Origin of the sequence: Halorubrum coriense DSM 10284 (assembly GCF_000337035.1) — an archaeon.
Classification (GTDB): Archaea; Halobacteriota; Halobacteria; order Halobacteriales; family Haloferacaceae; genus Halorubrum; species Halorubrum coriense.
Window position 1 is genome coordinate 1 of sequence record NZ_AOJL01000011.1, and the last position, 57671, is coordinate 57671.

Annotated in this window: 41 protein-coding genes and 2 pseudogenes (1 of these 43 running past the window's edge); 25 read left to right on the forward strand and 18 right to left on the reverse strand. The window is 55.7% G+C overall.

Annotated features, from left to right (window positions below):
* From C464_RS17070 to C464_RS01560, 5 genes and pseudogenes are all read right to left on the reverse strand, one after another.
* Window positions 1–150, reverse strand: a pseudogene (locus C464_RS17070) (IS6 family transposase); the annotation flags it as partial.
* Between the two features lie 56 nt (window positions 151–206).
* Window positions 207–1658: an oligosaccharide flippase family protein gene (locus tag C464_RS01545; RefSeq protein ID WP_006111733.1), complete on the reverse strand. Its 1452-nt coding sequence runs from the start codon at window positions 1656–1658 to the stop codon at window positions 207–209.
* 1105 nt (window positions 1659–2763) lie between these two features.
* Entirely contained in the window at window positions 2764–3039 is a 276-nt protein-coding gene (locus C464_RS19510; protein ID WP_006111734.1) for a cell division control protein 6, read from the reverse strand.
* Between the two features lie 311 nt (window positions 3040–3350).
* Window positions 3351–4547: an orc1/cdc6 family replication initiation protein gene (locus tag C464_RS01555; RefSeq protein ID WP_006111735.1), complete on the reverse strand. Its 1197-nt coding sequence runs from the start codon at window positions 4545–4547 to the stop codon at window positions 3351–3353.
* Between the two features lie 386 nt (window positions 4548–4933).
* Complete coding sequence (locus C464_RS01560) at window positions 4934–5662, reverse strand: sugar phosphate nucleotidyltransferase (RefSeq protein WP_006111736.1); 729 nt, start codon at window positions 5660–5662, stop codon at window positions 4934–4936.
* 169 nt (window positions 5663–5831) lie between these two features.
* Between C464_RS01560 and C464_RS01565 the strand changes: the two genes are divergently transcribed.
* From C464_RS01565 to C464_RS01575, 4 genes are all read left to right on the forward strand, one after another.
* Window positions 5832–6128, forward strand: a complete 297-nt coding sequence (locus C464_RS01565) for a UPF0175 family protein (RefSeq protein ID WP_006111737.1) — start codon at window positions 5832–5834, stop codon at window positions 6126–6128.
* Window positions 6129–6136: 8 nt separating this feature from the next.
* On the forward strand, window positions 6137–6397 hold the full coding sequence (locus C464_RS19095) for a hypothetical protein (protein WP_006111738.1): 261 nt from the start codon (window positions 6137–6139) through the stop codon (window positions 6395–6397).
* A gap of 11 nt (window positions 6398–6408) precedes the next feature.
* A complete protein-coding gene (locus tag C464_RS01570) occupies window positions 6409–6729 on the forward strand; it encodes a hypothetical protein (protein ID WP_167539328.1) in 321 nt (106 codons plus the stop codon).
* Window positions 6730–7512: 783 nt separating this feature from the next.
* Window positions 7513–8931, forward strand: coding sequence for an ATP-binding protein (locus C464_RS01575; RefSeq protein WP_006111740.1), 1419 nt, complete (start codon window positions 7513–7515; stop codon window positions 8929–8931).
* 693 nt (window positions 8932–9624) lie between these two features.
* Here C464_RS01575 and C464_RS01580 read toward each other — a convergent pair.
* Window positions 9625–10836 (reverse strand): orc1/cdc6 family replication initiation protein, encoded by a 1212-nt coding sequence (locus tag C464_RS01580; protein WP_006111741.1) that lies wholly within the window; start codon window positions 10834–10836, stop codon window positions 9625–9627.
* Window positions 10837–11798: 962 nt separating this feature from the next.
* On the opposite strand from C464_RS01580, the gene C464_RS01585 reads away from it, so the two are divergent.
* The gene (locus C464_RS01585) at window positions 11799–12116 is read left to right on the forward strand and encodes an orc1/cdc6 family replication initiation protein (RefSeq protein WP_006111742.1); all 318 of its coding nucleotides are present in this window, start codon (window positions 11799–11801) and stop codon (window positions 12114–12116) included.
* 143 nt (window positions 12117–12259) lie between these two features.
* Here the strand turns inward: C464_RS01585 and C464_RS01590 are convergent, their stop codons facing one another.
* From C464_RS01590 to C464_RS19100, 3 genes are all read right to left on the reverse strand, one after another.
* Window positions 12260–12763 carry a hypothetical protein gene (locus tag C464_RS01590; RefSeq protein ID WP_006111743.1) on the reverse strand — a complete coding sequence of 168 codons (504 nt, stop codon included), beginning with the start codon at window positions 12761–12763 and terminating at the stop codon, window positions 12260–12262.
* A 5-nt stretch (window positions 12764–12768) separates the two neighbouring features.
* Entirely contained in the window at window positions 12769–13326 is a 558-nt protein-coding gene (locus tag C464_RS01595; protein ID WP_006111744.1) for a DUF7342 family protein, read from the reverse strand.
* A gap of 139 nt (window positions 13327–13465) precedes the next feature.
* A complete protein-coding gene (locus tag C464_RS19100; protein ID WP_006111745.1) occupies window positions 13466–13699 on the reverse strand; it encodes a hypothetical protein in 234 nt (77 codons plus the stop codon).
* A 227-nt stretch (window positions 13700–13926) separates the two neighbouring features.
* Between C464_RS19100 and C464_RS01610 the strand changes: the two genes are divergently transcribed.
* From C464_RS01610 to C464_RS01620, 4 genes are all read left to right on the forward strand, one after another.
* Window positions 13927–16311, forward strand: coding sequence for a hypothetical protein (locus tag C464_RS01610; protein ID WP_152420857.1), 2385 nt, complete (start codon window positions 13927–13929; stop codon window positions 16309–16311).
* Window positions 16308–18305, forward strand: coding sequence for a hypothetical protein (locus C464_RS18290; RefSeq protein ID WP_152420858.1), 1998 nt, complete (start codon window positions 16308–16310; stop codon window positions 18303–18305). The genes C464_RS01610 and C464_RS18290 overlap by 4 nt, the downstream gene beginning before the upstream one ends.
* A 136-nt stretch (window positions 18306–18441) precedes the next feature.
* Window positions 18442–18765: a hypothetical protein gene (locus tag C464_RS18295; protein ID WP_152420859.1), complete on the forward strand. Its 324-nt coding sequence runs from the start codon at window positions 18442–18444 to the stop codon at window positions 18763–18765.
* Between the two features lie 138 nt (window positions 18766–18903).
* Window positions 18904–22074 (forward strand): beta-alanine-activating enzyme beta-propeller domain-containing protein, encoded by a 3171-nt coding sequence (locus tag C464_RS01620; protein ID WP_193366005.1) that lies wholly within the window; start codon window positions 18904–18906, stop codon window positions 22072–22074.
* Here C464_RS01620 and C464_RS19515 read toward each other — a convergent pair.
* Window positions 22044–22184, reverse strand: coding sequence for a hypothetical protein (locus tag C464_RS19515; protein WP_239640164.1), 141 nt, complete (start codon window positions 22182–22184; stop codon window positions 22044–22046). The genes C464_RS01620 and C464_RS19515 overlap by 31 nt on opposite strands.
* 964 nt (window positions 22185–23148) lie before the next feature.
* On the opposite strand from C464_RS19515, the gene C464_RS01625 reads away from it, so the two are divergent.
* The 3 genes from C464_RS01625 to C464_RS17095 are packed head-to-tail and all read left to right on the forward strand — an operon-like array spanning window position 23149 to window position 29471.
* The gene (locus C464_RS01625) at window positions 23149–26298 is read left to right on the forward strand and encodes a tubulin-like doman-containing protein (RefSeq protein ID WP_080510372.1); all 3150 of its coding nucleotides are present in this window, start codon (window positions 23149–23151) and stop codon (window positions 26296–26298) included.
* Between the two features lie 5 nt (window positions 26299–26303).
* Window positions 26304–27746, forward strand: coding sequence for a hypothetical protein (locus tag C464_RS01630; protein ID WP_006111751.1), 1443 nt, complete (start codon window positions 26304–26306; stop codon window positions 27744–27746).
* Between the two features lie 6 nt (window positions 27747–27752).
* A complete protein-coding gene (locus C464_RS17095) occupies window positions 27753–29471 on the forward strand; it encodes an MSCRAMM family protein (RefSeq protein ID WP_080510373.1) in 1719 nt (572 codons plus the stop codon).
* 277 nt (window positions 29472–29748) lie between these two features.
* On the opposite strand, the gene C464_RS01635 is transcribed toward C464_RS17095, so the two are convergent.
* A complete protein-coding gene (locus C464_RS01635; protein WP_006111752.1) occupies window positions 29749–31179 on the reverse strand; it encodes a sugar transferase in 1431 nt (476 codons plus the stop codon).
* A 92-nt stretch (window positions 31180–31271) separates the two neighbouring features.
* On the opposite strand from C464_RS01635, the pseudogene C464_RS19965 reads away from it, so the two are divergent.
* The 7 genes and pseudogenes from C464_RS19965 to C464_RS01655 form a co-directional block, all read left to right on the forward strand.
* Window positions 31272–31890: pseudogene (locus C464_RS19965) on the forward strand (DNA-binding protein); the annotation flags it as partial.
* A 271-nt stretch (window positions 31891–32161) separates the two neighbouring features.
* Entirely contained in the window at window positions 32162–33301 is a 1140-nt protein-coding gene (locus C464_RS17100) for a COG1361 family protein (RefSeq protein WP_239640166.1), read from the forward strand.
* Window positions 33298–33963: an ABC transporter ATP-binding protein gene (locus tag C464_RS17105; protein WP_080510375.1), complete on the forward strand. Its 666-nt coding sequence runs from the start codon at window positions 33298–33300 to the stop codon at window positions 33961–33963. The genes C464_RS17100 and C464_RS17105 overlap by 4 nt, the downstream gene beginning before the upstream one ends.
* Window positions 33960–35105, forward strand: a complete 1146-nt coding sequence (locus tag C464_RS01640; protein ID WP_049910762.1) for an ABC transporter permease — start codon at window positions 33960–33962, stop codon at window positions 35103–35105. Before C464_RS17105 ends, C464_RS01640 begins: the two co-directional genes overlap by 4 nt.
* Window positions 35106–35433: 328 nt before the next feature.
* Complete coding sequence (locus C464_RS01645) at window positions 35434–36606, forward strand: tubulin/FtsZ family protein (RefSeq protein WP_006111757.1); 1173 nt, start codon at window positions 35434–35436, stop codon at window positions 36604–36606.
* A gap of 84 nt (window positions 36607–36690) precedes the next feature.
* A complete protein-coding gene (locus tag C464_RS01650; protein WP_049910763.1) occupies window positions 36691–38130 on the forward strand; it encodes a tubulin/FtsZ family protein in 1440 nt (479 codons plus the stop codon).
* On the forward strand, window positions 38120–38725 hold the full coding sequence (locus tag C464_RS01655; RefSeq protein WP_006111759.1) for a TetR/AcrR family transcriptional regulator: 606 nt from the start codon (window positions 38120–38122) through the stop codon (window positions 38723–38725). Before C464_RS01650 ends, C464_RS01655 begins: the two co-directional genes overlap by 11 nt.
* A 141-nt stretch (window positions 38726–38866) precedes the next feature.
* Here the strand turns inward: C464_RS01655 and C464_RS01660 are convergent, their stop codons facing one another.
* Entirely contained in the window at window positions 38867–39502 is a 636-nt protein-coding gene (locus C464_RS01660; protein ID WP_006111760.1) for an IS6 family transposase, read from the reverse strand.
* Window positions 39503–39791: 289 nt separating this feature from the next.
* Window positions 39792–40712: a DUF7260 family protein gene (locus tag C464_RS18300; protein ID WP_152420860.1), complete on the reverse strand. Its 921-nt coding sequence runs from the start codon at window positions 40710–40712 to the stop codon at window positions 39792–39794.
* Between the two features lie 411 nt (window positions 40713–41123).
* On the opposite strand from C464_RS18300, the gene C464_RS01665 reads away from it, so the two are divergent.
* Window positions 41124–43673 carry a hypothetical protein gene (locus C464_RS01665; RefSeq protein WP_006111761.1) on the forward strand — a complete coding sequence of 850 codons (2550 nt, stop codon included), beginning with the start codon at window positions 41124–41126 and terminating at the stop codon, window positions 43671–43673.
* A 509-nt stretch (window positions 43674–44182) separates the two neighbouring features.
* Window positions 44183–47014: a BGTF surface domain-containing protein gene (locus C464_RS01670; RefSeq protein WP_152420861.1), complete on the forward strand. Its 2832-nt coding sequence runs from the start codon at window positions 44183–44185 to the stop codon at window positions 47012–47014.
* Window positions 47015–47728: 714 nt separating this feature from the next.
* Here the strand turns inward: C464_RS01670 and C464_RS01675 are convergent.
* Complete coding sequence (locus C464_RS01675) at window positions 47729–48349, reverse strand: TetR/AcrR family transcriptional regulator (protein ID WP_006111763.1); 621 nt, start codon at window positions 48347–48349, stop codon at window positions 47729–47731.
* Between the two features lie 215 nt (window positions 48350–48564).
* Here C464_RS01675 and C464_RS01680 point away from each other — a divergent pair, with 215 nt between their 5' ends.
* A complete protein-coding gene (locus tag C464_RS01680; protein ID WP_239640165.1) occupies window positions 48565–50244 on the forward strand; it encodes a COG1361 S-layer family protein in 1680 nt (559 codons plus the stop codon).
* Window positions 50245–50247: 3 nt separating this feature from the next.
* Complete coding sequence (locus tag C464_RS01685) at window positions 50248–52722, forward strand: efflux RND transporter permease subunit (RefSeq protein WP_049910764.1); 2475 nt, start codon at window positions 50248–50250, stop codon at window positions 52720–52722.
* Between the two features lie 743 nt (window positions 52723–53465).
* On the opposite strand, the gene C464_RS01690 is transcribed toward C464_RS01685, so the two are convergent.
* The 4 genes from C464_RS01690 to C464_RS01700 form a co-directional block, all read right to left on the reverse strand.
* Window positions 53466–55115, reverse strand: coding sequence for an HTTM domain-containing protein (locus tag C464_RS01690; RefSeq protein ID WP_006111766.1), 1650 nt, complete (start codon window positions 55113–55115; stop codon window positions 53466–53468).
* A gap of 113 nt (window positions 55116–55228) precedes the next feature.
* Window positions 55229–55684, reverse strand: a complete 456-nt coding sequence (locus tag C464_RS01695; protein WP_006111767.1) for a pyridoxamine 5'-phosphate oxidase family protein — start codon at window positions 55682–55684, stop codon at window positions 55229–55231.
* 194 nt (window positions 55685–55878) lie between these two features.
* Complete coding sequence (locus C464_RS19105) at window positions 55879–56037, reverse strand: DUF7560 family zinc ribbon protein (RefSeq protein WP_006111768.1); 159 nt, start codon at window positions 56035–56037, stop codon at window positions 55879–55881.
* Window positions 56038–56101: 64 nt separating this feature from the next.
* Window positions 56102–56737 carry a helix-turn-helix domain-containing protein gene (locus tag C464_RS01700; protein WP_006111769.1) on the reverse strand — a complete coding sequence of 212 codons (636 nt, stop codon included), beginning with the start codon at window positions 56735–56737 and terminating at the stop codon, window positions 56102–56104.
* A 115-nt stretch (window positions 56738–56852) separates the two neighbouring features.
* Here C464_RS01700 and C464_RS01705 point away from each other — a divergent pair, with 115 nt between their 5' ends.
* Both C464_RS01705 and C464_RS01710 read left to right on the forward strand, forming a co-directional pair.
* Entirely contained in the window at window positions 56853–57236 is a 384-nt protein-coding gene (locus tag C464_RS01705) for a winged helix-turn-helix domain-containing protein (protein ID WP_006111770.1), read from the forward strand.
* 89 nt (window positions 57237–57325) lie between these two features.
* A protein-coding gene (locus C464_RS01710) for a PAS domain-containing sensor histidine kinase (RefSeq protein WP_006111771.1) crosses the window boundary here: on the forward strand, window positions 57326–57671 show its 5' end (the start). It continues 1262 nt past the right edge of the window; only the first 346 of its 1608 coding nucleotides appear in the window; its start codon is at window positions 57326–57328; its stop codon lies beyond the right edge, outside the window.

The following is a 57671-nucleotide window of genomic DNA, read 5'->3' on the forward strand; positions in this document are numbered from 1 at the left end:
TTCAAGAATCGAAACGGTATCCGAGAGTGATAGTCCAGCCAAATGGAGTCGGATACCGAGCTTCATCGCCGGCTCGGGTGTCGACTCTCGCTCCAGAAAATCTAATTCGATACAACTGCTATCGCCGCTGAGGCGGTCGAAGTTGAGCATAGAGCACTCGATCTTTTGACCGCCTCATTCCTTATCGCAACGCTACCGATTCACCTTTAGCTGATTTTTTCAACAAGTACCTTGTCTACATCATCGAAGCCCAACTGCCAGGTAATTATTGTGAAAACTACTAGGGTCGCAAAGCCTCCAACAAACACTCGAAGAAGGCCCGGGATTGGAAGCAATTGACTGAGTAATAAAACAGGGAAAGTGACAGCAATAGCTATACCTCCTTTGTAATATTTCCACGAGTAGGGCTGTAGCTCAAGTAAATACCAAACTTCGACTAATCGGAGCGTGTTTAATACAGAAAGCGAGGTAGCCGTCGCAACAGCTGCCCCGATAATTCCGTAAGATTGAATCAAAACAAGGTTGAGAATGAGGTTCAATACTGCAGCAACAACATTATTGACTAACTGGAGACGTTCGTAGCCAGTCATAACTAAGAGGAACCCAGTTGGGCCGACAACCGCGTTGACAGTTTGCCCAATTGCGAGAATCACAAGTGCTGTCTGAGCTTGTGGAACTGTTGGTCCGAAAATCGAGAGAAGTTCACCAGTATAGACGAGCACGAATGCCAATCCGAGAACAGTCAGATACGTTACCCAACGTGTGACAGCAGAATACACCCGGTTTAATTGCTCGGTCTGACCAGCTTCGTGGAGATCAGCTGCGATCGACGGAAAAATCGAGTTTGCGGATTGGAGGACGATGACAAGTAAAACGGATGTTTGGTAGGCAGCCTGATACACGCCAACTGCGTCTGACGGAACAAAGACCCCGAGAACCAGAATGTCCGTCCACGAAACGAGATACTGAATGCTCGCAGCGAGCGTGAGCGGAAGCGAGAACGCGAAGATCTTCTTGTATTCGAAATCTGGACTAATGTCAAACCGCAGCGCGCCTTCCCGCAGTAGAAGGAAAACAGCGAGGAGAATCCCGAACACGATGGACGCCAAGTAGCCGAGTATAAGCAGATCGAGGTCCGTGAAGATGAAGGCTGCAATCGCCATGAGAACGAGCGCAGCGATGGACTGACCGAAGTCACGAATATACACGGAGTATTTCGTCTGTTTCAGCCCGTACGTTGCGTTCACCCCTACCATCATTACCGCTATCAGCGGGATACCAAGTATGAAGAGTGGTGTCGTGGGATGGAACGTCGTGCCAACGAGCGCTTCGATGACATCGTAGCCGAGGTAGAGGGCAGATGCCACTGCTGTTCCGGCCAACAGAGGAGCGACAAGACAGATCAACACAGTTCCAGATACCTTTGCCGGGTCGCCGTCTGTGCGAAAGATGGGAATGAATTTCTGTGCTGCGCTATCTAGCCCGAGCCGCGCAAACACGCCGCCGCCTTTCATCACGACCATCCCGAAGGCAAATACACCGAGTGCTTCAAATCCGAGCCCACGCGCGATGACGACGTTGAATCCGTATCGGAGGCCACGACCGATGAGACCGCCGAGAAAGGAGATCGAAACGAGCTTCGTAATGCTATCGCGCATAGATCTAACGACAAAACCAACTGGTCTCAAGTAATTATACCTCCTGTTGTATTGTCGTTGGCTACTCCGATGGCCTGAGGCGAATCTGGTATCTCGGATCACTAGTTAACATAAATAATCTATAATATAAGTATGAGATATTCTCTAACTTGTCTGGTCTTCTCTTATGTTCTCTTTCTTCCGACTTTTCAGAGAGACCCCGCGAACCCACCCTGCTCCAATTTGACCTCCAAACAGACGAAATAAGCCGTGTCTCATTCACTCATCTCGATGCTCACACTCGTCTACGACTACCGCACCAACGCCTCGTACTACTTGAGGTTCGCCTGATACCACTCGATGAACTCCCCGACGCCCCGCAATTGTCTGCGGGGCTCGTACCGGGTTATCCCGCCGAGGTCCTCTGGCGGGCAGTACAATGGAAACACCGCATGCCGAGTGAAACTGAGAGATGAAATTCTGTCAAAACGTCGCCACACACGTCGTACCGAGTGACACCTACCGAAACAGTAGAACGCTGTCAGCGTGACCCAGTTCAGTTAGGACGACACCCCGACCAGACTTTAGACTCACAAACACACCTCATAACGAGTGAGGTCCAACGAGAATGAACCGACCGCATTCGTCCATTGTCTCACCCTCAACGCCCAAATGCTCGGCTTCTTTGCTTTGCCAGTAGCACAACGGTTGTCAATTTCATTCGGTGCCTAGTGTGTATGTAAACGGTGTGGTATTCATACACTGTCCAAGCCCGGTCTAGAGGAAGTAGAATTCATATGTTGTGTATCTCACTCGGCACAGGGCCGGTGGCATTTCATGAGCTGAAGTATTTACCGCACCTCCTCCGCGTTCATCGCCACCCCCAGTTCACCATTTCAAGTGCTCTTCCCGAGACGAAATGGGACCGCTGAGACCCCACCATATCTAGTGATCGTGCGGCTCCGGCTAGGGCCACCCGAATGAAACCGATCGAACTCACTCAATCCGCGTTGTCACGCCCTTTGGGAGCGCAATAGAATCAAAATCCCGAACGATATCGCCGGCGATATTGAGGTTGACGTTGAACTCGTACTGGTAGTATTGCCCGCCCGTCCTTCGTTTTTATTTACTTGTCAAGAATGCCAAGCATCGCCAGATCCGCGAGGTGGTCGTGTATTCGGCGACAGGCGAGCGGGTCGATGTTGGAATCCTCCGAAATACGTCGGTATAGCAGGTACACGTCACGGATTCGTGTTGGTGCCTCCTGTTCGAATGCGAGCTGTAACATCACTACGAGGGCAAGATGCCCATGTTTCGTCAACTCACGCATCCCATGTTTGACCTGGCTCTCTTCGATTTTCTCGCAAGCCCGGTGGACGTGCTCCTCCGTCAGTCGCTCCACGTCGTTTGTCCGTGCGATCTCACCGGACTCATTTTCAGAGAGGTCGTCGTGGAAGCCGAAATCGTGCTGATGCCGATCGCAACCGGTTCGTCCTTGGAGAGGTACCCGTTTGATCGGGTTCGTGGGATCTCATACAAAATTTCGTCGTTGTCGATGTGGCCGATCTCGTCGAGGACGAGCAGAACTGTCCCGCCGATCTGGTTTAATTCCTCGACAGGAGATCGAACACGGCTAGAGAGTACGTTTCGTGTGCTTTCACGCAACCGTCCGAGGATGACACCGCAGAGAAAGAGAGTAGATTTCGTGTGCTTTCACTCGGTGTGCTTGGCGATCTCCGTCCGTGTCTCTAAGACGAGCGCCGGATCGAGATCGAGTTCGTACTCGTAGTACTGCCCCCCACTCAATCCCTTGTTCTGCTCGTGGCGTCGAAGGAACCCGAGCATGTGAAGATCCGAAAGATGATCTTGAATACTCTTCAGTGTCGACAGCGGCGACGCAGCATGCGAATCCGCCACCTGCTCGTACGTTCGCTGGATCTCTTTTGACCGCGCCGGGACTTCACCGCTGGTCTGGAGATTCGCGATCGCTTCGAGGATATACTGTGCGTGTTCAGTTTGGTCGCGGATCTTGTTTGTTACTCGACCACGCTGTACTCGTTCCCGTGCGGTCTCTATGTGTGCGTCTGTCACCGGTGTCTCACCATTCTGCTCAGCCAACTCCGCGCCGACACGGAGCAGATCGAGCGCTTGCCGCGCGTTCCCCATGTCCTGGGCAGCGAGCGCTGCCGCTTTCGCGATCGCCGACGTATCACACACCCCATCAACAAAGGCATGGTCCGCCCGGTGATCCAAGATCGTTCGCAGTTCCGCGGCGTCGTACGGACTGAACGAGATCTCAGTCTCCATCAGCGTGTCCTTCACCTTCGGCGAGAGCGTCTGTCGAAACGTGTAGTCATTGCTGATCCCGATGACGCCGACCTTCGCGTCCGTGATGTGGCCGTTCGCTCGTGCGCGTGGCAGTTCGTACAGTAGCGTGTTTGCGTCCTCCAGATGATCAATCTCGTCAAACACGACAAGATGCGTCCCGCCGATGCGATCGAACTGTCGGTACAGCTCGTCGAACGCATCTCCAGTCCCAAGCCCCCGTTCTGGAAATGGACTGGCGTGATCCGGAAGGAGTCGGTTGACGAGATTACGAACCACCATGAACAGCGTCCGCCCGTTACAGTTCGCGGTGTGGGTGTGGAGATTGTCGGCTGACTCTCGCGTTGGTACCTCCTCGCGCAGTTCCTCTAACATGTACTTTGTAACAGCAGTCTTCCCGAGTCCGGCTTTGCCGTACACAAAGATGTTCTCTGGCGTTCGACCGAACAGTACGTCCTGAAGCGCGTGACTGTATGCTTCAATTTCCTCGTCACGCTCGAGGATTGTCTCCGGCTGGTAACTTTCCGTGAGTACCGTTTTGTCCGCAAATACAGTCTCTGTGAGATCGTCGAACGGACCACCCATGGATATCGTATCTAATAGGACGTACAAATATAAAACCACATGTTGTGTGCTTCGTATGCTTTTGTGGGTATATATCACAAGCAACGATAGTCACTACGTCGTCGTATTTTTGCGGGAATGAGATGGAAAGCACACGAAACGTACTCTCTCACTATGTGCCGATTGGATTCTCACAATCGAGATAGAAAGCACACGAAATCTACTCTCCCCGTGGTGTTCCCGGGCCCATCACCGGTCGGAAGCACACGAAATCTACTCTCTCAGCAACTATTTTCTTAAATACTTATGAGAAATTCGACTGCTCCTCTGATAAAAAAGCACTCGACACGGTGGGGTGTGGGGGCCGACTACTACCCCAATAGAAAATCCACTTCACACGGTGAGGGTCAGGAACCCGTCTCGTTCTTCCCGCGCACCAACTCGCTCGCCCGCTCCACGTCGTCCGGCGTGTTCACGTTCACGCGCTCGCCGAGCCGCGCAGTCTCGACGTCGTACCCCGCACGCACCAACAGACTCACGGCCTCGCTTAGCTGGTACTCGCCCTCGGCCGACGGCCGGAGCAGCGCACAGGCGTGAAAGACATCCTCCGGAAGCACGTAACACCTGGTCGTGACGAGCGTCGACGACGGCTCCGCCGGCTTCTCGACGAGTCCCGTCATGCGCCCCGCCGCGTCCGTCGCGATCACACCGGTCGTCGCTGCATCCTCTGGCGAGACCTCCTCGACCGCAAGTGCGGCATCCGCCTCCGCGACAGCCGCAATCGCGGGCGCAACGCTCCCCCCGAAGACGTTGTCGCCGTTCACGAGCAGGAACGTCCCGTCGACGTACGGCTCAACCTGTACCACCGCGTGCCCGAGCCCCAGCCGCTCGCGCTGGTAGACGTACGTGATCGGGACGCCCTCGAAGGCGTCGCCGAACCGGTCGACGATCTGCCCCGCTTCGTACCCGACGACCACGACCAGCGCGTCGGCCCCGGCCCCGACCGCCGTCTCGAAGACGTGCGCGAGCAGCGGTTGCCCTGCCACATCGACGAGCCCCTTCGGTCGGTCCGCCGTCAGCTCGCCGAGTCGACTGCCGCGCCCGGCGGCGGGGATGACCGCGTCTATACAAACCATGGCACACACCAGCCACCTCAAGCCCCCGGTCTCTCACACCGCCGGGGGCAGGCGACTGGCGTGAGCCAGAATCGATGTCCACGAACACCTCCGCGCGGATCGTCCCGGAACGCGGAAGTCGATCAGCGGTGGCAGAGTATTTATTGATGGCTCCGACGTAAGAGCTCACATGTCCGGTCTCGCCGAGGATCTCGACGCCATCGCGGCCGCTGGCGGCTACGACGATACCGACGCCGTGGTCGAGGAGGCGGTCCGAGAGCTGTTGCGTCGGCGTCCGGAGCTTCGACTGTCGCTCGCGGTCGAAAGGTACCGAACCGGCACCGTAAGCCTCAATGGGGCGGCCGAGCTCGCCGGGGTCTCGGCGGAGGCGTTCAAAGAAGAACTCGCGGACCGCGGGATCGACCGCGATGCCGGCTTTCTGGACGACTCCTCCCGAGAAGAGCGCCTAGAGACGTTCCTTGAGTAGGTCGGCTGATGGCGCTCGTTGACAACAACATCCTGTGTTCGCTCGTCAAGATCGACCGGTTGGAGCTGCTGCCATCGGTGTTCGAGACTGTCGAGACGCCGCCGTCGGTCATCGACGAACTCGATCGTGCTGACGTCGACTCTACAGACTCGTCTGCGTCCGCAGCCGCGTCTGGCTCGTGGCGACGATATTTCTCACTGGCTGGCGTTCCCTCATCATCACCGAACAGCCGTTCTGCCTCGTCACTACTGATACGCGGCCCCTCGTAGTACTCCTTATAGTGGGCGTTCCACGCGTTCCGGTGTTCGATCGGAAGCTGCCGGTGCCACTGTCGGTAGGGCGGTTCGTCCACCTTGTGGATATGGACGTGACAACTCTGACAGAGCGGGATCACGTTGGCGACGCGATTGTCGGTGTCATCACCATTGAGATGATGAAGCGAGAGCACGTCCTGCCGCCGCTCTCCTTGGGTAGTATTAAGCCAGCTTTCAGGAGACCGCCCACAGACGAGACACGCACCGCCCCACGCGTCGCGGACGGCCTGTCGGAACTCGTCGTCGCTCATGTTGTCCGTTCCTCCTCGATATCTGACGGTGACTGAGCACTTGTTCGTCGGTGGCCGACTGTCGACCACTGCTCGTGCTCTTTCACCAGGAGAGTTGCTTGGTTCGATACTACTGAGCTTCGCGTACGTGTGACCGCTTGCCACGTCGGTTGTGCCGGCGGCGACGCGAGCAGAGCCACACACAGAGCTCTTGATGATTGTTTCATGTTTGGACGAGAGGGCGCTGGGCAGCACTCATACCCAGTTCCCTCTCCCCCCAATCGAGGGATACAAACGGATCCAACAGCGGACCGCATCCCACTCGACTTGACAAGAACCACCCAACAGTATACGCCGATTCGAACGCTGTTCCCGATTTTTAGTTGTGAAGACTGTTTTCAAAACTAGTTCCGATGGTGCTGTCGCCTTTGATCGTCGAATTAACCAACAGTTCGGTACACCTCGATAATCTGTTGGTTAAAACACTCACCATCACGGTGCCAGATCCCCTCAACAAGATCTCCAGAGATGATATTCTAGAATATGATTATTCAGAATATGTTTATTCAGTCGGACAGTCGACAGCGTGTAGTTGCCAACAGTTTGGCGTGTGACGCCGGCGTGTTCCGCGAGTTCGGGTCTGTTGAACGCACGATTCGGCGGGAGATCGAGCAACGCGTCGACGAGAATCAGGATCGCATCGTGCTGCGTGAGGTAGGTTCATCCTCACAGCACGCTAACTCTTCCCTAATATTAGAATTTGAGCTATTATTGCTCAGACTATTATTGTCCAAATTCCAACTTCGGCATACATATGTACCTCCTGCCCCGAGGAGGGGCATGGATCAGTTCGTCAATCGGGTCGAAGAACTCGATAGGCTACGGACGCTCTACGAGAGCGATGCCGCGGAACTCGCAGTTATCTACGGACGTCGCCAGATCGGCAAAAGTGAACTCGTCCGTCGATCGATCTCCGACCGCGACGATGCCGTATACTATCAGGCCGTTCAAGGAACAGCGACCACACAGCGCAGGCGGTTCGTCGAGGCCGCAGCGACGACCTATCCAGAAATCACAGAGATCAAAGAGGAGTGGGAACTACTACTAAAACACCTCACTGAGCGAGACGCCGTCATCGTCATCGACGAATTTCCATACCTTATTGAATCGAACGACGGGCTCCCATCGATCATACAACATTTGTGGGATACCGCGGTCGATGAAAGCCAGGCAACGCTCGTACTCACAGGCTCTGCGATCGGGATGATCCATACCCACATCCTCGATGGCGGTGCGCCACTCTACGGCCGCGTGTCCCAGACGCCGAACGGCCGTCTTGAACTCGCACAACTCCCGTTTCACACGATCCACGAGTTCGTCCCGGCGTACGATCCCGAAGAGCGGGTGTTCGTCTATGGCGTCTTCGGCGGCACGCCCCGGTATCTCAGTCCCCTCGATCCGTCACAGAGCCTTGGAGAGAATATCACGCGACTGCTGTACGATCCGGATGGCCCACTCCATGACGAGCCCGAAACTGTCCTTCAGATGGAACTCAACGAAGTACACACGTATTTTTCCGTGCTCGAGTCGATGGCCAGCGGAAATCGTCGTCGGAACGAGATTGCCCAGGGAGCCGGCATCGCAAGCACCAACACGTCGTACTACTTCGACCGGTTGGAAACGCTCCGGATCATCGAAAAACATCACCCGGCACTCACCGATCCGGCACGCAGCAAGCGGACGCGATACCGGATTCGAGATCCCGTCTTCCGGTTTTATTTCCGATACCTCTACGGCCGCGAGGGCCAGTACGAACTCTACGGCGAGAACGGCTACGAGGATCTCATCGAGCCGGAACTACCCGACTTCGTCAGCGAAACGTTCGAATCACTCTGTCACCAAGCGGTGCCGGCACTCTATTCGGACTACCAACTTACGCGAGTGCCGACCCAGTGGTGGTACAAGCGCCGAGAGATAGACATTGTCGCGCCGACTGACGAGTCGACACTGATCGCTGGCGAAGTGAAGTTCACGAGTACTCCGCTCGGGTATGACGTATTTTCGGACCTCGAAGATGACGTGGAACATGTCGACTGGACGCCCGCGGGCGGTGGTGATCCGACGTACGAGTTCGCTCTGTTCAGCCGCTCCGGGTTCAACCCCTCCGTCGAGGAAGCCGCAGACGAGCGTGATGACCTCCGCCTTTTCGATCTGTCCGATGTTGTTGCCGTTCTTGAGAATGGAACCTCCCCGCGCTGAATATTGACTGTGCCCCGTCGCGTTCTCTCCCACCCCACTGTGTCAAGTGTTCTTTCTGAGAGCGGGTGGGATGCCCTCCGATGAGACCCACTGTGTCAAGTGTTCACACGACGCTGGCGAGGGCCACCCGAACGAAACCGATCGAACTCATCCGATCCGTGCTGCCACGACTGTCGAAAGCGCGATGTCGTCGAAGTCCCAAACGAGGGCGTCAACGACGCCGGGGCCGATGTCGAACTCGTACTGACAAATCGGGATCTTCCGCTGGGCAGCACGAGGGACACACCACATACCGAGTGAAATCAAGAGATGAAAACCCCGTCAAACCGTCGTCACACACGTCGAACCGAGTGACACCTGCCGAAACGGTACAACGCAGTCAACGTACCCAGTTCAGTTAGGACGACACCCCAACCAGAATTCAGGTTCGCAGACACACCTCATACCAAGTGAGTTCCAACAAAGTGAACAGACCGCAAAGTCCATCATCTCACCACCAAGACCCGAATTGCTCGACGTCTTTGTTCTGCCAGTAGCACAACGGTTACAATTTCTTCGCCCCTCCGCGTTCATCGCCACTCCCACCCCACCGTGTCAAGTGTTTTCCCCGAGACGGAACGGGATGCTGAGATCCTACCATATCTAGTGTTCGTACAACTCTGGCCGGAGCCATCCGAATGAATCCGATCGAACTCACTCGATCCGCGCTGTCACGCCCTTCGGGAGCGCAATAGAATCAAAATCCCGAACAACATCGCCGACAATATCGAGGTCGACATCGAACTCGTACTGGTAGTAGTGCCCACCAGCCCGCCCCTCGTTTTTCATTTGCCGGTCGAGGATGCCGAGCATCGCCAGATCCGCGAGGTGGTCGTGCATACGACGACGAACGAGCGGGTCGACGTTGGAGCCCTCCGCGATACGTCGATACAGCGGGTACACGTCGCGGATCCGCGCCGGAGTCTCCTGCTCGAACGCGAGCTGTAGCATAGCCACGAGCGCGAGATGCCCGTGTTTCGTCAGCTCGCGCATCCCGTGTTCGACCTGACTCTGCTCGAGTTTCTCGCGAGCCTGATGGACATGCTCCTCTGTTAGTCGCTTCTCGCTGTTCGTCCGCGCAATCTCACCGGATTTATACAAGATATCCAACGCCTGCCGGGCACTTCCCGTGTCCTGCGCCGCGATAGCGGCACACAGCGCGATCACGGCGTCGTCTACCGCGTCGTCGTACATCGCACCGGCCACTCGCTCTTCGAGGATGGCGCGCAGTTCCGGGGCGTTGTACGGCGAGAAGTGAATCTCCTCCTCACAGAGGGTGTCTTTCACCTTCGGAGAGAGGTCATCGCGGAAGCCGAAATCGTTGCTGATGCCGATCACGCCCGGTTTCGCCTTGGAAAGGTAGCCATTTGAGCGGGCTCGCGGGATCTCGTACAGGATCTCGTCGTCGCTGCCGATATGGTCGATTTCGTCGAGGACGAGGAGGACTGTCCCGCCAATCTGATCGAGTTCCTCATACAGGATATCAAACACACGCTGTTGGGGATACCCGGTCGTACTGATCTGATCGTCTGCGGGTCGCAGCTGATTCACGAGGTTAACCGCAACTTGGTAGGACGACGAGAGGTTCGTACAGTTGAGCCAACAGACTGAGAGCTCAACATCGTCGTACTGCTCCGTGTCTCGTTGTAGCTGCTTCAATAGATAGCGGGACACCGCCGTCTTCCCGACGCCCGTTTTACCGTACAAGAAGATATTCCGGGGTTGTGCGCCGTTAACGATCGGCTGAAGCGCGGCCGTGTACGTCGAAATTTCGTCCTCGCGAGCGGTAATCGAATCCGGCTGGTAATCCTCGCGGAGCATGTCCTCGTTGCGGAATATCTCCGTGTCCCGTGTGAACGTCGCCATCCTCTATCGCGTTCGACTCGGCCCATACCCATAAAACCACCGCGTCAAGTGTATCGTATGAAAATACAGATTATCGAGGTCTATCGGTTAGCACTTGACGTAGTGGAGTGTCTCCCGGTCAGTCCTCGTCGATAGCAACCGAGAGGAACACTCGACACGGTGGGGTGGGTTTCCTTCGACACGACGGCTGGACCGGTTTCACTTGGTACAAGGCGTGGGTACATCTCAACCTCCTATTTCAGTTAGACGCAAGCGGACCGCCTCGCAGCTGACCGAACCAGTTGTCGTTTGCGACTCCGGACGATCGACGTCGGGTCAACACCTCTCCAGACGGCTCCCACGCACGAAACACTCGACACGGTGGGGTGAGAGATCTGACTCCAACTCCAGCGAGGAAAGCACTTGACATGGTGGGGTGTCACGTATCACTTCCTCCCGTCCCATCCACCCGCTGGCTTACCCGTTATTCGTCACCTCTTAGCGAGAAAGAGACGGAAAGCACACGAAACGTACTCTCTCTCACCGACTACTCCTCCAAGCCGGCCGCAAGCCGAATTCTATCCGGACTATGTATCCGAGCCAACCCGTGATCGATCGTTCCCCCATCGCGTTCATCACTACTCTACCCCGCTGTATCGAGTGTTCTTTTCAACATGAGGTGGGACGTGGAGATGTCTAGGTACCTACATCGAACACTTGACGCGGTGGGGCGTGATACGAGACCTGTCGTTGGCTGTCTCCGAGAACACTCGACACAGTGGGGTGGGGGATCCGACTGCTGCTCCGACGAGGAAAGCACTCGACACAGTGGGGTGTCGAGCGTTCATCCCACCGACTCGCTCGCTTGCTCTCTCCTCAGAGTCGGCGGCGAAGTGACGAAGAAGCGCGGCGACGACGTTATCGATGATTCACATATCGTCGTGGCCTAGGACCTCGTCCAGTGCGGTCGATTACGCAACCGAATGCAAGACCAGATCCAGCACGCCCACCTGCTGCTCGAAACGCTCGCGTCCCTCGAAGAACGAGGCGCAACGCCGGCCCGGTCGAAGACGATCAAGACCCAATACGAGCGCGTGGCGGACTCATACGCCGTGGACCCGCTTACGACGGTAAAAAGCATTCAGAGCCGCCTCTCGGATCACCACAGCCTCGGCTTCCTCCAATGGACGAACCGAAACCGCGGCGAAAACAGCGGCCAGTGCGACGAGTACGGTCTCGATCTCGGCCCCGAGATCGTCCTCGACAGCAGCGACGAGAGCGAAACGGAACGCGACCGGTGACACCCCGCCGCGAAGACAGATGAAACGTACTCTCTCGCTTTGCTGGTGAGCGAGTGAGAATCGAGAGAGTCCTACCGAGGTCGTCCCCGAGACAGACGAAATCACTCCCTGATCGCGGCGGAAGCCTTCAGGGTCCTCAGTGGTCACCCGAGCGTATCGCTCGGGATCGTAGGTTGACCGTCGGTCCACGTGAGCACATCGACGACGTCCACGAACTGGGCAATTCGGTGGTCGAACACGTTCCGTGGATGCCGATCGAGAAACACCGCCTCCGTTCGGTGGATGGTGTCACCACGGTAATCAAGCTGAAAGTGACACTCGCCGAGGTTCATATGCGTGTCATCCTGGTGCCATCCCAACATGAGCTCCCGGTCGGAGTCGACCCATTGGATCCGATAGAAGTCGTACGCGAACTCGATCGGAAAGTCAAACGACACGTGGAGTTGGACCGTGTTGGCGGGATACGACGCGTCGAGAAATCGCTCCGGATGAATCGTCGCTCGAACCTCGAGTTTGTTCGCCTTCGAGGGATAATACCGGACGTGTTCAACCGGTGCGTCCGTACCGGTCTGTGTCTGTAGCTGGGTGTGGATCCGCGTGAGAAGCGTCCGCTTGTCGAGGTTGACACGATCTGCAAGAAAGATCATCGCGACTACTGTGAGAGCGGATTTGAGGCGTTCGCCGAGTCTCCCTGTCCGGGATAAAGTTCACGAGCGTCGTCGTAGAGTTCGAGCGCGTGCCTGAGAAGCCGTTTGTTGTCCTCGGTGTGTTCCCAGCGACGGAGTATCCGATTTCGCTCCCGGATCTCGTCGCTCGAAAGCGCGCCGTCGGTGAGTGTCGCTTCGAGTTCGTCGCGTGACTCGATGTCGAACGCCGTCTTCCAGTCGTCGATCTGTGCTTGGAGGGTCGCGATCTCCTCACGGAGTTCCTCGCGGGTGTGGTCGTTGATTAACTCGGTGAGTTCGGTGAAATACCGCTGCTGGTAATTCGGCGCGTACCTGGGACTCCCGTCGTCCCCGTCGACGATCTGTACCTGCCCGAACTCGGCGAGCATCTCCAGTTCGTCTTTGGCCGTCTGCCACGAAGACACCTGCGCCTCGTCGCGTACCCAGTCGACGGACCGCGGCTGCGTGAGCGTCGTGGCGATCGCTCTGACCCGCTCACGGGCGGTCCGCCCGTCACTCCATGACGCGAGGCCTTGTTCAGTCATATCCAGTCGTAGGGAGTAATATCTATTATTTCTTTGGACAAATCTCAGATATACGAGAACATGCCCACGACGAACGGACGAACTGAGTGGTTCCGTCTCGGCTCCCGAACGGGGATGTCCTCCGAACTCCCGAGAGTCATCACACCCCACGGAGTAACTCTTTCGCCTGCCCCACGTCCTCCGGCGTGTTCACGCGCTCACCCAGCCGCACAGTCTCGACCTCGTAGCCCGCCCGCACCAACAGGTTCCCCTCCTCGCTCAGCTGGTACTCGCTCTCGGCCGACGGCCGGAGCAGCGCACAGGCATGGAGCCTGCCCTGTTCACTGAACGAGCCGCCCGCTGTAAGCTGTACTCCAGAGTACCACCGATACATCCTCCAGAATCTCTACCCTTATCACCCGAACCCCCTCCCCGTTTCTCACCCCCGATATTTTGAGAGCAACAATTAATTCACATTCTTTATTCGACACAAACACACCAATCGGACCGACTTCGCTGACTACCCAACACAGACTCACCGTGAGCTACACACAACAACACCCACACTCCACATCTCGAACCGCCGCCCTGAGCAACGACGCCCTCCTGTGCCCCCGCTAAATGGCCGCAACCCCAGAATCCCCCCAAACTGACGACGACCGCGCTGAAAACGACCAAGAAGACTCCTCTACCCCAGACACCCTGCCAGACGAGAAGTTCGGGCCCAGCACACGCGCTCGGTTCGAACCACCTAAAGACAAGCCCCAACGACGCTCGGCTTTTCGGATTCGACTCCCCATTATCGAAGACGAATTCGAAACCCTTCCGGACTACATCCGCGGGTGTATCACCCAAGTCATCGAAGAAGTCCGGAAGGAAACCGCCGGTGGAATCAATCAGTTCGAAGTACTCCAGTACCCTGGTCCGGTTGGCTTAGAACTCATCTTGAGCATCGAGCCAAAACGGAATGACGCCCGAAGTACCAACCAGAGCACGGTCGGCGATTTTGTCGACAGGACCCATGAGGCGGGCGCCAACAAACTCACCAAAGCGATTCAAAAATACGTTCCTGAGGAATGTACCGTTGAACGTGGGTCTCTCGATCTGTCTCCACTCGGTACCACCCCAGTCAACGTGTCTCGGCTTCATCTCCGTAAAGATCACGTGGTCAATCCCGTTGGCACGAGCGGTGTCGACGTGCTCGCGACGACGTTTAACACACTACGTGAGCACTCAGTAGCATTCGTCTATCAAACACTTCTTAAACCGAAACAAGATGGCCAGTACACTGCCGCCGTTCGGCTTGCGACGTATCCACCTCAGTTCGTCTTTACCGGTCGAGAGGACTTCGTTAAGATCGCTGAACGTGGCCACCCATTTGATCTGGCGACGACGTTCGGCGCGTACAACCTCACCTCCAACTTCCGGGGACTCACTGACCGGTACTGGGAAACCGAGTACACCGAGAAAATCAACGGTGAATCGTTCGCCAGCGCAAGTTATACTGATGAAATGGTAACATCGCGCAAATCAAGATCGCAGGCACGGCGTGAAGCGGACCAAGTGAAAGAGATCGTACTTGGCAAATCCGATTACTGGCACATGCTGTCTGCGAACGCAACGTGGGACACACTGCTCAAAAAAGAACTCAACCGCTATGCTCGATTCGATATTACGGGACCGTTCGTAGCACAACTCACTGGCCTGGTTCGATTACGCTGGAAGACCAACCCGTGGGGGGTCGTTCCAGGGCGTGAACCGCCTAAGTTCCACACAGAAGAGATACTCAACACATACGGCTCAACAGCGCCAAACTATGGCGACAATGATGAGCTCATCCACGTCCCCGACGAGACGCTCGCAAACACCGGCAGCATTGCACACCACGGACACGTCCAGTCGATTGTTGACATCTTCACCGAAGGCGGCGATGAGATTTACGAAATCACCCAAAACAGCAAGTCGCTGCCGGATATCGAACTCCACACAGAGACCGGTGAGATTAGTACGATCCCGCTGACTGTTGACGCCTCATACGTCTCTGTTGAAGCTGAACTCCATAACAAAACAAAGGCGTCGACCACACTCGTCAACGCTGACCGCGCCTACGCCATGGGTCGGCACGTCATCTTCGTCTATGATTCACGAAAAAGCGCAAAACGGGGCTTTAGCCACCTCAGTCAGCCGTACAACGACAACCTCTCAGACCGAGATGATGGCGGTGTTCGGCTGTACAACCGCACAAGGCCAGTGCGCTGTCCCGACGACCGCATTCCGGTGATGAAAGGCAGTACCACAACCACCTGGGAGCTGTTTGGTCGCGACCGGATTGTCGCCCGCGTCAACGGCGAGCGTATCGCAGGCGGCGCACCTGGCGGTGACGTCGGTGAGTTCTCGTGGGACACCCACTTCTATCAGGAGGTCGACGGCGTCCACCGCGTTGAGGATGCAGACGGAGCGGTCATTGAGACGTACAACGAACCAGAGACGCTCAACTCAGAGTGGACACGGATTCCGCTCCCACACATTCCCATCTGTGGCAACTACCTTCATTTCGCGACAGTTGCGTACCGTACCGGAGCGGGTGGCATTGACGTCTACTCCGACTTCCCGGACTGGGATACGCCTGACAGCGCCGGCAAGATGAAGCGACATCGTGGCTGTCTCGAAACGTTCACCGAGCAACTCATGTGTGAACGCGAGGACACGCGCATCTCGTCGGGAGCACTCCAAACGTGGGCCCAACACTACTACACCGCCGCCTCAGCCCACGATACTCCACCGGGATCGATCATCGTCCAAGCGCTCCCCGACGAGATCAAAGACGCGAAGAAAGGCGGCACCAACAACCGCAATCCGCACTACCCTGGATACGACTGGGTCATCCCCCCAGAGATCGACACGCCTCACCGCCCGGGTGTTGAAGAAGGACTCACCGACCTCTCCGAAACGCTCACAGAGACGTCGGTAGCCGACGTCGAGATTGACACCGACGAGGCGGAATGAAACACATCGCAACGGGTAGTCATCCCGCTGCGCCGTGGTCTGCTGTCGAGCTCGTCACCACCAGCAAGTCACCAGCTGGATATCATGGGACGCCCATCTCACGACTCCTCGCGCGGGTGATCCATCGGGCGCTTTTCGACGAGCATCTCGATGCTGTCACGTTGCTTGCGGTCTCTGGACACCATCGTGAGCGGTATCTGCTCCGCTCGCGATCGACCACACACTCGGACGCGAGCACTGAGACACTTGCCAGCATTGCCAACGATGAACTCCCACTCGAAGTCGGCATCACGATTGTCGAGGTCGACCCAGCACCACTCGGCAACACACCCGTGCCTGTCCACCGACTGCTCACAACACGCGATCGTCCAGTTGATCGCGCTCGGACGTCGACGCCAACACCGTTCGAACAACTGCTCGAGATCGCCGCCAACATTCGGCCACATGCGATCCAACTCATCGTCGGTCGATTCGAGAGTGACTGTGTTGAGGTGAGCATCCGCATCGCAGACTTTTCACCGACTGTGGCCACCAACACGGCCGCGGCTGACGCCCACTATCATCAGGATGCGCCTAGTATTACAGCGCCCTTCGACGCATTCAATCTCACGACAAACCGTGAGTTCATCTTCGATCACGGCTGGGAACAGCATACAGAAACCCGCCTGTCTGGGCCACCCGCTCCGATGGTGACACACGAGCACGGAGCGGCTGCAGAAATCTCCACGATTGCGTCCGCTCGCACGCTCTCACGGACCCCAACAGAGTATGAGGCGTTGTTCTCTGACCACCCACCTGCGGCCCCACTCACACCGACGTACGCCCAACATGGGGTACTTCCATGGATTCGGCTCAATACAGAACTCTTGCCAGAGTTCTGTGGGCTGCGAGAACAAACGTACTACCTCTCACCGTGGGACAAATTCGGTCGCGCACCACCACGGATTACCCCTCAGTACACCCTCCGGAAGCCAACGCCGCCGGCAGCGTCGCCGCCGCCATCGGCTCCCCTTCCGACTGCTGAGGAACTCGAGATTGAATCCTCACTTGGTCGGACTGCTCTCGAATGGGTCCGTGAACACGGTGGGAACATCACCGACGACCACGCCAGTCCGTTCGAGGACTTCACCGCGGTGTACCCAGACCAGACGCATCGCTGTGTCATCTTAACGGACCCACAGTTTGTTCGTGGCGACCTGATTGCGGTCGCCGCTGACGTCCATCAGTCGTCAACAACCGACCGACTCACGGTAGTCACAGACGCAACCGAAGTTGCCGCTCGCGCACGGGATTGTCTCCAACAGCCGTTCATCCGCACCGACGGGAAGACACGACTGTACACCCAATCGATTCGACTACCGAAGACGCTTGACACGCCTGTCCATCGACTGCCAGCAACGAGCGAGTGGGTACTCACGCCTGCGGGAGAGCTCGAATATCATCATGGCGGTACTGTGCGAGCACGCACTGCCCCTGATGAGGAGTTCACCACGATCACGGCTGCGTTCCCGCAGGTCTCTCATCGTGATGGGCTCTTCACTGTCACAAACCCTGTCGACGGCGACCAGCGCATCTACAAAACCAATGAAGCATGTTTCGAGGCGTTCGAATTTGTCTACCCGCCAGCTGTCCCGACGTGGCTTACAGGCGGTCTTGAGTTCGCCACAGTTCTGACTATGAACGGAGACGACTTCCGTGAATACCGGCCACAAGCCCGGTGGGATCGCCCACAACTCACGACTCGCGATCGGGACGCTGCGATCGAGTTTTTTGTGACGTATACCGTCTCAGATCCCGACCGCTCGCTCACCTACGCTGCGGTTGAATCTGCGTTTATCGCGTGGCTTCGTCACCAAACCACGGAGCCGATTGCCGGTAATTTCGCCCCGAGTCTGAAGTCTGCGTTCCCTGGAACGCTCTCAAGCATCCATAGTGACGACCTCGAAAACCGAACGTGGCGATACCCGTTTGAACGCGCACAAGCGTCAGTGTGACTACCACACGCCGGGTGGTGTCGGTGTCAATATATCTGAATTATTATCTATTCTATTTTGTCTTTGATCGACTCTCAACGAGTCAGTTGTGCTGTGTGCTGTTTCGGATCTCGGCGATCCTGAGCGGATGCTGTGAATGAGCGGGATCGATGAGCGGGCCACGTTGGGAATGAGGGGTATCACGGGTATAATGAGGGGGCTAATTGAGAGACGTCGCGGCCATGATGGGGCCGCCAGTACGACTGATAATAGTAATAATAACCTTCCAACTGTCGGGAGAAGAGAGACCAGCGGAACCAGTTTCAGGGCGGAGCCACGGGAGGTGATTGTCTTCTTCGCGAAGAACCGGTCACACCACCCTGTCGCAGAATATCTCAGAAAGTCTATGTCAATTCTGGCACAAACAGTCGTCCGTGAACCACTATCAAATCTTCTCGTTCGCTCTGTTCATTCGTTGTGAACTAGCCGTCCGCACAGTCGAATCTCTGTTGACCTAACTGCCTCCCAATCCACACAATGTCAGAACCGCCGTGAAATATGAAGAGCGACCAGTGACTGATACTGTGTATTTATCAGTTCAAAAGACAATCACGAAGACATGAACGACCGTTCGGGATCCAGACGTCTTGAAACAACTCGTCGCCGGGCTCTACAAACGGTCAGTGGTCTCACCACACTTGCCATCTTCAGTACTAGTGCTTCTACGGTCGCCGGCGACTCCGGTGATCAACAGTGGGTATTCGAAACCGGCCGGGTGTACTCCTCACCAACTGTCTCTGATGGATCTGTTTTCGTTGGGAGTCGTGATAGGAATCTGTACGCGGTGGAGGCTACAACAGGGCAAAAGCAGTGGGCATTCAGCGCGAACGATGCGATCCTTTCATCGCCGACAGTCGTCGATGGAGTCGCCTTCGTCGGAAGTCGTGATTCACATCTATATGCGGTAGATACTGAATCGGGCGAGCAACAGTGGGCGTTCGTCACTGGCGATGATATCCTCTCGTCACCAGTCGTGGTCGATGGGTCCGTACTCGCTGGAAGCAACGATGGAAACCTCTACGCGGTGGATGCTGAATCGGGTGAGCAACAGTGGAGTTTTGAAACCAGTGGCTGGGTCCGCTCATCCCCAACAGTGGTTAATGGAACCGCCTTTGTTGGAAGTCTTGACAACGCCCTCTATGCGGTAGATGTCGAATCAGGTGAACAACAGTGGCGGTTTGAAACGAGTGATGGGATCTCATCTTCACCAACAGTGAGTGACGGGACGGTCTTCATCGGCGGCCTTGACAGCAGGTTCTATGCGGTGGATACAAACACGGGCAATCAACAGTGGACTTTCGACACCGGCGACTTGATTAGTACATCACCAACAGTGGCCGATGGGAGCGTTTTCTTTGGGAGTGCTGACAACCGTCTCTACGCAGTAGACACTGACACTGGTACTGAACAGTGGAATCTTGAAACGGATGACTGGATCAATTCATCACCGACGATAGTTGCTGAGCGTGTCTTCGTCGGGAGTTCTGATGGGAACCTCTACGCGATAGATGCGAATACGGGCGATCAGCAGTGGACCGCTGAAGTTGGCACCGTCTTGTCATCGCCAACAGTGGTTAATGGAACCGCCTTTGTCGGAAGTTATGACGGGGGTCTCTACGCAATAGATACCGGTGGTAACGCCTCAAGTGTGGGCTCTCGTGCGATGCTTGGAACGTTAGGACACCACGATGATTGGCGCTATGCTGGCCAGACAGTTGACCCGGAAACTCGCAGTAACCAACGGTGGGTCTTCGAAACTGGCGATTCAATTCAGTCATCGCCAACAGTCGTTGATGGGACTGCCTTCATCGGGAGCAAAGACGAGCACCTCTACGCAGTGAATGTCGAAACCGGTGATCAACAGTGGGCGTTCGAAACCGACGGGTGGGTCAACTCGTCGCCGGCGGTGGTGGATGGAATCGACTTCTTCGGGAGTGATGACGGATATCTCTACGCAGTGAACGCCGAGACAGGTGACGAACAGTGGTTTTTCAACACTGGCGATCTCGTTCGTGGATCACTGACAGTGGCTGAGAAGACAGTGTTTGTTGGGAGTGCTGATCAGAACCTCTATGCGGTGGATGTAAAAACAGGCAAACAGCAGTGGCAATTCAAAGCGAACGTTGTTTCGATACTGCCGGTCGTGGCTGACTCGACTGTCTTCATCACGGGTGGGTCTCTCTATGCGGTAGATGCGGAAACTGGTGATCAACAGTGGCAGTTTGTGACTACTGGGGGTGTCCACTCGTCGCCAACAGTGAGGGATGGAACTGTCTTTTTTGTGAGTGGTAACGAAACCCTCTATGCGGTAGATGCGGAGACAGGCGACGAACAATGGGCCGCCGAAACTGGCGCGCCGATCAGGTCATCTCCAACAGTTGCTGACGGGACTGTCTTTGTTGGGAGTGCTGAAGGCACTCTCTACGCGGTGGATGAAGAAACAGGAAACCAACAGTGGGTCTTCTCGATTGGCGATAGACTGTCATCGCCAACGGTGGTTGATGATCTGGTTTTCGTTGGGAGTGAGACTGGAAATCTCTATGCGGTAGATACAAACACGGGCGCTCAACAGTGGAGTTCTCCCACCGCCACGATGGGGCTTTCGTCGCCAATAGTGGTTGATGGAACCATCTTCGTCGGGAGTGGTGATGGTAACCTATACGCAATAGGTTCTGAGGTTGAGGGCTCGAGTGATGACTCTCGTGTCCTGTTTGGGTCTCTGGGACACCACGACGATTGGCGGTATGCCAACCAGTCAATCACCATTCCAGCATCCGCCTCGTATCTGTCTACACTGCGGGACAATACCGAACTGCTCACCGTTGGTGGTGTTGGCATCGTCAGTGCCGTTGGTGGGACATATGTACTACATAAACGGAGCCAGAACTCAGCAGAAAACTCTCCTGATGAATCCAAGACGCAATCGTCTCCAACATCAGATTCTGAGACAACCCAGTCGGTGCCCTCCACAGAAGAGTCTGAAACCGACGGATCCGCAGATATCGATACACTTCGCTCCGAAGCGGAGACAGCCGTTGACACAGCCATCTCTGCCAGAAAAACTGCCAACTACACTGAGGCAGTCGACGCCTACAACAAAGCCCTCACTCAGTATCAGGCTGCCCTCAAGCAACTTGATACCGGATCCACGGAGAGGCGTACCACAATCGAGACCGCTATCGACTCAGTACGTACTGACTTGGAGGCAATCAAAGCCCGCAGTAAACAACGCGACACTCTCATTGAGCTGTTGGACGCAGCTGAACAGAGTTTTCAGGTAGCGATTGTCGCTTATGTACAAGGAAGCCAAACGCTCGCTCGAATTCGGTTCCGTCAGGCACGGAATAACTTTGAGGAAGCCATGGCGATTCTCGAAGAAAGCGACGACCTGCTCACTCCGACTGTAGAAGTGAGCGTCCAACCTGATCGAGAGTTAGCCTCCACAACACTCAGTGCGTTACCGGTGATCCCCAAATTGGAAACGGAGGCATTAGCTGACGCTGGAGTCGAAACACTTGGTGATCTTGAGAGTAGCACCGAGTCGCCATGGACTCCCCCAACTGTCGAAACACTGGCCACCAACGGAATGTTGAACGCCGAGGCAGTTACGACACTGACCTTCCTGTCGTGGTGGAACACCACCGACAATTACGAGTTTGACACCCTATCAACAGTTTCGCGCCGACGCGATCAAGCCGACTACGGATTTACGCAAAGTTCAAATTCCTGATTTTGTGGCCGCTCGTCGACGGTTGCGCCCGCGGGTCGAGCCTCTGAGACAGTAGCATCCGTGGCCCCATCATCGACCACCAACACCGAGTACTCATCAGTGAGTTCCACGACCGTCGTGCCGATCCGAGTTGTCTCGTTGTACCCTGGAACGACGAGTATGGTCGCTGGCGTAGGTGGTACTCATCTCTTGTCGGATCGTACACTTTGTCTACCCGGTGAATTGTGAACCGTGAGAACGGTATCAGCGAGACGTTGTGTGGAACCACCAGCAGGTCTCTTAGTGGCCAGTATACTGATCTGCCCAGCGGGTTTGTGGTGGGACACGCCTCCATGCTGAGAGATGTCGATACTGTGCTCACAGCCGTCGTGAGTTGGTCTTTATTATTACTATTATCAGTCGTATCTGACCCAGCTAACTGCGCCACGTCATGCGTTTTTCGCCAATATACCCATCATCGAAGTTAGCTGTAAGTTTTGGCCCGCTAATTGTCCCCCTAACTCGTTGAGTACATAAAAACTCACTTGCTCGCGCTGTTACCTCTCGTGTGAGGGCTTGCCTGATCCGTGAGCTACTCTCCTATCAGGCGTCCACTGTCATTCCAGTCTGTTCGCTGAAGACGTCGTTGGAATTATTCAACTGCTCATTTCGTCGATAGATATCTCTGTCTGAAGTACGATATAGCCGAGACCCGTCCACTGACACTACTCAGCATCGAGATGTCGGATATGTTTGACTGACCACTCGTCTATTTCGGTCCCTGTATCGATGCTCACCTCTGTGTTTGCGGTGTCTGCGCTGTCGTCTGCCACTCCAGATTGCGTGATGAACCAGTCATTTCCCTAGCAGTGTTCTGTTTCGCGTCTCAATGCTTAGCTGCTGCCCGCGCGATCACAAATAACCAGCCTACTGAGTCTCCGACAGTGTTAACGCGTACTTACCAGCTATTGAGGCGATAATCTCACAAACAGAGTATAAACTATATCATTGTAGTTTACTCTGCTGAGACTGTCAGCCAGTATGGACAACACCGAATAGTTTATTGAACGATATTTCGTGTGTGGGTACGTTAGGATGAACTTACCAAGTCGGATATTCGCCGTGGGTGGTGCTGGGAAGGCAATCACCTACGAACTCTTAGAAGCAGACTGGGTTCAGGAATCTGTGCTTCAGCCGCGCCGAAATCCGCGAACGCTGACCGTGACCGTGATCGACACGGCTGAAGAAGAAGAAAACAGAGATCTCGAACGAATCCAACAAATCCGGGATTCGATCCAAGAGACCAGAGAGCGCCTCCGAGCAGACGCGACACAGGAGGGCCGACTCGGCGAGATCAACATCGATTACCTGCCACTGACTCAGAACATCCAACTCCACGATCAAAACGATCTGATCGGGGCGGAGGCGGTGCCACGGATTGCGGCGGGAGTTGGCATCGACGAGGAAAATTGGTGGCTTAAACCTGAGTTCATTAACGAGAATCTCGACTTCGCTACCGGTGTTGTCAGGAAACGAGGACTCGGAAAGGGACTGTACTACAAATCCTACGCCGAAGATGATAGTGTCCGCACGTCGATTGATCTCCCGAACCGCGGAAAAGTCGCTGTCGTCGCCGGACTCGGCGGCGGTTCTGGCTCAGGGATCTTCATCGACTTAGTCAAACACCTCAAGCGGACGAAGCGGACCGCCGAGATCACCCTTTTCGGGGTGCTCCCCAACGACGAGGAAGGCGACGCAGAAAGTGCGAACGCACACGCCGTCCTTTCGGAGTTGGAGTACATGAGCCTCCAAGGAGAAGACCTGTTCAAAGACAGGATCCTCATTCCCATCGATCCGACTGGCTTCGGCGGCAAGAAAGGGAACCTTATCCAGAGTTCTGACGCACTTGTCGAGTTCGACAGGGCTGCGGTCTACCTCATCACCTCGTACTACAACATGATGGACATGGAGGACCCGTTCGCGGACACGCCCTCCTACGCACCCTTCATCATGGGTGTCCCGCAGGTCCTCCGGTACAACGTCGACGCTATCCAAGACGCGAAGACTGTCACCAAAGAGATTCTCAACGCGAAACAGGACGCATTAGAAGCCGAAGAGGACGTATACACCGGTGTCGACCGATTCCTCTCGCGAGAGTGGAGCCCAGACGAGATGGAGGGCGAACTCCACGACTCTGACCGGACGGATCTCGAGACCCGGCTTGATAACGTCTGGTCGCTCACCGAACTCGACATCTTCACCGAACTTGAGTACGAGTCCATCTCTGCTTACCGCGAGATCATCTCGGAAGCCGAGGCCGAAACCGATGACATCCTCGACCGGATCAACGTCATCGCTGGTTCGATTCGGGCGGGCACTGCGCGGATCGGTGATAACGAACAGTACGTCGATAGCATCGACAAGCAGCTGGCCGACATCATCGACACGGAACTGAACCGTATTGCTCACCGCAAGGACCTGCTCGTCCGGCTCCGGTCGATCGACAACAACCGCGTTGAGGGGACGATCAGTTACTTGCTTGCTGTCGAAGACGAGGGAATCAACCCCGGCGTCCGCATCAATCGGTTGGAAGCGAAACGTGACGAGGTCGTCGACCGCCGAGATCGACTCCAGTCGGAACTCGAGGAGGCCGAAGCTGAACTGGAGACCCGCAAGCGGGAACAGCAAGACGAGGTTGACCGCCGGGTCGCAACGTGGAAGAACGCGGCCGAACCGCTATATCGAGAGTACAACGACTGCCAGTCGATGGCCGTCGAGGAACTGGTCGGTGACCTTCGGAACGGACTAGAGTCCTTCGCACGTGCTGTGGAGAACGCAGAGGATCCTGATCAGGTCGAGTCTGTTAACGACAGTGCTGTTCGGACGGCACTCGACGATATCAGCAACGAGTTCGACACTGTCGGCGTTGACACAACGGATATCGAACGCCGGATTAACTCGTCGCTCGCGGACCTCGCAGACGCAAAGGAGTCGTTCCTCACGATGAATCAAGAGGAGGGAACGATTGAATCCATCCTCCCGTGGGACTCCTCCAGCGAAGAGGAACGAAAGAAGGCTGAAAAGAACTACAGGCGCAAGCGCAGTCAGCTTGATGAAGCGGAGGTGTTCAAAATGTCGCGGGCGGGCAGCAATCTGTCGATTGAGGTCCAGTTCTCAGTCACCGAACTCAAACACCTTATTGAACGGGAGCTTGACCAGCGCCAACAGGAGATCATCTCGCGAACGCGCTCCGAACTCGATGAGCAGCACCGGGCGGCGATCGACGAACTAGAACGCGATCTTGAGTCGGGGGTCGGCTTCGACCAACTCACTCGCCAGTTCGAAGAACTTGTTCGCGACGAGATTGTCGAAACGGCAGATATTGAGCGGCGTCGTGACGATCTCGAATCGGATCTGGAAACCGCAAAGGTCGAGTCAGATCTCTACGATGCGACCGTCACGCTGTTTGAGGAACTAAACGGACCTCGGGACTCATTCTTGAACTCCCAAGAGTCCTATAAGCAGCTTCGTGAAGAGTACAACGCCGAGAAGAACTCCTCAGTCGCAACTGAGACCGAAGAGTACAGTTACGTCAAAACTGTTCAGCCAAACGACATCCTCCAACTTAGAGACGACACCGATATCGCCGAGAGCAAGATCTTCGACGACGAGACCGAACGGCAGCGACTGCGTGGTTCACTTGAGGAACTCGCCCGGAACGCACACAATCCCCGCTACACCGGAATCCGTCGGCGCCGGATCAGTGGCGACCGTGCGCGATACAACGAGATGAACATCGTCGTTGGCGTGATGAGCCGAGCGATCGAGCAGATCAACGATGTCGCCGATCTAAAATCCGAGTTCCAGGGGGCGTACAATCTCGGCGCAGGCGGCGAAAACTACGCCTCCTTCCCGGTTGAGGCGGGCGGCAGTTGGGATGTCGGGTTGGGGATCTTCATTGATGGCATCTTCCTCGATAACCTCCGGGCGGAGATCGAAGCCGACGGCTACCGGAATGGGTACGAATCGAAAAAACAGTCAGACGAGACCGATATTCTCGTCCACCACGCGTACGGTCTCGACAAGGGCTACTTCGTCAAACGTGACTCGGTGTTGAACCTCGAGCATCCCGACGATGTGGAGTTCTTCTTGAGGGATGAAGGCGATATCAAGGCCGACCTTCTTGATGAACACATCAGTCGAACTGACTTCACCGCTTCTGCTGATGGAGGCGAGGAGGAATAACTCCAATGGACTCACCTGTCACGTTCCTTGAGGAGCACGGCGAGAAGTTCTTCCTCGGGGTGTACTTTCTCATCATGGTCGTTGTCGCCGGCCCGCTGTTCTTGACGCTTGGCGAGGCGTGGATCGCCTCTGATGTGTTCCGGCCGCTGATCCTTTCGTTAGATCCACTCTTATCGATTTCACTTGAACAGTTCTCAGCTGCGGTGTTCGGGATCTACCTCGGCTTGCTTGCGCTCATGACAATCGACCCCAAAAAGCGGGTCCAAGGTGCGCTGCTCTGGCTTGGAACAGGCTCTGCGCTTATTGGACTGCTCTCTATTGGGCTCTTCATCCCAAACATCGATTTCACCGCCAACGTGGCATGGCTCGGTGCCGGGCTCGTCGGCGGAACCGTCGTCGGCGGCGGCAAACAGCTTATGGAGGTTCGAACAACCTCCGCACTTGAATTCCGCCGATCCGCGAGTATTCTGTTCTATTTGATCACTGCTATCGTCCTCGTCGGACTGGTTGAGTTCCATGTCAATTTCCCGCAGTTCATTGACCCGTCGGGTGGCACAGTAGAAATCATCACACCGGAACCGACCATCTCAGTCGCGTGGAACGGACTCACAACGAACGCTCTAATGGCTGGGGTGTTCGTTGTGACCCTTCGTCGGTTCGTTACCTACGACTCCTCTGAGAACTTCTTCGTGCTTGGACCGCCGGGGTCTGGCAAGTCGCTATTTTTGGTCGGGAAGTATCTCGCCGCGCTTGATGACGCAGTCGACAGGAAAAGCGACACGCCGCTAAACCCGAGCGGTGACCTGATGGAGCTCGTCGGCCGACTCGATGCCGCAACCAAAAGCGCTGGCTGGGAGCTCGACTCAACGGGTGCGACGGAGGTAGAGGACCTACAGTTCCGCTTCGTCAACGGACGTGTCTTCCCGAAGAACATCGAGCTGTCGAGTCTCGATTACGCTGGTGAGTATCTCGAAGAACTTCCGGGCGCACTGATGAGCCCCGACACCGAGATCGACAACTCTACGGTCCAGTTGCTTGCCGACCGGGTTCGAGCGGCGAACACACTCATTCTCGTGATCGACGTTGAGCGGTACCACAACAACGAACCGCTCGGGATTGAGCCGTACTTCGACATCCTCGATTCAGCTGAAAACAAGGATGTCCTGTTGGTGGCGACGAAATCAGACATTCTCGCACAGCAGTTTGAGGATGAGCAAGCGCTTGACCCACACCAGTACTTCGAGGACTTCCGCCAGTACGTGAATGACACGCTCGTCGAAAATAACCAAGCAGTACGAACGCTCGTGCAAGACACTTCTGGTTCGGAAATCCATCCGGTGTACTACGAAACGACAGTGAACGATGACGGCGAACGCGTGCCGATGCGCGACCGGAACGGGAACGTGATGACGGTCGGCTTTGAGGAAATGCTGGAGAAACTGGGGTGACCACGCATGTCAACACTACGCATTTACGATACGAAGGGGAATGCGTATTCCCCTGATGGGACCGCAACGGGATCAAACGAACAGGTCAAAGAGCTGTTTTACGGCGGTGTTCGACTGGCCATTCGGTCAGATCACCGACGCGAAATAAGCCTGTTTTTCCGCGCCCGCGAAACGCGGAACGCTCGCACGGAGCAGTTCTACGCTGTCTACTCCGTCGATGATTCCTCAACACCGCTCCAAGACCTCATCACTGATCTCACAACACGTGTCGAGTCTGAGTGGGGGTATTCGATCGATGACTCCTCAGAAGAGATGCAGGTGTACCGGGACCTGAAACGCGGGAATACTGCTCTTCCTGGAGGCAGTACAGAACAGGGTATTCTCTCTAAACTCATCAGCTCTCGGCAGCCTGTGGTGGTCGGTGTCCAAGATGAACGCAACGCCATTGGCCTGCTCAGCGAGTACCTCGATGAGTACGATCAGGCGGCAATCGCCGACTCGGAAGACGCTGATGTGCTCTCAACATTTGATTTCGTCGTCACACCAAATGGAACCCGCGGCATTACACCACTTGGCGAAACAGAGGCCAGATGGGAGTCGACGTCTCGGTCGCTCCGCGATAAGCATATTAAACAGGAGATTGCGTCAATTCGCGAGTCGGTTGAGACACTCTCACGCGAACACGGCCTCTCGAATGGGGAGATACGAGATCGAATCCAAAGTAGCGTTCCGGCGCTCAAAGCGTCGACGACGAGTTCCGACCTTAGAACAAGCGCAAGCGGGTCAGATGATGATTATCTGGTACCGCCGAAAGTTGGATTGTACGTAGCTGTTGGTGCTGCCGTCCTACTCGTGTTGTTTGCTGCGATTTACTTCGGCGTTTTCGGATTCATTGGCGCAACTAATGGCAGTGGGCAGACGTCTTCACAAGCTAATATCACCGGTGTAGTTATTGACAGCACGACCGGTAACCCGCTTAATTCTTCTACTCGCAATGTTTACGTTACCCTCAATAACGAGACTGGGGCCGTCGTGAAAAACGCGAGCCAACCGCAATATGCTTTCACCGTCTCCAAAGCGCGACTATCGAATTTGACACTTAAGGCCAGCGCAGATGGCTATCAGAACCAGACAAGGGATCTTTCAGGTGACTCTCGCGAAATCAATATCTCGCTTGTGCCCGCTTCTACAGATGCTGATAGTGCGACGCTTTCTCGTGTCCAAGGTCAGGTGGTTGACTCGACTAACGATGCTGCTATCTCGGATGCGAACATCTCTTTAATTGGGACTGAAAACAGAGTAGTTAAAACGAATCTCATTGGAAACTACACGTTCGAAGAAATTCCTCCCGGCGAATACACACTCTCTGTTACCGCCGATGGATACGTTGCCTCGGAAAGCCGTACTATCAGTGTGAATGGCACAACCACACAAGTTGACGATATCAACTTAGACCCAACTGCCGCTCTGTCGATCTTGGTTACTGATTCAAACGCAGATGCTGGCGTTGCTGGCGCTTCTGTGTACCTCTATGACAACAGTACCAGGAAATCGGTCAACAGCAGTACAACAGATCAAGCCGGTTGGTACAATGTCTCTGATCTTGCGCCTGGAACATACGATATTGAAGCTAGGCCAGATGGCTACGATAACAAAGAAAAAACGTATGAGGTTAAGCCGGGCGCCGCTCGCGTGATTGAAATCACCGTAATAAGCGACTCGTAGCGACTGTGTACAGTGACTAATGCGGAGGCCTAGATTTTGTGACTACATTACAGAGCGCACCTTGATCATGCTGACTTGTTTAGTGACTTCGTTACGCTCCAGTATCACGACTTCTTGGGCTGATACGCGAGCAACTCTATTTTCACATACTCTAACAAATTCAATCATTTGTACACAAGAACTCAAATCGGTACTACCGGGCTTCAGTCGTAGGGACAATAAGTTGAACTGGGGGCACTCTAAGCTCTACTCTTGTTGAATCCATCGTCTGGACGGGTTACCAGATCGCTTCCAACACGTCCACTCCAACCTTCCACAACTGCCGTGCCACTATCTTCAGATCATACGTAAATGACTGCTCGCGAACGTACTGGAGATCATACCGGAGCTTCGCTCGTGGATCAACGCTGCTCGCCTCGTTGATCTGCGCGAGCCCAGTCAACCCGGGCTTCACGAACCACCGCTTGCGCCACGCATCGGCTTCATTCTCAAGCAAGTGCTCTTCTTCAGTCCACACCGCACGTGGACCCACGACGCTCATGTCGCCGCGCAGGATCGACCATAACTGCGGAATCTCGTCAAGATGCGTCTGCCGAAGAATGCCTCCCACTGTTGTAATGCGGTCATTTTCCTCATCGTCGATCGGCGTTGCTGACTCGCCTTCTGGGACCATTGACCGGAATTTGAAGATTGGAAACGTCTCGCCGAATACTGCGGTCCGATCTTGTTGGTACAACACTGGGCCGCGATCTTCAAGCTTGATTACGACCGCAATAACGAGGATAACCGGCGCCAACGCGAGCAGTCCCGTCAGCGAGAAGGCGATATCGAAGCCACGCTTGAACATGTAATCTTGGATGTCCCACGGCTCAATCTCAACGTCGACGAGCGATGCGTTCGGATCGGTGGTGTCTGTCAACACCGTGTCAACATGGGCTGGGAGAACTTTCGCGGCGACGCCGTACTCGTAACAGGCGTCAAGCGCGCCGAAAAACTCTGCCCGGTCCGGCTCATTGAACGCCAACACAACTGTATCAATGTCCTGTGCGACGAGGATATCCTCCAGCCGCGAGAGGCCACCAAGCCGAGTGAGTCCAGCCTGTTGGCGCCCCCCGTCCGCAGCACGGGCGACACCAGATGTCGTGGCGCCGGGGTCGCCGCCAGCAGACTCCCCAGCGGCCAATACTCGAACTGTTGTCGGGCAGAGATAGCCGAGCAACGGAACATCCGCACTCCGTGTAACCTCAGCAATTTGGGCTGGGTCATCCCCAACGACAATCGCTCGCTCACTACGAGCTTCCGGCCGACGCAACCAAGTAAACCACACTGGCAACACCACTAACAGAAGCGGAGTAATCAGCACCAGCGTCAGTCGTGGTACCTTGTACGTGTAATCAAAGTAGCCAATCGTCGCCAGTGCGAACACGGCGACGAAAGTCCGCTTGTGGGCAAGTCCGACGATATCCAGAATCCGTCGCGGCCGAGGCTTGTAGAGGGGAACGAACGCAGCCGCCATGACCACAACCGTCAACGCAACCTCGATGACGAACTCCGCCCCAGCTGGCGGATCAACGGGGAGCCGCCCGATTACGGGCACCAACGACACCGCAGTCTGGACGGTCTCGCTGTTGGCGAGCATCACCGCTACCCCGACGAGGGCGGCAACGCCCCCGACGCTCGCAATGCGGTAGCGCCACCCCGTATCCATTACCTATTGTTGGCAAACATATCGTGTTAAACACTATGTTTTGAATCATGCTACTACAACCACAACGACGGAGCAGGGCGTTGCCGACCTGAAATAACGTCACTCTCGCACAGGGGGAGCGCATCCGGGCGCGGGAGGCCGAATCAGAGCGTATTAATGCCCAAACCGAATTCGGGACGCCGGAAGTTCCAGACGCGTGCCGCGGGTGTGGACCGCGACGGCCAATCCCGAACAGGCCGATCCTCGAACGGATCTCTCCCAAGGGGAACTGGCGACAGTAAACGCGGAGGCAGATCAATTGGCGACACGATTGAGTGGCTGGTCGCGTGCGGCGGCCAGTCGACATCTAGCTGACGGCGACGGGACGGAGATAACGAGTGCGGTGATGCGGGTGTTCGAGGAGTTACAGACGGCCCCCGGACAGGTGGTTCCAATCGAGACATTCGAAGACGTCCACCGCAAGTAGGTGAGTGTCGAAGATCAAATTGAGGTGCTCTGGGAGAATGACTCTCCAGCCATCGCGCAATCGGCCTCATCGCGGACGCAAGCGGGAAAACGAAGGTGACAGTCTGGAAGACATTGGATGTGCCATGGATCGCGGACGATTAATGAGTTCGCATTCACGGCGCAGCCCAGAATTGGCATGAAGGTCGTATCTCACTTACCGTCACCAGCTGGAGCAGCATTCACTTCCTCGAACGTGGCTGGTAGTGGGAAGCATCTCCAGCCGGAGTGACATTTTTTATTTTGTACCAGACGGACCCAGACCCCCGTCGTCCTATTTATAGTGAATGCGACACCAACGGTCATCAGTTTATTGATTATACTGTCACACCCCACGATAGAAATGCGTCTCCTGTTTCAACGGGTAAAACACAGCAGTAACTCTTAGTATCAGAAGCATCAATCGCCGCTAATGCGTGGGTCCCTCCTCCCTCGATTGGGAATCGCCCTCCTCGTTTTGTTCAGTAGTACCGGTGCGATGGCGGTGACAGCCGCTGACCCGGCCATCCAATTATCGTCGGTAACAGTATCCCCTGATGATCCAACGACTGACGAGCAGGTTACGATTGATGCTACGATTTCAAATCTCGAAAATAGTGAGACGGTCGTTGATGTAACGAGTCTCTACGTCCGATCGTTAAGCAGTACGGAAGAGTTCGCCCGTATTGAGGACATCGGTTCAGTCTCACCTGGTGGCTCTCTGTCTATCCCAATCTCTACGAAGTTTGAAACTCCCGGACAGAAACAACTCGAACTCAATCTTGTTGTCCAAGACGCCAACGGTGACTATCACTCATACAGCTATCCAGTCTACGTTGAGGTCTCTGAAACGGATGTAAAGGCGGATCTCTCAGCAACAGCCCCTGCTAACGAGTCTGAGACAATTGAGGTTTCGCTCACAAACTTTGGTAATACCAATCTCACTGATATCGAAGTGACCGCCACGGCTAACGGTGAAGTCTTCGATAGCAATTTTGTTCGTGATGTCCAACCTGAATCCAGCCAAACTACTTCGTTCGACACCAGCAACATTGCGTCTGATACCGTTGAGTTCACCGCAACATACGATGCCGCTGATGCCAGCTATTCTACATCACTCGTAACCAACGTCAACGAAGAAACACAGGTTCCCGGAGAAATCAGACTTACTGCGGTTGAGGTTTCTCGCATTGGGCCTGGAATCACGATCGAAGGTGACGCTGCGAACCTCGGCGGCACAGATGCCCAATCTGTGCTTGTTCAGGTCAACGACACTGCCGATGTCCAGCCAACATCACCGTCGGGCGAGTACTTCGTAGGTGGCGTTGAGGCCAGTGAGTTCGCTACGTTTGAACTCACCGCCCAGACGGAGGCAAACGCGTCATCGCTTCCTGTCGCAATCACGTATATTGTTGATAATGAGCGTGTGACAACGACGCAGCATGTTGACCTAACAACAACGATGTCTACTGGCAGTGGTGCGACACCCAACGGAGGTACTACTGCTAGCAGCGGTACAGCCGGCCCTCCCTCTGGCACGACCGGCGATAGTAGTCTACCGGTCAGCCTTCTTGCGGGGGGCGCTGTAGTCCTCGTCATCTTGGCCGGTGGTATAGTCTATAGGTGGCGGAGCCAATGAGCGTCATTGCTCTTGATGATGCAGTAAAGCGGTATCACACGGGTGGTGAGGTTATTGAAGCGCTGGCCAGCGTTGACTTCCGCGCTAACCGCGGCGAGATGGTCACAATCATTGGCCCTTCCGGGTCAGGCAAAAGCACCCTGCTGAATATGATTGGGTTGCTTGACACGCCGACAACCGGGCGCGTTAGACTCAATGGGCGTGATGTCACAGACTTCTCTATTGACGAACTCACGGCAGAGAGACGCTCAGAAATTGGATTCGTTTTTCAGGATTATCACCTGCTACCAATGCTTACTGCAACAGAAAACGTTGAGCTTCCGACAATGTGGGACACAGAAAGCGACAGGTATGACCGAGCTGTTGATCTGCTCAATCGCGTTGGACTTGGTGAACGACTGGCACACAAGCCGACCCAACTCTCTGGTGGCCAACGACAGCGGGTTGCCATCGCCCGTGCGTTGATTAACGAACCAGATGTCCTCCTCGCAGATGAGCCAACTGGCAACCTCGATCAAGATACTGGAGCAACTATTCTTGATGAGCTAACAAGACTCAAAGAAAGCGAAAATATCGCCATCGTAGCGGTCACTCACGACGAGCAGTTAGTTGAGTACGCTGATCGAGTTGTTGAGCTTGTGGATGGGACTATCAATACATGAGCAAACGACACCCACTACGGCGATTTCCAAGCGTCTTGATGGCGTGGCGAAATCTCGGCCGAAATCGGGTTCGAACGGCCCTCGCCACACTTGGCATCCTGATTGGCGTTGTCGCGATTGCATCGTTAGGCATGGCTACAGCCGCAATTCAACAACAAGCAACGGCAAATCTTGAAGGGCTGTCGAATGAAATTACAATCTCTACAGGGCCTGACAACCCTAATGATGGAATCTCTGCGGAACAAGTTGACGATATTGAGCGACTTGCCGGTGATGCAACAGTCGTGCCTGAACGCAGCAATGTGACGACACTCTCTGCCCGCAATGGAGCTGAAACGCGCGTCGGCGTAACTGCACTGACGAAAGCAGATGCCATGTATAATGTCTCCCGAGGGCAAATTTCCAACCGGCTCCGGTCTGGGGCGCTACTCTCTGCGGCAGATGCTCGACGACTTGGGATTGAAATTGGTGACCCAGTCACCTACCGTGGACAATTGTACCGCGTTCAAGGAATCCTCTCGTCATCACAAGGGTTTGGTGGCCAACAGCGAGTACTTGTCTTACCGCTTTCAGCAATGGATGATCAAAACCACTACGATTCAGTGACTGTTCTAACAACTCCTGAGCAATCGGTTGAGGCGCTCAGTGCCGCCATTGAGTCTTCGTTTAATACTGATGATGAGCAAGTTGTCCGTGTTCGAAACTTTGCCTCAGTACAAGAGAACGTTGGCTCATTCTTGGGCACGCTTCAGCTCGGCCTTCTCGGTATTGGTTCGATCTCATTAGTGGTTGCTAGCGTCGCCATTCTTAATGTCATGCTGATGAGCACGGTGGAACGTCAGGGCGAAATCGGTGTGCTCAGAGCTATTGGTATTACGCGGGGTGAGGTCCTCCGGATGATCCTCACCGAGGCTGTGTTCCTTGGAGTGATCGGTGGTCTCTTGGGCGTTGTTCTCTCCGCCGGGATTGGGATTGTGCTCTTTGAGTTCCTTGTTGGGAACCCTCTACAGGTGTTCAGTTGGCAGAGCGCCCAGTATCTGTTGTATGGCATGCTCTTTGCGATCGTTGCAAGTACACTTAGTGGGTTGTACCCAGCATGGAAAGCAGCAAATGAGCGGCCCGTTGAGGCTCTCCGGGAGTGATGTTGAACTCAAAGGGGTTTCTAGCTGACTAACACGCTATCGCGAACATCGGCCGTGAGATTTGTTGAATTAACTCGCGTGAACAATCACCCTAGCGCTCTCTTCTGGCATAACTCGCCAGTAAACTACTCAATTCGTGCCCAGAGGTAGCTTAGACTCGCTGTTGAAGCGACAGTTAGTTTCAGCAGAGTGTGTCTGACGCAGATTAATACGTATTGACCCACACCATCCAATACTTGATGATCCGCTCGAAGATTTCCCCTGTGAAAGACATCAAAACGCGGCCACAGCCGCATCAACACCAATCTCTCTGGGAGGAAGGTCGATAATGAAGCTTGCAACAATCGGGGTCGGCAATGCTGGAAGCAAGCTTATCGACCAGATGCTTGAGTTTGAGTTCGAAACGGGTCGTAACCTGTGTCGACACGCCCTCGTGATCAACACCGCTCGGACAGACCTCGCCAAGCCACAGCATCTTGACGAGGACCGCCGCGTACTCATCGGAGACACTCATCAAAAAGCCCGTGGACACGGTGTTGGTGGCGATGCTAAAATTGGCGCTGAGGTCGCTCAAACCGATATTGACGAGATCAGACGCGTGTTTGATGATGTGGAAATACATGAAGTCGACGCCGTGTTAGTTGCCGCCGGGTTGGGTGGCGGAACGGGAAGCGGTGCTGCGCCAGTTGTCATTGATGAACTTCAAAAGATGTACGATGAACCAGTGTACGGTCTTGGCGTGTTACCTGGCACGTATGAGGGTGGTCGTCCAGCCCTGAACGCTGCACGTTCTCTCCAATCATTCGTCACTAAAGTTGACAATTTTATTGCGTTCGACAACGACGCATGGCGCTCTCGCGGGCAGACTATCGAGCAGGGCTACGAGGAGATGAACGAAGAGCTTGCAACCCGAATTGTTACGCTGCTTGCTGCCGGTGAAGTCGATGAGTCAGAGGTTGGCGAAAACGCGATGGATTCGAGTGACATTATGAGGACACTCGACACGGGTGGTGTTTCATCAATTGGGTATGCCTCAACTGATGTTACTCCCGCAAAAGAAGGGTTGTTAGCCAACTTCAAACACGACGGTGAATCACAGAGTGAGTCCACAGATGCCGCTAAAATCAAGGGACTTGTTCGACGCGCGACAAACTCACGGCTCACGGTGCCATGTAATGTTTCAAGTGCTGATCGAGCGTTGATTGTCTTTGCCGGGCCGCCAGATGTTATCTCTCGGAAAGGCGTAGAATCCGCCCGTGAGTGGCTTGAAGAAACAGCTGATACCGTTGATGTGCTTGCTGGCGATGATCCGCGACCTAACTCGTCGACACTTGCAGCTGTGGTGTTACTTTCGAACGTGACTGAAACTCCTCGAATCAATGAAATCCAAGATCAGGCCGTTGACGCACAGAATAAAATACAAGAACAGGATGCTGTTCGAGAACAAGAGATTCAGTCACTGATTACCGATGAGGATAATGATCTGGATCCAATTGTTTAGGTGGGTTTCTCGGAGCTCGAGTGCTTCGAGCGATAAGCCAATTCGTCGTAGTCTCTGTATTGACTTACGACTCTCAACAAGCGAATGAAACTCGCGCTCGTTGGAGTGGGAGGGTGTGGGACCCGAGTTGTTGATCAATTTGTCCGGGCTGAACATCGTACCGGGCGGTCTGTGACTAATGGGAACGTCCTTGCGTTTCACACTGAATCACAGCCGTTTGATAAGACACAAACACTGACCAGCGACCAGCAAGTTCTGCTCGGTGACACTCACCCGGCAGTGCTTCGCCGCGACACAAGTCCGCCGGCCCCCCACGGTGAGCAAACTAGCCAGCCTCCGAGCGGTAGTGAGACACTGACATACACAGATGTACCCTCATCTGAGAGTGATCAAGCTACCTCTCCCACCGGTACTGAAGATTCCAGTAGTAACAAGTCGGACCCTGATTCGTTTGGCGTCGGGGGTGACCCAGATATCGGTGCGCAGGTCGCCAAAGCTGACCGACCAGAAATCCGCCGAGCACTTGACCGGATTGATGAAACAGACGTGACAGCGACGATGCTTGTGGCGGGGCTGGGTGGCGGAACTGGGTCAGGGGTTGGAAGCCTCCTTTTAGACGAACTCTCCTCAATTTATGAAACAGCAGTGTATGCCCTTGGCGTGCTTCCTGCTGGCAATGAGGCTCCAATCCGAGCGTTGACCGCAGCCCGCGGTCTGCAGACGTTCGTGCCACGCACAGACTCTATGTTTTTAGTCGATAATGAGGCCTGGCGTCAAGATAACTCTGCTATTGCCGATAGTTACTCTTCAATCAACAAGATGACCGTTGAGCGGCTTTTGAGTGTGTTTGGTACCGGCGAACGCGCTGGCACGCCGCTGTCTGAAATGCGGATCGATCCTGCAGATATCACACGTACGCTCAACCTCGGTGGAGTCTCAACAATTGGTCATTCAACGATGACTCTCGACACTCAAAGTGTTGGGCTCTTGCGACGGGTTCTTTCATTGCTCCGTCGGTCTTCATCGTCTGTTAGCACACCAGTTGATGCAACACAGATTAAGACCCTGATCAGTCAAGCTGTCCAGTCGAAAATGACCCTACCGTGTGAGATCACCTCTGCGGATCGTGTTCTTTTGATTCTTACCGGTCCCCCAGATACAATCTCAAGAAAAGGATTTGAGACTGGTCGGTATCTCTTAGAAGAAAAAACAGAGACGGTTGAAGTTCTAGCCGGTGATGAGCCAGTTCAGAAGAGTACAGAACTCACAGCAACGGTTGTCCTTTCTAACGTAACATCCGTTCCGCGAATTGACAACCTCCAACAGCGAGCCGTTGCCGCCCAGTCTGACCCTGACGCGGATACAAGCGTGGCATCATCAGCTCATAGTCAACAGTCCTACACACTGTCTGTTACCGATCAAAACTCTACTCAGTCGCATCGAGATACACAACGCACTGAGTTTGACTTTGGTGAAGCTACAACAGATCTCGATACGACAGACTCCCCAGATAATGAAACGTAACACACCCGACTCTGAATGGAGCACCGCAGAAAAGGAGATTCTAGATGCAACGTACTCTGCGTTGCTTAAACACGGCTATGCTGACCTTTCTATTACCCGAATTGGGGAGGAGTTAGATAAATCAAATTCGTCAATATACCACCACTACGATACGAAAACAGATCTTCTCAATACACTTCTTGAATTCACGATTGACCAATTCATGCTACAAATTAAGACACAACCAACAAATGATCCCGCTGAAGAACTCAATACTCTTCTTACAGATCTACTACCGCCTGACGCCTCCGAACGCCCACAACTACAGGTAGTGCTTGTCTGCTTCCGGTCTCAAGCTGTGTCAGACGAAGAGGTTCGCGCTCAATTCACACAGATTGACCAGCGCTTAGCAGCAACTATCCAAGAGATAATTAGACGTGGCATCTCTCAAGGGGTGTTTCGTGAGGTTGATGCGTCGCAGGTGACTGAACACCTTCTCGCTATGATAACTGGTGTGGCGCATAACTCACTTACAACAGACAGAGACGACGCTGCTTCACTGGCCCGTGCGTCTGTCGCGTCCTACATTGAGTCCGAACTCAAGCAGTCCGGCTGAGGAGGTCTGTGCACGCGACAGGGGTGTAATTAAATATCTTTCATTCTCTGCTTAACATATTATTTCAACAACACTTAGTAAATAAGATACCGTCCAGAATTTTCTGACTCAAATATGCTTGTGTTTCCAATGACCTCGTGTTCAGATAAGCTGATTCCATGCGAAGGCGAACGATCTGAGCCACCTTTCAGCAGTTTCTGCTTTGGTGTTGCTGAAACAGTTTGAGAAACTGGTAGTTCTGCGTTTTACCTCACGAAAGACACGTTCGACGCTGTTTCGATTTCCATGTCGTTCATATCTGAAATCGAGGCCGTGTTTTTCACAGGCTCGGTGAAGTGGAACCGCTCCATCAACGAGAAAGATCGCGTCATCTACATCGTGTTTTTCCCGGAGTTCCGCAAAAAACTGATCTGCGATCACATTCGTTCTTGTCGGCTCAAGCTTTGTATGGAGCAAATCGTTTGAATTAGGATCGACAGCAGCGTACAGCCAATATTGTTCACCGTCAAGTTGAATCACTGTTTCATCGACCGCAACGTGATTCGGGCATCGACTAGATTCTGGCTGTAAATCAGCCTTGTGAACCCAATTGTGGACGGTAGATCGAACCCGATCAACACCAAACACCTCAAGAAATAAAACAGTATTCGAAAGCGATAATCCAGCAAGATGGAGCTGAATACTGAGCTTCATCAACAACTTCGGTGTTGCTTCTCGCTCCACAAACTCTAAGTTGATCTCGTCTAAACAGCCGCTGAGGCGGTCGTTTTCGGGCATAGATCACTTTGAAAACGCACCGCCTCACCTTTCAATCCTTATCTGAACACCGTCTCCAATGATAGGCTATGATCGCACCGGCTGTTAGCACTATGTTCAATCGAGACTGAACAGATCATCTTCAACCGGTAGACTACAACAAATCGATAAAGCTACTATACAATACATGACAGTGCCGCATCATCGTACTGCTGGTTGATTATCTAGTACTACTTAGATACCATCTAGTTGGAACGAAGCGGTTCATCATCACTGAGCGGGTGACCGTGGTTTTGGATGTGTGAGACCACTATCCAAAGTGTGAACTAACTTCATTTCTGTCAGCTGAGATCCGTGCTCCGAGCATACCAACCGCTGAAAGCACTGGATAACGTGGCGCGTCACTCTCTTCATAGAGGTACTCATAAAGATTCACCTCTTCAACCGCGCTGCTTGCGCTTGTCGCCTCTTTCATCGGCGAGTTGGCAAGTGTTGCCTGTCGCTGTTGAGCAATCTTGTCAAGTTCAGTTTCGAGTTCGTACAGCCCACACCAGACATCAAACGCGGCGTCTTTCCGACAGGCATGAACCGAGTCAAGATGGGCTCGCAAATTTTCTCGCTTCGTTTCAAGAGTGCACAGGGTTTCCTGCCTGTCGACCAAAGCGCTGATTTCAGTGCTGATAGCGTCTACAAGCGCAGTGCGAACATCTATTGCATTTTGCGCTCGCTCAATAAGCGTTTGTTGTGTAGGAGGTGTAAGAACAGTGTTGGTTACTAGTGATGTGACTATGTCCTCACCCAATCCAGCAGCGAGACTCTCAGCAAGCGTCTCATCGTACCCAGACTTGTAGTGTGACAACGAACGCACTGAATTCTCATACGCTGTCAAAACATATCGTAACGTTGCGTCTCCGGGGCTGGTTGTCGGCTCAATGCCACATGACTGGGTACCTAAAGGCTCAGTAATTTTGTCCGGCTCAAGCTTAACCGGCTCAACACGCTTAATGCGGGTTTGAAACGTCTGAAACGCATCACGCTCTGCGACAACGCAGTCTCGCTCATCTTGACAAGATTGTATTGCGAGTTGAATGTCTCCAACCGCTAGAACAGTTATCATCCCAACACAGATCATGATGCTAACTGCCTCCGGTGACAACAGTTCTTCCGCTCCGGTGCACCCTGTTTTCAAACACGCATTGGTTTGCTCAATTACACGTGGGTGTATTCTCATGGCGATGCTAACTGATGATACTGTCTCCAGTTTGTTTGACAGTTTCGCTCAATTAACTGGAAATGAAACGCACTAGGCCACACCGCTTTCAACAGTCGCTAACCTCTCTATCCGTTGTGTAGGCTCTGTGTACTACGTATTGACCTGGTACGCACCATGTGTTACTGTCGACTATCTGCTCGTCCATCTATCATCTTACCCGACTGAGAGAACATTCACTTCTACTACATACAGCCTGAGTTAGGTCTCATAGCATGACTACGGTCCAACATTCCTGAGAACTCGTGTCTAACCGTTCAATATAGGTGGTCATGTAACTACTGGCTATCAACCCACAGTTACAGTAACGTCTCGGCGACACGTAGCACACCAACCGAAACGGTAATCGGCCCTGGAAAAAACAAGGGGTATATGCCCTCGCCCGAGGACACGACTGCGGCTACCCGTGCCTTCCTCGACGATCACCCTGACGCCGAAGAGTCCCTCGCTGCGCTTGTTGAGCGCGATGCCCAAGAGGAGCCGTGGACGTTCGATGAAATCGAACTTGATTCTGGCCGCTTCGGAGAACTCGTTGCGCGTGATATAGCGATTAGTGTCGACGGCGGCTATCGGCTGGCACACGCTAGCGCAGTCGAATCAGTCCTCGCAACGTCGTCTGATGTTCATACAGGTGTTAGCCCATCAGGGTCCGAGCAGTCTCGAGCATCTCAAGGGTCCAACACGTCTAACAAGGTCGAGCTAGATATCCGCTCACGTCTAATTGGACGCTTTGTATCCGACCCATCAACTACAATCGCGCTCGTCGGCGCACTCGCCACTGTTGCGGTGGCACGACTTGTGGCTCTACTTGCTGTGTTCCGAGATGGATTTGTTGTTTCGCCTGCCAATGACACCTATTTTTTCCGTTACTGGCAGGAACGACTTGCCGCACGTGCTGGTGGCATCTTTGATTTTGGGTTGTTTGCTGACATGGGCGGGGCCGCCAGCGCACGCCCACTTGCGCATGCGACAAACTGGTGGATAACAGTCCTTCTTGGTGGTGTTGATGCCGCACCTATCGTTGCTGCATGGTTACCCGTTCTGCTGTCTGTCTGTGTGGGATGCCTTGTGTACTACATTACCGTTGTCCTCACTGATGATGTCCGAGTTGCACTTGCTTCGGTGGTGTTCTATGGACTTGCACCCGCTAACGTTGTGTATACCTCCGTTGGCTTTCTCGATCACCAAGCACATCAGTATCTCTGGCTCGGGCTGCTTATCGCAACCCTCACGATACTCGGAAGCGATCTTACACGACGACGGGCCACAACTGATACAACAGCTGCTGCGCAGGCTCACGTTCGCGATCCTACGATGTGGGCGGTCGGCCTTGGTCTTGCGCTTGCTGTCTTCGCCTCTGCGCATGTCTGGGGGGGCTCCCCGCTCACGTTCATTCCGGTCGCGGCCATCATCGGAATCCGTGTCATAGTTGATGTCCGCCACGACGTGCCCCCGGTTGCTGCCAACCTACCACTGCTTGCCGGACTTGGACTCGGTGCCGCTGGGGCGTTTGCCGTTCACCATACGCTTGGCTGGCATGAATCACTCGCTGCGATCACGCCAGTTCTTGTGGCTGGTGGAGGTTTTGTTGTCGTTGGTATCGGTGCGGTTTGGCGTCGCCTTACATTGGGACCGGCCAAACTCGCCGTTGTCAACGTGATTGTAGCTATCGGTGCACTCACCGGCTACGTCCTTGCCCGTCCTGATGTCACAAGCCGTATTCGCACCCGTGTAAACGACTTATTCGGCCGTGGGGGCATCTCAGAGACAGTTTCGCTGTTTAATCCAGACTTTGCGGTCGTACTTGGACCGCTCCTACAGCTTGGACTCGGATTTTACTTCGCAATTGTCGTGCTCGCCGTTATCACTTGGGCGTTCACTCGTCGGTATGAACCTGGCTGGCTCGTCCTTACTTGCTTTGCGTGGTACTACATACTACTCGCGACAATTCAGGTCCGTTTTGCCGGCCAATTGGCCATCGTCATTGCACCCTTTGCGGGGATTGGGCTCATCCACCTGCTTTCGTTGGTTGACCTCACACGCCCGGTTGCGGTGCTTAGCCTTTCCGATGATGAGAGTCGGAGTTCGTCCAGACTTACCGGCGCTGCTAATCGTTTTAATAGTGGTTCACTCGGGTCTGTTTCTGGTTCTGGCGACGATCCTACTCCTGGTTCAATCTCAATCACATCGATCCAACTGCCTGCTGAGCGAGGCAAACGGAACTACCTTGTGGGCGCAATTATCGTTGTATTGCTGTTTAATCTCGTGCTTGTGCCCTCACTTGTCGGGCAGACAACCTACGATCGTGCGCAGTTTGATGCTGCCCTTACAGTTGATGCCCATGCGGATAAGGTCAATCGCGAGTATCCGCAAAACTTTGTGTTAAGCCAGTGGACGGATAACAGAATGTATAATTACTTTGTGAACGGTGAGTCGCGGAGCTATGGATACGCACGGAGTACTTACAGTGAGTTCCTTTCAGGATCTAATCCAGACGATTGGTACAATCGACTTCAGTCACGAGTTGGGTACGTCGTAATTACTAACGAAGACCGTATCTCCGTGACAAATACCACATATGCGGCTCTTCAGGAGGGACTTGGTGTTGGCGCCAACGGTACCAATTCGGTCGGCCGGTATCAACTCATCCACGCCGCTGATACTGTTCGAACCTATGCGCTTGTCCCTGGTGCTCAGATTCAGGTTACAAATGTATCTACAGCGTCTGTGACGGCAACTACTACTGTAACACTTCGTGGTGTTGATTACAAGTACACCCGAACCGCGACTCGTAGTAACGGGTCTGTGACACTCAGAGTTGCTCACTCTGGCACATATCACATTGGTAACCGCACGGTCAGGATCACTGAGAACGATGTTTATGCCGGAAATCAGACCCACGTTTCCGTGGCCAGTCAGTAACCCCCGTATGAAAGAGTCACATACGATCTAAATCATGTACGGGTCCGCTAACCTGTAGCTGATGCAAAACTATGTCTTGGGGGTTGACTAGTCCTGTCTATTTTTTGACTAAAAATTGGATCTCATTACTAGAAAGAAGTCTCTTGGCACCACCTGGCCAGTCAAAACTAGCTAACTCCACGCTCGTAACGCTCGCACCACCGGGTTGGTAATATTCTACATCGGAGTGTAATATCACCAACCAATCTCCAGACAACCGCATTTTCCAAAAACGCCCGTCAAAGGCGTGTAGAAGGTTTGTTAAGCGTTATCATACAATTTCAACCCCACAAAGCATATATAACAACCACCACAACCACCAGTCGCAGACCCTACCCCATCCCCAATGCGACACCAATGCGAGTAATCTCTGTCAGGTCTGGTCGTGCCATCGCTGTGACGCCGGTCACTGATGAACGGGGGACTCAGATGGAGACAAAGCACGGTTGTCGCGCTGAAACAACACAACAATGACACAAGACACAACCTATCGCGGAAAGGCCAACGCGGTCTTTTTCGCAGCGATCATGGTCGTATCCATGTTCGCAGCTGGCTTCGCAGCGGCTCCCGTTGCGGCAGCCAGTGTCAATGGCCAGTACGTTAACGACGCTGGCGACCAAGTGGATATCGTTTATCAAGGACAAGACGTCTACCTCACCGGTGGTGACATCGACGCAGCAGCCGTCGACGATACCGTCAATCTCCGTGAGGTAGATAGCTTCGACGGGGGAGTGGTTGATACCAGTTCTCAGGTCGAGCAGCTGACTGTCGAGAGCGCCAGCGAGTTCGGTCTTGGTTCTGGACTGGCTGTCGAGATTGACACAGATGACCTCTCGTCCGGCGATTACTTCATCCGTGGCGCAGGGGACCTCCCGAACAGCCCGGACCAGTCGGATACTTTCGAGGTCACAACCCAGTCGCTCAGTGTCGAGTTTGACGACGACTCGGTGACTGACGAGGGTTCCAATGCGGAAACTGACCTCGATATCTCCTCGGACCGCGGAACTTACAGCGTCAACGTGACCGCTGATGGTCTTGAGGATGAGGACCTGTTCAACATCTTCTCCGGTGACGGGGCCAACTTCAGCTCCGACCGGCCAACCCGGATCGATGCTGACAATCTTGCATCCACGGGCAACTTCTACTCGAACGGTGAATTCAAGATTGGCCTCTACCAGGAAGACGACGAGAACTACGATCAGAAGATCGTGCTCGTCAACATTCAGGACTCGGAGGAGACCATCGACTTCGATGGTATTGACACGGACGATTACACGTTCGAGTTCAATGTGACCGATACGGAGGCATCGGATGCCTCGAGCATCTCTGTTGGCGAACTCGACCGGCAGGCCAGCTTCGACGAGTCCGTATACTCGCAGACGGCTGGTGACATCGTCGAGATGACGGTGGAACTTGACGACACTGACAATGCCTGGGTCCAGATTGGTAGTGAAGAATCTGGGTTCGTCGACGTCCTGTACGTTGAAGACGACGACAGTGACGACGAAGTGACTTTCGAGGTTAACACGCGTGTCCTCGGTACGCCTGTCAACTTCGACGAGGCGTACAATACTGAGGACGACATCGTCGAGAGTGAGCTGTATGACACTGTGTCGAACGACAATGCTCCCGAGTACTACTCGGAAGACACTGACACGACACTCGGTGCGGGCAACAACTTCGAGGGATACCTCCAAGCTATTGACCAAATCGAGAGCGACGAGGGTAAGTTCGACCAGCTCGCTCGCCCGCTCCAGCCGACTACGTACGAAGTTGCTGTGAATGGTAACCAGAACTTCATCGTTAACGAAGACGACGAGTCCGAGCTGGACGATGAAATCGGCCTGGCTACACTCGACCTCACGCAGCCCGGCGTTGAGAACGTCCAGACGTGGACGGCGCCCGGCAACCCGGCTGACGAAACAACGAACACCACCGAACTGCTGAACGAGGTCACGCAGAGTTCGGATATCGCCCTTGACGACCAACTCGTCATCCAGGCAGAAGCGAGTGGGATCTACGGTCATATGGTCCAGATTGAAGACTTTGATGCGCTGGATGATGGCTTCTCGGCCAGCACCCTCTCCGAACTCGACGGTCGCGATGGTGAAGGTGTGAACATCGAGATCGAAGCGGACGATGCGACGGGCAACCAGGACCCGACCTCGCTTGACTTCGATGCGAGCTCGGATGTCATCTCGGTCTTCGTCGATCAGGAGTCCGGACAGATGTTCATCGTCGTCGACACTAGCGAGGACGACTCTGCGTTCTCCCAGTCTGTTGAGGACGGCACGGACTTCACGGCTGAGATTGAGTACGAAGCCGACGATGAGGACCAGTTCGAGTTTAACGGTCAGGGTCCGCTGGGCGGTGCTGCCAACGACCAAAACACGGCTGCGTTCCCGTACTTCGCGGCTGGTGAGGACAACACGGAGTCGGCTTCGGCTGACTTCAGTCTCGCCGACCGCGAGGCCTCGTTCGACAACATCAACGACAACGACGAAGTTGAGATTGCGAACACCGAGTCGGCTACGGTGACGGGCACGACCAACGTTGCGCCCGGTACTGAAGTGAGCGTCCGCGTCCAGTCCACCTCTGGCGTCTCGCCCTCGTTCGTCGAGACGTCTGAAGACATTGAGGTTGGCGAGGACGGTACGTTCGAGGCCGAACTCGACCTCAGCGCTGCATCGGTTGACGACACTGCAACGGTTGACTTCCGTGTTGAGGGTAGTTCCATCTCGGACTCCGACGCAGTGATCGTTGAGCAGGCTCAGGATCCGGCCTCCTTCGAGGTCTCGGAACTGAACCCGCAGGACGTGACCGCAACGGTCGGCGACGCGCTGACCGTGACGGCCACCGTCGAGAACACCGGCGACCAGGAAGCCACCCAGACTGTCGAGTTCCGCGTTGGCGGTAGCGCGGTCGCCAGTCAGGATGTCACGCTTGGTGCCGGTAACAGCACCACCGTTGAGTTCGCGGACGTCGATACGTCCAGTCTCGACGCTGGTGAGTACGAGCACGGCGTCTTCACGGACAACGACGAGCAGACTGCCACGCTCACCCTCGAAGCCGCGGACGACGGGTCCGACGGTTCCGATGGTAGCGACGGTTCCGACGGTAGTGACGGTTCCGACGGTAGTGACGGGTCCGACGGTTCCGACGGTAGTGACGGTTCCGACGGCTCCGACGGTAGTGACGGTTCCGACGGCACCACCGACGACGGCACGCCCGGCTTCGGTGCGATCGTCGCTCTCGTCGCGCTCATCGCCGCCGCGCTGCTCGCGACCCGGCGCAACGAGTAACATCGTTGCCTGAGTCGCGGTTTGTGGCTCGCAACATCGGCCCTTTCGGGCCGACTCACACACGCTCTTTTTATTTCGATCTAATCGAACAGTTACGGCAACAGCTTCCTTGCTGACACGGTTGATTTACTCAATTACATTCGATAGCTGACCTGCTATTGGATTGATAGCGGTTAGTAAAAACGGGAAGAACTCAGTTGGTTGGGAGAGAACCGTTATCTAACTTTGGTACTGTTGAACTGCTCCATTAGAAAGTAATCAAGAATCGGCTTCTGCCTGCTCTGAATCATTGAGCGACGCTGTGGTTCTGCCTGTCTGAATAGCTGGTCGCGGCTCTTGGGTGAATGAAACTACTACTTCTTCGGAGAAGCGTATCATTGCGCGGTCAACACTCCCTTCAGCCTTTGTCATAGCGTTTTCGGCTCTGTTTTAATCTGGCGTCACCCAAAGTCCCTTGATAAAGATCTGGTGAATGACAGCGTCGTACTCCCAACCAGATCGATTAGTTTCCCTCACTGTATCATATGTACAGATCAGTGTCAGACCTGATAAGGTCTCGTTCAGCAGATGACTGATGCTAAGCTAGCCACACGTCCTAATTGATTGCTGATATGCCTGTGTAGTTAGGTTGGTGCGGGAACCCGTCCTCTTATCGCAGTCAAATATCAATTGAGCAGCCACACTCCTCCCGTAGTAGGCTCTTCTCCAGCGATTTTATTTGCTCGTTACAAACAATCCATCAACAACCGTCTCAATGAGGGCATCTTCAATTTGATCATACTCAACACCACTATCGGCGCCTACCGGCGCGTCTCGTGCTCGCACCGTGAACACGAGTGAAATAAAGAGCTGATCTATTAGATCTTTGTCATCGAAGCGAAATGTGTCAAGCTCTGCCCACCGCTCAACGAAAGGGAGGTCTGGGCTACTTGATTTGTCTTTGGTAAACTTCCCGTCTGCTTCTAATTTCTCAAGCTGGTCTTGGAGCGTTCGCAGCTCTCCTTCGACAATTAGCGCGGAGATGAGAGGGTTGGCTTGAACCTCTGCTAGCGTTGTTTTTAAGAAAAGCCGTACCTCCTCACGTGGTGTCTCACCGTCCACAACAGCCTCCGCAATTTTCTGTTCAAGTCTCTTGCGTTCTAGCAGGAGGACCTTGACATATAGTTCCTCCTTCGAATCAAAAAATTGATAAAAAGTGCTTGTCCCGATTCCGACTTCAGTAGTTAGGTCGCTAATGCGGGTCCGTTCAAACCCATACTGCGTAAACAGCTCTCGCCCTGTCTCGACCAATTGAGAGCGAATGCGCTCTCTGTCTTCATCGCTGAAGCGACTCATTTGCCTTCTCGCTGAACGCTTTTTACTGAGTGACTTAGCTTCATCGACTGGCCATTAGGATTCTACGAACAAAATGTTTATCAATTCGTGAACGCTTACAATAGTACACGTCGAATGAAGGACTCCAGCAGCGTAACCGGTGAAGAAGGGCCTATAGCGCACAACGCAGTGCTACACAAAATAGCAACTCTTTGTCGAACAGTAGGGTGGTCTCAATGAACCACCGGCCGATTTTTGCTATCTTCATTACAGCACTCTTGCTCACCAGCGGGATAGTCGGCGGTGCCATGGGAGCGACTCCGATAGACTCGCCTACAGGCGAAACAGCAAGCTCAGATCTCGCTGTATCGTCTGTACCCGGTTCTTCGGTTCAACAAGCAGCAACGCTTGTTCGGGGTGAACCAGACCTGTCTGTGGTGATTGCTCAGCCAGAAGTAACCCCTGGACAAACGAATCAGGTCACACTCCGGATTGTAAACGACGGGGATGTTGACCTTGGGACAGCACAGACTCGCGAGGTTGTTACAACCGCACGCAGTGTCCGGCTGTCCGCGAAGGCTGATAATTCGCCGCTTACTGTTGAGACTGAAACGCTGGCACTTGGTGCTGTCACCGAGGATCGACCCCGTGAAGTAACAATTCCGGTGAGTGTACCAAATGGTACTGACCCAGGAAACTACGATCTTGAAATCGAATTAGAGTACTCTTACACGTCTCAGCAGAGTGGCCGAACCACATACGATGAAGAAGACACGGTAACAGCCAACGTTGAGGTTGAAGTGAGTAACGACGCACGGTTCAAGATCACCGATATAACAACTGATTCACAGATTGGTGATCAGGGTACGCTTGAAGCGACAATTAAGAATGTCGGCGCAACAGCCGCTTACGACGCTACCGTGGCTCTCGAGTCATCAAGTTCTGGGCTAGCACTTGGTCAACGCAGCTCGGACGCTGCGCGGGTCCAATCAATCGAGCCCGGTGAAACAGTCACTGTCCCGTATGACGTTTCGTTTAGCTCGACATCCCCAACCCGAGAGTACGCCATTTCCGGCCAAGTCTCGTTTGACTCACCTGATGGCATCCAACACATTGACCAGGGCCTCACAGCGGGTGTGACGCCGCTTGGAGAACAGACGTTCACACTCGGGAACGTTGAGTCGACGCTTCGTGTCGGTGAAGACGGTGAGCTTACCGGCACAATTACCAACACTGGTCCTGTCACCGCAGATAACGTCGTTGTCCGATACGCAGACACTGCTGGGAATATTATCCCGATTGAACAATCGGCGGCAGTTGGGTCACTAGCTTCCGGTCAGTCGACAGAGTTTAGCTTACCGCTCTCGATCGGAGGTAAGGCTGAGCCAGGGCTCCGTACTATCGACTTTGCTGTCCAATATCGCAATGATGGTGGTGAAGCACGGGCCTACAGCGATGTCGTTGTCAACGCCGAGGTTGCCCCAGAACGAGACCGCTTCAGCGTCGCCATCGAAAACCGCACCATCGATGCTGACGGGACGCGGACTGTCCAGGTGACCGTGACGAACAACCTTGGCGAGCCCGCAAGCGACCTCGAAGCGCGTCTGTTCGCGAACGACCCGCTCGAGACCGGCGACACTGACACCGGCTACGTCCAGTCGCTTGGAGCCGGAGAGTCGACGACTATGATGTTCGAACTCTCTACAACGGGCTCGGCCACACCCGGGAGTACCTACCCAATATCGCTCGACTTCCGGTACGACGACGTCGACGGTGATAGCCAGCTTTCAGACACTTACCGAGTTCCGATCGAAGTGACTGCCAGTGAGGGCGGTGGGCTTCCGCTCCCCATCATCTTCCTCGCCGTACTCGTGGTCGGAACCGGTGGATTGATCGTCTACCGGAGGCGGCAGTAGCTGATGTCACTCAGTGATCGGATCGAGTCGGGTATTCGCCGACTCAACGACGCCATCGTAGACCGACCGCGACAGGTGATTGTCGCATTCTTAGTGCTTACTGCGGTGTTTGCCGGTGGGATCGGACTCGTCAGCACCGACACTGGGGCGACTGATTCGTTCACTGAGGGGCTTGCCGAGCAGGAAGCGCTAGACGCAGTCAACCAGGAGTTTGATGACCCGTTCGAAGCAGATAGCGAGTCAACCCAACTCATTCACACCGGCGGAAACGTCCTCACAAAGGAGGAACTCACCCGCGAACTGCGGCTCCTTGAAGATCTTTCCCAACGGGACAACCTACGAGTCGAGTCGACCAACGGTCCGGCGACGGTTGTCGCGAGCGCGATCGACCCGTCCGCGACAACGATCACCGAGAAGCGACGTGCGCTTGAGGCAGCGAGCCCGACAGCGGTTCGCCAGACGGTCCGGCAGCTGTCTGAGAACCCGCAGTTTAGCCGCGCGGTGTCAACGGATTTCAATCCAACTGCCGTCAGCGCGTCGGCGTCGATCACAGTCATATCGCACGACGTGCCCGCCGGTTTCTCAGGGCTTCAGGAGCTCCAAACGACCGTCCAGTCGATCACGAACGACTACCCGAGCGACATCCGGGCTTTCGGCACCGGCGTGACGAACGCGGAAACGGCGAACGTCATCGGCGACTCGCTCACAATTGTGATGCCGGTCGTCGTGATCCTGCTGCTGATATTCCTCGTGGTCGCGTATCGGGACCCGATTGACCTGTCACTGGGACTTTTATCGCTGCTGATGACCGTTGTGTGGACCTTCGGCTTTCTTGGCTACTCCGGAATCCCGTTTAGTCAACAGATGATCTCCGTCCCGGTGTTGTTGCTTGCCGTTGGGGTCGACTTTGGGATCCACATCATTAACCGGTACCGTGAGGAGGCTGTCAAGGGGTACAGCGCCATCGAGGCGATGCGGGAGGCAAACAATCAGCTGATGATTGCATTCATCATTGTCACCGCCACAACCGTGTTCGGGTTCGGTGCCAATGTGATCTCTGACCTCGGTCCAATCCGCGACCTCGGCATCGCCTCGGCGATCGGGATCATCTTCACATTCCTGATCTTTGGGCTGTTCCTACCAGCGGCGAAGCTTGAGGTCGACAAACTTCGCGACGCTTACGGCGTGCCCGAGTTCAATTCCGCACCGATCTCCTCGAGTGATTCGACGCTCGGCAAGCTGCTCAGCTTCCCGACTCAGGTCAGCCAGTACGCGCCGATCGCGCTTGTGATCGTCCTACTCATTTCGGGGGGAATGGCAACAGCGTACGGCAGCGGCGTCGACACCACCTTCGAGACTGAAGACTTCCTCCCGCCGGAAGAGCTCCCCGAGTACGTCACTGCACTCCCGGGGCCGTTCGCGCCGAGCGAGTACACCGTTGCGGAGACGATCTCGCTGCTGGAGGACCGCTTCTCGACTAGCCAAGACCAATCCGTGAAGATATACGCTGAGGGGAACTTCGAAGAGGATCACGCGCTCGAAGCACTCGTCGCCCCGAACGGGGATCCGCCTAGGACGCTCGCCGTTGCTGAGGGCGGCCGCGCTCGCCCGACAAGCATCATCACGGTGATCCAGTCGCAGGCTGAGCGAGACCCAGAATTTGGACGACTCGTTGCCCGCAGCGATGTCGACGGCAACGGCGTTCCCGATCGTAATCTAGAGCGTATCTACGACGAGCTATTCGCGTCGCCGGCCGGTGATCGGGCGAAACAGTATCTCACGCCCGACCGCCGAAAGGCACAGATCGAGTACGCCATCGACTCGAGCGCGACCCAGAGCGAAGCCGCGGCCGACGCCCGCCAGTTCGCTGATGACTTCCGGCCCCAAGCGACCGCAACCGGCCAGCTCGTGGTGTTCGCCGCGGTCACGGATATCATCTTCAACTCTGCGATCCAAGGACTAATCCTCGCGATGGGGCTCACCGGGATTTTCCTTGTCATCGCCTATGGCGTGTTGGAGGGGAAACCGCTGCTCGGGATCGTTAACCTGTTTCCGATCGCGATTGCGATCGCATTCCTCCTTGGTACAATGCGTGCGCTTGGGCTCTCGCTCAACGCGTTAACGGCGACGATTCTGTCGATTTCAATCGGACTCGGGATCGCGTACTCCGTTCACGCAACTCACCGGTTCATCGATGAGTACAACGAGAACGGGGACGCACTCACGTCGATGATCATCACGTTCTCCGGAACGGGTGGCGCGCTGCTCGGCAGTATGCTCACCACATCGCTTGGTACTGGAGCGCTTGCGCTTGCGATCACGCCCGTGCTTGGGGATTTCGGGCTACTCATGGCTTTGAGCGTGGTATACTCGTTTATTTTCACGATCGTTGCGCTCCCCCCTGCCGTTCTCCTGTGGGAACGGTACCAACCTAGTGGAACAGGGGCTGAGGTGTCGTCGCCCCCGTCCCACCACTAAGACGGAGACACGTTTTACTCTCTGTGGGTTGTTCAGATTTCTATCACTGTTGTGTCCACTGCCCGTGCCATTGATTTGCGAAGCCTTCAGGATCCTCCCTCTGAATCGGGCTGAATCCTCTCTCAGACCCGGAACAGTCAAAAATAATATGGAAACATTTGTGTGACAAGATAGCTTGAAGTACATCGAGTTATATCATGTTAATGCTAGTCACTGGCACGAATACCTGTCTGATAGCCGGCTTGGCACTTGCTATCAGTACCCAGATGTGGCGGTGGCTAGTAACCCATCGTGAAAGCTTCCGGTCTGGGAGGCTGACACCTTGGCGTGACATTAAGGACCGCTTCCAGCTCTGTGCTGGTGCGGGCCTTACACTGCCAAACGGCAGTTCGGTGAGTGTACTTTCTAGCCGTGGAGTGGTCCGTGTCACTCACTGTCGGGTCGAGATTTGATCGCCACTACGCCCAAGCCCGCCTCGTCCCTTGGCGACGGCTGCGCCGTCTCGAACCCGGCTCCGTTTCGGTGACGCCGCACTGCGCTACGAGCTGGCAGCGAACCCGCGCAGGCTCTCCTCACGGCCGACACGTGCCCCGCGAAGACCAACTTCGCATCCCCGCGATAGTCGCTCGTCGAAGCGACCACGGGGGCGTTGACATCGATACCACGATGAATCCGTGATGGTGCCGTGAGACTACAAAGACTTACACATAAGTGGACTTCGGCCGGACCGACGCGCCCAGTCGCTACTCGTTCTGGATGAACTCGCCCGAGCAGTCGTACTCGATCAGCTCGTACTCGTCCGCGGCCTCGACCGTTCCGTTGTAGGGGTTCGTCCGCTCATACCCCCGGTAGATCGTCACAGTCTCGACATCCGTCTCGTGGGTGCGGTTCCAGTCGCCACAGAGGTAGTTCGCGAGGTACGAGCGGTGGTTCTCGTTGTCGGCGCCGTCGACGTTCTTGAGGTACTTCCGCCACCGCGAGGTCCGGTAAGTGGTCTCCGCGCGGTCGGGTCTGTCGAAGGTGACCGCGGCGTCGCGGTACACGTCGCGCTCGGTCCCGTCTTCGAGCGCGCCGACCGCGACGATCCAGCGGGTCGTGTGGATCGGGTCGGGCGCGAACATCTGCCACGACTGGGTCATCTCGACGGTGTCCAAGGCGTCCTCGGCGGGGTCTGGAACCTCGGCGTAGCCGACTGATGCCGCGCTCGACAAGAGGATCAACACGAGGAACGCGTACGGGAGGACCGTCGTGAAGAGGACGCGACCGCGGGCGAGCCCCCCACTTCGGAGGGCGGCGAGCCGCTCCGCGCCGACCGGTCGCGGGAGCGCGGCGTCGACCGCGTTCAGGCGCCGCGCCAGCGAGACGCACCGGGCTCGCCAGCTTGCGACCCCCCGCGCCCAGTTCAGTCGGTCGACGACGCGCGCGACGACGTCCCAAACCGGGGTTTGGAAGAACGGGAGGAAGCCGACGACGACGACGACCGGGAAGAGGCCGACACGGATCGTGACCGCCATCCCAAGGTGCATCCCGACGAACAGCGACGCGAGGACGGCGCGCGGGAACCCGGTGAGCAGGAGCAACAGCGGCGACGCGAACAGCAGCGCCACCCACAACACGGTGAACGCGCGCAGAAGCGGGGTGAACGCAGCGAGATAGTCTCCGAGGAGGTAGCTGAACTGGTCGGCCTGCATGACGTACACGACCGCCTCGCCGCTCATCCAGAGCTCGCTCTCGAACTTGTGGACGGCGTTCGTCAGGTACATGACCAACACCTGCGCGAGGACCGCCATCGCGGCCACGTTCGCCACCGCGGTCTCGGTCGCGTCCAGCGCCGAGACGCCGGCGTCGCCGTCCGCCGTCAGGTCGGTCTCTTCCTCTCTTCCGTCCCGCGCGTCCGGCCCCCTAACGGCGTCGACCGACCAGCGCGCGCCGAGCGGGAGGAAGAGACTCCAGAACAGCAGAGCGAGGAGTAGGTCGTCGCCCGCGTTCAACACCATCGGATTTCGGGCGTGGAGGGAGAGGAGCAACAGCCACGAGGCCGCGGTCGCGAGCCGGGTCCGGTACCCGACGCACAGCGCGAGGGCGACCGCGCCCGCGACGGCGAACACCAGCGCGACAGCCCACGGCTCGCCGACGAGGGCGTGGACCGAGAGCGTCCCCGCGTAGTCCGCGAACAGCGCGCGGCGGGGGAGGACGCCGGCGTCCGTGTAGAAGGCGGTCAACGAGCGCGACCGCGCCGCGAGGTCGGCGAGGAGCACCGCCCCGAGCCCGATTCGGAAGGCCGCGAGCGCGCGTCGGTCGACCGCGACGCGCGCCGCCAGCGCGGTCGAGAGCCGGCCGACGAGGGCCGCGACTCGCGAGCGAGCGGTGTCATCGGGGCGCGTTCCGTTCATAATATCGTCATTCGTCGCTCAGCGTGACTCCTGACTCGACCGTGATAAGCTTGGTGTCGCCGCCTTGGCCCGGGGCAATCGCCGCGAGCGAGACGCCCGGCGGCGAGCCCGTTTTACGCCTCGTCGCGCTCGACGACGACCGTCCGCCCGGTCAGCTTCTCGGGGGTGAACCGGTAGAGCTCGATGTCGAGGTCCGGCTTGTCGGCGGCCCAGATCTCGAAAAGCGGGCGCTGCGTCTCGCCGTACTGCGCGATTGTCTCAGGGGTGAGCTCCTCGAGGTCGACCCGTTCGAGCGCGCCGACGCCGACGACGCTCGCGTACTCGTCGTCGTCGTCGCCGTAGACGACCACGCGGGCCTGCGGCGTCGACGCGAGGAACTCGCGCTTCTCGCTGTCGGGCGTCGACACCAACCGGAGATACAGCTCGCGGTCGTCGGCGTCGTACCCGTAAGAGATCGGGATCGCGTACGGCGCGTCGTCGCGCGCGAGCGCGAGGACGCCCGTCTCGTGGCGCGACAGGTGTGCGTCCACCTCGGCCGGCGACATCTCGACCTCGCTGTTCGTCGGCATACCCGCTCTTCCGCGTACGAGGTGATAAAGGAAACGAGACGGCACAGACGGCGCGACGCGCGGGGATGCGACGACGAGACGATGCGAGGCCGATGGGCGGGAACGCGGCGACGAGACGATACAAGCTCGACCGGTTAGGTCGTGATGACGCGGCACAGCACGCGGGGACCGCGGGGCGATCGTTTCTCAGCCGCTCAGCCGACCGTCGGTGCCTCGCCCATGTCCTCCTCGGTGACCGGCGCTCCGCAGACGACACAGCCCGTCTCGAGCAGCGTCGACCGCATCGCGTTGTCCACCTCGATCGAGCGCCGACACTCCGGGCAGACGAAGGTGTGGGTGGATCGCCCCGTCATACCTGTGGGTACGCTACCCACGCTCATCAAACGGGTCGCGGATTCTCGCGGCTTCGGAACGCGATTAATCGAGCAGCGACCCGAACAGCTTCCGCTGGGCGGCCGCGACGTGTTCGGTGAACGTCGACCGGCCGATCCCGAGCGACTCGGCGACCTCCCCGGCGTTGGCCCCCTTGGGGTGATCGAAGTACCCCGCGTCGTAGGCGGCCGCGAGCACCTCGCGCTGCCGCTCCGTCAGCTCGCTCCGATCGACGGTGACCAGATCTGTCTCCGTCGGCGTCGTCGTCGACTGGAGCAGCCGCAACACCTCCATGTCCGGACACCGGTCGCGGAACGCCTCCAACACCGACCGCAGCGTCGGCAGGTCGCCCGCGTGGAAGGTGAGCCGGAGCCGCCCGTCGCGGATCACCGCCTCCGAAAGCGGCGTCTCGTGGCGGTCAAGGACGGCAAACGGCGAGTCGGAGTCGACGGCCGCGTCGAACCGGTACGCGGCCCGCCCACCGTAGTCGAAGACGACCTCAACTCCCTCGGGAACCGAGAGGTCGGCGTCCCCAATGAACTCCACGACGACGCGGCCGGCGTCGTCAGCGGGCGTACAGCGCGCAATCTCGGCGACCGTCGCCGCGCCGTCGACGACGCCGTCAAACGGGGACGGCGACGACGCCGGCAGCGAGACCTCCGCCCGGATTCCCGATCCCATCTCGTTCGTCCCTACCTGCCCCGGGCAAAAACATTGGCGGGCGCAGGCCCGCGGTATAAAACGCCCCGCATATGATGGGCCACCGTTCGGGTGGGTGGAGCCGATACATACAGATATGAAACGCCCCTCGCGGACGAACGACGCGACGACGACCGAAGGAGACGCGGCGCTCGACGCGACGTTCGAAGCGCTCGCTGACGCCGACTGCCGGGCGATCCTTGCGGCCGCGGCGACGCCGAAGACGACGAGCGAACTTGCCGAAGTCTGCGACATCGCGCTCTCGACCGCCTACCGGAAGGTCGAACTTCTGAGCGAGACGCCGCTGCTCGCCGAGGGCGTCCGCTTCGACCCCGACGGCGACCACGCCGCGGAGTACGTCCGCGACGCCGCCGATGCCGCGATCGAACTCGACGACGAGGGCGTCTCCCTTACCGTCGACGAACAGGGGACCGACCCCCTAACCGCCGCGATCGATGCCCCCGGCGTCTCGGCCGACTGACGCCTCACGGGAGCCGTCTGCCGCGTCAGAGTTTTGAACCTGATAATCGGACGGTCAAGGTTATACGAACGTTTGTTGACGATTATCGTATGTCTCGCTCGCCGGAGCCAGAGACCCTCATCGATCTCGCGCAGGACAAGGTCGCGGTGATCGACGAACGGGGACGGTTCCGGTATCTCAACGCCGCCACGCGCGACCTCCTCGGGTTCGCCCCCGACGACCTCCTCGGGACGGACGCGTTCGACCGTATTCACCCCGACGACGCTGACCGGGTCCGGGCAGTTTTCGATACAGTCGTCGCCGAGGGCGCTCGGCCCGACGCCCCCTTGGAGTACCGATACAAAAGAGCCGACGGCGACTGGCTGTGGCTCCGCACGCGCGTCTACCCGCCGGTAAAGACCGGGATCGACGGCTACGCGCTGAGTTCGCGCGATG

What these genes read in the sequence shown, in the direction of transcription:
- C464_RS01545 (WP_006111733.1), bottom strand. Translation starts at nt 1,658, where the DNA reads ATGCGCGATAGCATTACGAAGCTCGTTTCGATCTCCTTTCTCGGCGGT.
- C464_RS01555 (WP_006111735.1), bottom strand. Translation starts at nt 4,547, where the DNA reads ATGGGTGGTCCGTTCGACGATCTCACAGAGACTGTATTTGCGGACAAA.
- C464_RS01560 (WP_006111736.1), bottom strand. Translation starts at nt 5,662, where the DNA reads ATGGTTTGTATAGACGCGGTCATCCCCGCCGCCGGGCGCGGCAGTCGA.
- C464_RS01565 (WP_006111737.1), top strand. Translation starts at nt 5,832, where the DNA reads ATGTCCGGTCTCGCCGAGGATCTCGACGCCATCGCGGCCGCTGGCGGC.
- C464_RS19095 (WP_006111738.1), top strand. Translation starts at nt 6,137, where the DNA reads ATGGCGCTCGTTGACAACAACATCCTGTGTTCGCTCGTCAAGATCGAC.
- C464_RS01575 (WP_006111740.1), top strand. Translation starts at nt 7,513, where the DNA reads ATGGATCAGTTCGTCAATCGGGTCGAAGAACTCGATAGGCTACGGACG.
- C464_RS01580 (WP_006111741.1), bottom strand. Translation starts at nt 10,836, where the DNA reads ATGGCGACGTTCACACGGGACACGGAGATATTCCGCAACGAGGACATG.
- C464_RS01585 (WP_006111742.1), top strand. Translation starts at nt 11,799, where the DNA reads ATGCAAGACCAGATCCAGCACGCCCACCTGCTGCTCGAAACGCTCGCG.
- C464_RS01590 (WP_006111743.1), bottom strand. Translation starts at nt 12,763, where the DNA reads ATGATCTTTCTTGCAGATCGTGTCAACCTCGACAAGCGGACGCTTCTC.
- C464_RS01595 (WP_006111744.1), bottom strand. Translation starts at nt 13,326, where the DNA reads ATGACTGAACAAGGCCTCGCGTCATGGAGTGACGGGCGGACCGCCCGT.
- C464_RS19100 (WP_006111745.1), bottom strand. Translation starts at nt 13,699, where the DNA reads ATGTATCGGTGGTACTCTGGAGTACAGCTTACAGCGGGCGGCTCGTTC.
- C464_RS01610 (WP_152420857.1), top strand. Translation starts at nt 13,927, where the DNA reads ATGGCCGCAACCCCAGAATCCCCCCAAACTGACGACGACCGCGCTGAA.
- C464_RS18290 (WP_152420858.1), top strand. Translation starts at nt 16,308, where the DNA reads ATGAAACACATCGCAACGGGTAGTCATCCCGCTGCGCCGTGGTCTGCT.
- C464_RS18295 (WP_152420859.1), top strand. Translation starts at nt 18,442, where the DNA reads ATGAGCGGGATCGATGAGCGGGCCACGTTGGGAATGAGGGGTATCACG.
- C464_RS01620 (WP_193366005.1), top strand. Translation starts at nt 18,904, where the DNA reads ATGAACGACCGTTCGGGATCCAGACGTCTTGAAACAACTCGTCGCCGG.
- C464_RS01625 (WP_080510372.1), top strand. Translation starts at nt 23,149, where the DNA reads ATGAACTTACCAAGTCGGATATTCGCCGTGGGTGGTGCTGGGAAGGCA.
- C464_RS01630 (WP_006111751.1), top strand. Translation starts at nt 26,304, where the DNA reads ATGGACTCACCTGTCACGTTCCTTGAGGAGCACGGCGAGAAGTTCTTC.
- C464_RS17095 (WP_080510373.1), top strand. Translation starts at nt 27,753, where the DNA reads ATGTCAACACTACGCATTTACGATACGAAGGGGAATGCGTATTCCCCT.
- C464_RS01635 (WP_006111752.1), bottom strand. Translation starts at nt 31,179, where the DNA reads ATGGATACGGGGTGGCGCTACCGCATTGCGAGCGTCGGGGGCGTTGCC.
- C464_RS17100 (WP_239640166.1), top strand. Translation starts at nt 32,162, where the DNA reads ATGGCGGTGACAGCCGCTGACCCGGCCATCCAATTATCGTCGGTAACA.
- C464_RS17105 (WP_080510375.1), top strand. Translation starts at nt 33,298, where the DNA reads ATGAGCGTCATTGCTCTTGATGATGCAGTAAAGCGGTATCACACGGGT.
- C464_RS01640 (WP_049910762.1), top strand. Translation starts at nt 33,960, where the DNA reads ATGAGCAAACGACACCCACTACGGCGATTTCCAAGCGTCTTGATGGCG.
- C464_RS01645 (WP_006111757.1), top strand. Translation starts at nt 35,434, where the DNA reads ATGAAGCTTGCAACAATCGGGGTCGGCAATGCTGGAAGCAAGCTTATC.
- C464_RS01650 (WP_049910763.1), top strand. Translation starts at nt 36,691, where the DNA reads ATGAAACTCGCGCTCGTTGGAGTGGGAGGGTGTGGGACCCGAGTTGTT.
- C464_RS01655 (WP_006111759.1), top strand. Translation starts at nt 38,120, where the DNA reads ATGAAACGTAACACACCCGACTCTGAATGGAGCACCGCAGAAAAGGAG.
- C464_RS01660 (WP_006111760.1), bottom strand. Translation starts at nt 39,502, where the DNA reads ATGCCCGAAAACGACCGCCTCAGCGGCTGTTTAGACGAGATCAACTTA.
- C464_RS18300 (WP_152420860.1), bottom strand. Translation starts at nt 40,712, where the DNA reads ATGAGAATACACCCACGTGTAATTGAGCAAACCAATGCGTGTTTGAAA.
- C464_RS01665 (WP_006111761.1), top strand. Translation starts at nt 41,124, where the DNA reads ATGCCCTCGCCCGAGGACACGACTGCGGCTACCCGTGCCTTCCTCGAC.
- C464_RS01670 (WP_152420861.1), top strand. Translation starts at nt 44,183, where the DNA reads ATGACACAAGACACAACCTATCGCGGAAAGGCCAACGCGGTCTTTTTC.
- C464_RS01675 (WP_006111763.1), bottom strand. Translation starts at nt 48,349, where the DNA reads ATGAGTCGCTTCAGCGATGAAGACAGAGAGCGCATTCGCTCTCAATTG.
- C464_RS01680 (WP_239640165.1), top strand. Translation starts at nt 48,565, where the DNA reads ATGAACCACCGGCCGATTTTTGCTATCTTCATTACAGCACTCTTGCTC.
- C464_RS01685 (WP_049910764.1), top strand. Translation starts at nt 50,248, where the DNA reads ATGTCACTCAGTGATCGGATCGAGTCGGGTATTCGCCGACTCAACGAC.
- C464_RS01690 (WP_006111766.1), bottom strand. Translation starts at nt 55,115, where the DNA reads ATGAACGGAACGCGCCCCGATGACACCGCTCGCTCGCGAGTCGCGGCC.
- C464_RS01695 (WP_006111767.1), bottom strand. Translation starts at nt 55,684, where the DNA reads ATGCCGACGAACAGCGAGGTCGAGATGTCGCCGGCCGAGGTGGACGCA.
- C464_RS19105 (WP_006111768.1), bottom strand. Translation starts at nt 56,037, where the DNA reads ATGACGGGGCGATCCACCCACACCTTCGTCTGCCCGGAGTGTCGGCGC.
- C464_RS01700 (WP_006111769.1), bottom strand. Translation starts at nt 56,737, where the DNA reads ATGGGATCGGGAATCCGGGCGGAGGTCTCGCTGCCGGCGTCGTCGCCG.
- C464_RS01705 (WP_006111770.1), top strand. Translation starts at nt 56,853, where the DNA reads ATGAAACGCCCCTCGCGGACGAACGACGCGACGACGACCGAAGGAGAC.